51 protein-coding genes and 2 pseudogenes (2 of these 53 cut by a window edge) are annotated in these 55,488 nt (G+C 72.2%); 25 read left to right on the top strand and 28 right to left on the bottom strand.

Annotated features, from left to right (window positions below; genetic code table 11):
- Positions 1–276: the start of an RNase adapter RapZ gene (gene rapZ, locus GHR20_RS27160; RefSeq protein ID WP_111582513.1), read on the bottom strand. It extends 750 nt beyond the left edge of the window; the window shows 276 of its 1,026 coding nt (coding positions 1–276); its start codon is at positions 274–276; the stop codon falls past the left edge of the window.
- Positions 273–2,801: an excinuclease ABC subunit UvrC gene (gene uvrC, locus GHR20_RS27155; protein ID WP_153814659.1), complete on the bottom strand. Its 2,529-nt coding sequence runs from the start codon at positions 2,799–2,801 to the stop codon at positions 273–275. Before uvrC ends, rapZ begins: the two co-directional genes overlap by 4 nt.
- Positions 2,802–3,167: 366 nt before the next feature.
- On the opposite strand from uvrC, the gene GHR20_RS27150 reads away from it, so the two are divergent.
- Positions 3,168–4,118, top strand: coding sequence for a hypothetical protein (locus tag GHR20_RS27150; RefSeq protein ID WP_153814658.1), 951 nt, complete (start codon positions 3,168–3,170; stop codon positions 4,116–4,118).
- Positions 4,119–4,214: 96 nt separating this feature from the next.
- On the opposite strand, the gene GHR20_RS27145 is transcribed toward GHR20_RS27150, so the two are convergent.
- Positions 4,215–4,640, bottom strand: coding sequence for a Rieske (2Fe-2S) protein (locus tag GHR20_RS27145; RefSeq protein ID WP_153814657.1), 426 nt, complete (start codon positions 4,638–4,640; stop codon positions 4,215–4,217).
- A gap of 230 nt (positions 4,641–4,870) precedes the next feature.
- On the opposite strand from GHR20_RS27145, the gene GHR20_RS27140 reads away from it, so the two are divergent.
- Together GHR20_RS27140 and GHR20_RS27135 are read left to right on the top strand one after the other, a co-directional pair.
- Positions 4,871–6,004 (top strand): LacI family DNA-binding transcriptional regulator, encoded by a 1,134-nt coding sequence (locus GHR20_RS27140; protein WP_153814656.1) that lies wholly within the window; start codon positions 4,871–4,873, stop codon positions 6,002–6,004.
- Positions 6,001–6,912, top strand: coding sequence for a carbohydrate kinase (locus GHR20_RS27135; protein WP_153814655.1), 912 nt, complete (start codon positions 6,001–6,003; stop codon positions 6,910–6,912). The genes GHR20_RS27140 and GHR20_RS27135 overlap by 4 nt, the downstream gene beginning before the upstream one ends.
- Positions 6,913–7,029: 117 nt before the next feature.
- Here GHR20_RS27135 and uvrA read toward each other — a convergent pair whose 3' ends face one another.
- A complete protein-coding gene (gene uvrA / locus GHR20_RS27130) occupies positions 7,030–10,113 on the bottom strand; it encodes an excinuclease ABC subunit UvrA (protein WP_153814654.1) in 3,084 nt (1,027 codons plus the stop codon).
- A 224-nt stretch (positions 10,114–10,337) separates the two neighbouring features.
- Here uvrA and GHR20_RS27125 point away from each other — a divergent pair, with 224 nt between their 5' ends.
- The 5 genes from GHR20_RS27125 to GHR20_RS27105 all read left to right on the top strand — a co-directional run bounded on the left by GHR20_RS27125 (position 10,338) and on the right by GHR20_RS27105 (position 15,004).
- A complete protein-coding gene (locus GHR20_RS27125; protein ID WP_153814653.1) occupies positions 10,338–11,024 on the top strand; it encodes a maleylpyruvate isomerase family mycothiol-dependent enzyme in 687 nt (228 codons plus the stop codon).
- Between the two features lie 418 nt (positions 11,025–11,442).
- A complete protein-coding gene (locus GHR20_RS27120) occupies positions 11,443–12,099 on the top strand; it encodes an MBL fold metallo-hydrolase (RefSeq protein WP_153814652.1) in 657 nt (218 codons plus the stop codon).
- Between the two features lie 363 nt (positions 12,100–12,462).
- Positions 12,463–13,347: an ABC transporter substrate-binding protein gene (locus GHR20_RS27115; RefSeq protein ID WP_153814651.1), complete on the top strand. Its 885-nt coding sequence runs from the start codon at positions 12,463–12,465 to the stop codon at positions 13,345–13,347.
- Positions 13,344–14,255 (top strand): amino acid ABC transporter permease, encoded by a 912-nt coding sequence (locus tag GHR20_RS27110; protein WP_153814650.1) that lies wholly within the window; start codon positions 13,344–13,346, stop codon positions 14,253–14,255. Before GHR20_RS27115 ends, GHR20_RS27110 begins: the two co-directional genes overlap by 4 nt.
- On the top strand, positions 14,252–15,004 hold the full coding sequence (locus tag GHR20_RS27105; RefSeq protein WP_153814649.1) for an amino acid ABC transporter ATP-binding protein: 753 nt from the start codon (positions 14,252–14,254) through the stop codon (positions 15,002–15,004). Before GHR20_RS27110 ends, GHR20_RS27105 begins: the two co-directional genes overlap by 4 nt.
- Before the next feature lie 31 nt (positions 15,005–15,035).
- Here the strand turns inward: GHR20_RS27105 and aroQ are convergent, their stop codons facing one another.
- Positions 15,036–15,509, bottom strand: coding sequence for a type II 3-dehydroquinate dehydratase (gene aroQ / locus GHR20_RS27100; RefSeq protein ID WP_153814648.1), 474 nt, complete (start codon positions 15,507–15,509; stop codon positions 15,036–15,038).
- A gap of 174 nt (positions 15,510–15,683) precedes the next feature.
- On the opposite strand from aroQ, the gene GHR20_RS27095 reads away from it, so the two are divergent.
- Positions 15,684–17,000, top strand: a complete 1,317-nt coding sequence (locus GHR20_RS27095; protein ID WP_181516117.1) for an MFS transporter — start codon at positions 15,684–15,686, stop codon at positions 16,998–17,000.
- On the opposite strand, the gene GHR20_RS27090 is transcribed toward GHR20_RS27095, so the two are convergent.
- The 6 genes and pseudogenes from GHR20_RS27090 to GHR20_RS27065 all read right to left on the bottom strand — a co-directional run bounded on the left by GHR20_RS27090 (position 16,990) and on the right by GHR20_RS27065 (position 25,197).
- Positions 16,990–18,090 carry an ionic transporter y4hA gene (locus GHR20_RS27090; protein WP_153814647.1) on the bottom strand — a complete coding sequence of 367 codons (1,101 nt, stop codon included), beginning with the start codon at positions 18,088–18,090 and terminating at the stop codon, positions 16,990–16,992. The two genes, GHR20_RS27095 and GHR20_RS27090, sit on opposite strands and share 11 nt — an antisense overlap.
- A gap of 189 nt (positions 18,091–18,279) precedes the next feature.
- Positions 18,280–19,284 (bottom strand): TerC family protein, encoded by a 1,005-nt coding sequence (locus tag GHR20_RS27085; RefSeq protein ID WP_153814646.1) that lies wholly within the window; start codon positions 19,282–19,284, stop codon positions 18,280–18,282.
- Positions 19,285–19,509: 225 nt separating this feature from the next.
- Positions 19,510–21,365 (bottom strand): annotated as a pseudogene (locus GHR20_RS27080) (TerD family protein).
- 51 nt (positions 21,366–21,416) lie between these two features.
- A complete protein-coding gene (locus GHR20_RS27075) occupies positions 21,417–21,995 on the bottom strand; it encodes a TerD family protein (RefSeq protein ID WP_153814645.1) in 579 nt (192 codons plus the stop codon).
- Between the two features lie 156 nt (positions 21,996–22,151).
- Positions 22,152–24,299 (bottom strand): excinuclease ABC subunit UvrB, encoded by a 2,148-nt coding sequence (uvrB, locus tag GHR20_RS27070; RefSeq protein WP_153814644.1) that lies wholly within the window; start codon positions 24,297–24,299, stop codon positions 22,152–22,154.
- Positions 24,300–24,339: 40 nt separating this feature from the next.
- Entirely contained in the window at positions 24,340–25,197 is an 858-nt protein-coding gene (locus tag GHR20_RS27065) for an MHYT domain-containing protein (protein ID WP_153814643.1), read from the bottom strand.
- Positions 25,198–25,497: 300 nt separating this feature from the next.
- Between GHR20_RS27065 and GHR20_RS27060 the strand changes: the two genes are divergently transcribed.
- From GHR20_RS27060 to GHR20_RS27045, 4 genes are all read left to right on the top strand, one after another.
- Entirely contained in the window at positions 25,498–26,373 is an 876-nt protein-coding gene (locus GHR20_RS27060) for a glycerophosphodiester phosphodiesterase family protein (RefSeq protein ID WP_153814642.1), read from the top strand.
- Positions 26,374–26,452: 79 nt separating this feature from the next.
- Positions 26,453–27,007, top strand: a complete 555-nt coding sequence (locus GHR20_RS27055; RefSeq protein WP_148027297.1) for a methylated-DNA--[protein]-cysteine S-methyltransferase — start codon at positions 26,453–26,455, stop codon at positions 27,005–27,007.
- Between the two features lie 146 nt (positions 27,008–27,153).
- Positions 27,154–28,062, top strand: a complete 909-nt coding sequence (locus tag GHR20_RS27050) for a pseudouridine-5'-phosphate glycosidase (RefSeq protein ID WP_153814641.1) — start codon at positions 27,154–27,156, stop codon at positions 28,060–28,062.
- Entirely contained in the window at positions 28,047–29,006 is a 960-nt protein-coding gene (locus GHR20_RS27045) for a PfkB family carbohydrate kinase (protein WP_153814640.1), read from the top strand. The genes GHR20_RS27050 and GHR20_RS27045 overlap by 16 nt, the downstream gene beginning before the upstream one ends.
- A gap of 214 nt (positions 29,007–29,220) precedes the next feature.
- Here the strand turns inward: GHR20_RS27045 and GHR20_RS27040 are convergent, their stop codons facing one another.
- Positions 29,221–30,015, bottom strand: coding sequence for a methyltransferase domain-containing protein (locus GHR20_RS27040; protein ID WP_153814639.1), 795 nt, complete (start codon positions 30,013–30,015; stop codon positions 29,221–29,223).
- Positions 30,016–30,273: 258 nt separating this feature from the next.
- Here GHR20_RS27040 and corA point away from each other — a divergent pair, with 258 nt between their 5' ends.
- Positions 30,274–31,401: a magnesium/cobalt transporter CorA gene (corA, locus tag GHR20_RS27035; RefSeq protein ID WP_153814638.1), complete on the top strand. Its 1,128-nt coding sequence runs from the start codon at positions 30,274–30,276 to the stop codon at positions 31,399–31,401.
- A 103-nt stretch (positions 31,402–31,504) separates the two neighbouring features.
- Here corA and GHR20_RS27030 read toward each other — a convergent pair whose 3' ends face one another.
- Complete coding sequence (locus GHR20_RS27030) at positions 31,505–32,137, bottom strand: uridine kinase (RefSeq protein WP_153814637.1); 633 nt, start codon at positions 32,135–32,137, stop codon at positions 31,505–31,507.
- A 167-nt stretch (positions 32,138–32,304) separates the two neighbouring features.
- On the opposite strand from GHR20_RS27030, the gene GHR20_RS27025 reads away from it, so the two are divergent.
- Together GHR20_RS27025 and GHR20_RS27020 are read left to right on the top strand one after the other, a co-directional pair.
- Complete coding sequence (locus tag GHR20_RS27025; RefSeq protein ID WP_153814636.1) at positions 32,305–33,042, top strand: DUF2293 domain-containing protein; 738 nt, start codon at positions 32,305–32,307, stop codon at positions 33,040–33,042.
- A gap of 239 nt (positions 33,043–33,281) precedes the next feature.
- On the top strand, positions 33,282–34,769 hold the full coding sequence (locus GHR20_RS27020; RefSeq protein WP_111582590.1) for a glutamate synthase subunit beta: 1,488 nt from the start codon (positions 33,282–33,284) through the stop codon (positions 34,767–34,769).
- Positions 34,770–34,929: 160 nt separating this feature from the next.
- Here the strand turns inward: GHR20_RS27020 and GHR20_RS27015 are convergent, their stop codons facing one another.
- The 3 genes from GHR20_RS27015 to GHR20_RS27005 all read right to left on the bottom strand — a co-directional run bounded on the left by GHR20_RS27015 (position 34,930) and on the right by GHR20_RS27005 (position 36,944).
- Positions 34,930–35,739 (bottom strand): SAM-dependent methyltransferase, encoded by an 810-nt coding sequence (locus tag GHR20_RS27015; RefSeq protein ID WP_153814635.1) that lies wholly within the window; start codon positions 35,737–35,739, stop codon positions 34,930–34,932.
- A gap of 89 nt (positions 35,740–35,828) precedes the next feature.
- On the bottom strand, positions 35,829–36,083 hold the full coding sequence (locus GHR20_RS27010; RefSeq protein ID WP_037653243.1) for a DUF397 domain-containing protein: 255 nt from the start codon (positions 36,081–36,083) through the stop codon (positions 35,829–35,831).
- Entirely contained in the window at positions 36,084–36,944 is an 861-nt protein-coding gene (locus GHR20_RS27005; protein WP_111582486.1) for a helix-turn-helix transcriptional regulator, read from the bottom strand.
- 217 nt (positions 36,945–37,161) lie between these two features.
- Here GHR20_RS27005 and GHR20_RS27000 point away from each other — a divergent pair.
- Together GHR20_RS27000 and GHR20_RS26995 are read left to right on the top strand one after the other, a co-directional pair.
- Positions 37,162–37,713 (top strand): annotated as a pseudogene (locus GHR20_RS27000) (ATP-binding protein); the annotation flags it as partial.
- A 467-nt stretch (positions 37,714–38,180) separates the two neighbouring features.
- Positions 38,181–38,579 (top strand): hypothetical protein, encoded by a 399-nt coding sequence (locus GHR20_RS26995; RefSeq protein WP_153816151.1) that lies wholly within the window; start codon positions 38,181–38,183, stop codon positions 38,577–38,579.
- A 119-nt stretch (positions 38,580–38,698) separates the two neighbouring features.
- Here GHR20_RS26995 and GHR20_RS36910 read toward each other — a convergent pair whose 3' ends face one another.
- The 3 genes from GHR20_RS36910 to GHR20_RS26985 form a co-directional block, all read right to left on the bottom strand.
- Positions 38,699–38,875 carry a hypothetical protein gene (locus tag GHR20_RS36910; protein WP_187279370.1) on the bottom strand — a complete coding sequence of 59 codons (177 nt, stop codon included), beginning with the start codon at positions 38,873–38,875 and terminating at the stop codon, positions 38,699–38,701.
- A gap of 153 nt (positions 38,876–39,028) precedes the next feature.
- A complete protein-coding gene (locus tag GHR20_RS26990) occupies positions 39,029–39,673 on the bottom strand; it encodes a DUF899 family protein (RefSeq protein ID WP_153814634.1) in 645 nt (214 codons plus the stop codon).
- Between the two features lie 103 nt (positions 39,674–39,776).
- The gene (locus tag GHR20_RS26985; protein ID WP_153814633.1) at positions 39,777–40,583 is read right to left on the bottom strand and encodes a nucleotidyltransferase domain-containing protein; all 807 of its coding nucleotides are present in this window, start codon (positions 40,581–40,583) and stop codon (positions 39,777–39,779) included.
- Positions 40,584–40,727: 144 nt separating this feature from the next.
- Between GHR20_RS26985 and GHR20_RS26980 the strand changes: the two genes are divergently transcribed.
- Positions 40,728–41,186 (top strand): RidA family protein, encoded by a 459-nt coding sequence (locus tag GHR20_RS26980; protein WP_153814632.1) that lies wholly within the window; start codon positions 40,728–40,730, stop codon positions 41,184–41,186.
- The gene (locus tag GHR20_RS26975) at positions 41,183–41,635 is read left to right on the top strand and encodes a GNAT family N-acetyltransferase (protein WP_153814631.1); all 453 of its coding nucleotides are present in this window, start codon (positions 41,183–41,185) and stop codon (positions 41,633–41,635) included. Before GHR20_RS26980 ends, GHR20_RS26975 begins: the two co-directional genes overlap by 4 nt.
- Positions 41,636–41,692: 57 nt before the next feature.
- On the opposite strand, the gene GHR20_RS26970 is transcribed toward GHR20_RS26975, so the two are convergent.
- Positions 41,693–42,394 (bottom strand): uracil-DNA glycosylase, encoded by a 702-nt coding sequence (locus GHR20_RS26970; RefSeq protein ID WP_111582482.1) that lies wholly within the window; start codon positions 42,392–42,394, stop codon positions 41,693–41,695.
- A gap of 205 nt (positions 42,395–42,599) precedes the next feature.
- Here GHR20_RS26970 and GHR20_RS26965 point away from each other — a divergent pair, with 205 nt between their 5' ends.
- Positions 42,600–43,187 (top strand): RNA-binding S4 domain-containing protein, encoded by a 588-nt coding sequence (locus tag GHR20_RS26965; protein ID WP_153814630.1) that lies wholly within the window; start codon positions 42,600–42,602, stop codon positions 43,185–43,187.
- A gap of 68 nt (positions 43,188–43,255) precedes the next feature.
- Here the strand turns inward: GHR20_RS26965 and GHR20_RS26960 are convergent, their stop codons facing one another.
- Entirely contained in the window at positions 43,256–43,963 is a 708-nt protein-coding gene (locus tag GHR20_RS26960; RefSeq protein WP_194859002.1) for a class I SAM-dependent methyltransferase, read from the bottom strand.
- A gap of 124 nt (positions 43,964–44,087) precedes the next feature.
- Here GHR20_RS26960 and GHR20_RS26955 point away from each other — a divergent pair, with 124 nt between their 5' ends.
- Positions 44,088–44,417, top strand: coding sequence for a DUF6343 family protein (locus GHR20_RS26955; protein ID WP_153814629.1), 330 nt, complete (start codon positions 44,088–44,090; stop codon positions 44,415–44,417).
- Positions 44,418–44,498: 81 nt separating this feature from the next.
- Here GHR20_RS26955 and GHR20_RS26950 read toward each other — a convergent pair whose 3' ends face one another.
- The 3 genes from GHR20_RS26950 to GHR20_RS26940 form a co-directional block, all read right to left on the bottom strand.
- Positions 44,499–44,879 (bottom strand): tetratricopeptide repeat protein, encoded by a 381-nt coding sequence (locus GHR20_RS26950; protein ID WP_153814628.1) that lies wholly within the window; start codon positions 44,877–44,879, stop codon positions 44,499–44,501.
- Between the two features lie 49 nt (positions 44,880–44,928).
- Positions 44,929–45,555: a dephospho-CoA kinase gene (gene coaE / locus GHR20_RS26945; protein WP_111582479.1), complete on the bottom strand. Its 627-nt coding sequence runs from the start codon at positions 45,553–45,555 to the stop codon at positions 44,929–44,931.
- 69 nt (positions 45,556–45,624) lie between these two features.
- A complete protein-coding gene (locus tag GHR20_RS26940) occupies positions 45,625–46,563 on the bottom strand; it encodes a PAC2 family protein (RefSeq protein ID WP_111582478.1) in 939 nt (312 codons plus the stop codon).
- A 223-nt stretch (positions 46,564–46,786) separates the two neighbouring features.
- Here GHR20_RS26940 and GHR20_RS26935 point away from each other — a divergent pair, with 223 nt between their 5' ends.
- The gene (locus GHR20_RS26935) at positions 46,787–47,749 is read left to right on the top strand and encodes a right-handed parallel beta-helix repeat-containing protein (RefSeq protein ID WP_153814627.1); all 963 of its coding nucleotides are present in this window, start codon (positions 46,787–46,789) and stop codon (positions 47,747–47,749) included.
- Between the two features lie 171 nt (positions 47,750–47,920).
- On the opposite strand, the gene rpsA is transcribed toward GHR20_RS26935, so the two are convergent.
- Positions 47,921–49,414, bottom strand: coding sequence for a 30S ribosomal protein S1 (rpsA, locus tag GHR20_RS26930; RefSeq protein ID WP_111582477.1), 1,494 nt, complete (start codon positions 49,412–49,414; stop codon positions 47,921–47,923).
- Between the two features lie 237 nt (positions 49,415–49,651).
- Here rpsA and GHR20_RS26925 point away from each other — a divergent pair, with 237 nt between their 5' ends.
- Complete coding sequence (locus GHR20_RS26925; RefSeq protein ID WP_243878140.1) at positions 49,652–50,623, top strand: class I SAM-dependent methyltransferase; 972 nt, start codon at positions 49,652–49,654, stop codon at positions 50,621–50,623.
- 58 nt (positions 50,624–50,681) lie between these two features.
- Entirely contained in the window at positions 50,682–53,399 is a 2,718-nt protein-coding gene (locus GHR20_RS26920; protein WP_153814626.1) for an ATP-dependent helicase C-terminal domain-containing protein, read from the top strand.
- On the opposite strand, the gene GHR20_RS26915 is transcribed toward GHR20_RS26920, so the two are convergent.
- From GHR20_RS26915 to GHR20_RS26905, 3 genes are all read right to left on the bottom strand, one after another.
- Positions 53,389–54,381 carry a DUF3068 domain-containing protein gene (locus GHR20_RS26915; RefSeq protein WP_111582476.1) on the bottom strand — a complete coding sequence of 331 codons (993 nt, stop codon included), beginning with the start codon at positions 54,379–54,381 and terminating at the stop codon, positions 53,389–53,391. The genes GHR20_RS26920 and GHR20_RS26915 overlap by 11 nt on opposite strands.
- A gap of 22 nt (positions 54,382–54,403) precedes the next feature.
- Positions 54,404–54,538: an SPW_0924 family protein gene (locus tag GHR20_RS26910; RefSeq protein ID WP_111582475.1), complete on the bottom strand. Its 135-nt coding sequence runs from the start codon at positions 54,536–54,538 to the stop codon at positions 54,404–54,406.
- Positions 54,539–54,700: 162 nt separating this feature from the next.
- Positions 54,701–55,488, bottom strand: partial view of a lytic transglycosylase domain-containing protein gene (locus GHR20_RS26905; protein ID WP_153814625.1) — the 3' end only. The gene runs 991 nt beyond the window's last position; only the last 788 of its 1,779 coding nucleotides appear in the window; its start codon lies off the right edge, out of view; the stop codon is at positions 54,701–54,703.

Genomic DNA, 55,488 nt, shown 5'->3' with positions numbered 1-55,488 from the left:
CGCGGGCGGCAGGTTGTCCACGACGAACCAGCCGAGGTCCTCCAGGCACTTCGCGGCCGTCGAGCGGCCCGCTCCGGACATGCCGGAGATGATCACCAGCTCGGGGATCGCCGCTTCGGGGACCCCGGGTGCCTCGCCGCCCGTACTCACCTGTGCTCCGTTGTCGTCGCCCGTGTCCTGGCCGCTTTCGAGGCCGGGCGGTGGGGCGGTCTCCCCGCCCGGGTCCGCGTGCGCCTGATCTCGGCGCTGTGTGGGCTGTGCGTCGTTCTCGCTCATGTCTCCTGCCCCCGTCGTTCGTCCGAGGGGCCCGCGGTCACGGGCTCCCCCGAGGAACCCGCCGTCGTCTCGGGTTCCTCGTCTTCCATGATCTCTCCGGTCGCCGTGTTCACGGCGGGTGCGGCCGGGGCCGCCTGGGCGAGGGCCGCGGCGATGGTCTCGGCCGTCTTGCGGCCTATCCCGGGCACTTCCTGGATCTGTTCGATTGTGGCGGACCGCAGCCGCTTCACCGAGCCGAAATGCTTGATGAGCGCCTGTTTCCTCGTCTCGCCGAGGCCGGGGACGTCGTCCAGGGGGCCGGCGCGGAAGCGCTTGGCGCGCTTGGTGCGCTGGTAGGTGATCGCGAACCGGTGCGCCTCGTCCCGGACGCGCTGGAGCAGATACAGGCCCTCGCTGGTGCGGGGCAGCACCACGGGGTCGTCCTCGCCGGGCAGCCAGACCTCCTCCAGCCGCTTGGCCAGGCCGCACACCGCGATGTCGTCGATCCCCAGTTCGTCCAGCGCCCGCCGGGCCGCCGCGACCTGCGGCTGACCGCCGTCGACCACGACCAGCTGGGGCGGGTAGGCGAACTTACGGGGGCGGCCGTCGTCGTCCTTGAGGGAGCCGTTCAGAGGGGCGGCGAGGGGGTCGTCGAGCGGGTCGGGCCTGGTGGGATCCGGCCTGGTGGTGGTGAGGGGGCCGGGCCGTGGGGCGGTCTCCGGGGCGGCGGCCACGTGGGGCGCCGTGCCAGCGGGGACGTCGGGGCCCGTGTCGGCGGAAGCGCCGGACTCCGGGGCGGCGGGCACGCCGGGGTCCGTGGTGACGGGGGCCGACGGGGGCACGGTGCCGGTGGGCGTGGCTCCGGCGTCCGTGGACGTGTGCGGGGCGTCTTCCGGCGCGGTGCCGGCGTCGGCGGACGCGGCCCCGGTGGCGGTGGCGGTGGGCACGGGCCTCTCGTCCGTGGGCGGGGCCCCGGCGGGCGTGGGCGCGGCACCCTCGACCGGGAGGGTGATCCCGGCCCCGGCGGGCGCGGCCTCTTCGTCCGGAAGGGTCATCCGGGCGTCGGCGGGCGTGGCTCCCTCGTCGGGGAGCGCGGCCTCGCCGTCGGTGCCCGGCTCCTCGCCGTCGGCCCACTCCCCCGTCCGCTCCTTCTCCGCGAGGTACCGCTTGAAGCGGCGGGTGATCACCTCGTGCATGGAGCGGACGTCGTCCTGCCCGGCGAAGCCCTTGATCTGGAAGCGGCGGTACTCGCCCTTGCGCTGGAGGCCGTCCTCGAAGACGACCATGGAGGCGACCACGTCGTCCCCCTGGAGGTGCGAGATGTCGTAGCACTCGATGCGCAGCGGGGCGCTGTCCAGGTCGAGGGCGTCGGCGATCTCCTCCAGGGCGCGCGAACGGGTGGTGAGGTCGGAGGCGCGCTTGGTCTTGTGCAGGGCGAGCGCCTGCAGCGCGTTGCGCTGCACGGTCTCCATCAGCGCCTTCTTGTCGCCGCGCTGCGGGATGCGCAGCGACACGTTCGCCCCGCGGCGGACGGTCAGCCACTCCTGGACCGGCTCGACCGGCTCGGGCAGCGCCGGGACCAGCACCTCCTTGGGCACGGCGTCGCCGGTCTCCTCGCCGTACAGCTGCTGGAGGGCGTGCTCGACCAGGGCGCCGGTCGTGATCTCCTCGACCTTGTCGGTCACCCAGCCGCGCTGGCCGCGCACCCGGCCGCCGCGTACATGGAAGATCTGCACGGCCGCCTCCAGCTCGTCCTCGGCGACCGCGATGAGGTCGGCGTCGGTCGCGTCGGCGAGCACGACCGCGCTCTTCTCCATGGCCTTCTTCAGGGCCCCGATGTCGTCGCGCAGCCGGGCGGCCCGCTCGTACTCCATGTCCTCGGCCGCCTCCGTCATCTGCTTCTCCAGGCGGCGGAGGTAGGCGCCGGTGCGGCCGGCCATGAAGTCGCAGAACTCCTCGGCCAGGTCCTGGTGGTCCTCGGGGCTGATCCGGCCGACGCAGGGGGCGGAGCACTTGCCGATGTAGCCCAGCAGGCAGGGGCGGCCGGTGCGGGCGGCGTTCTTGAACACACCCGCCGAACAGGTGCGCACCGGGAAGACCCGCAGCAGCAGGTCGACGGTGTCCCGGATGGCCCACGCGTGTCCGTAAGGACCGAAGTACCGCACGCCCTTCTTCTTGTGACCGCGCATCACCTGGACGCGCGGGAACTCCTCGTTCATCGTCACCGCGAGGTACGGGTAGCTCTTGTCGTCGCGGTACTTGACGTTGAACCGGGGGTCGTACTCCTTGATCCAGGAGTACTCCAGCTGCAGCGCCTCGACCTCGGTGGACACCACGGTCCACTCCACGGACGCGGCGGTGGTCACCATGGTCCGGGTGCGCGGGTGCAGGTTCGCCAGATCCTGGAAGTAGTTCGCCAGGCGCTGGCGCAGGCTTTTCGCCTTTCCGACGTAGATCACCCGGCGGTGCTCGTCGCGGAACCTGTACACCCCGGGGGTGTCCGGGATCTCACCCGGCCTGGGGCGGTAGCTGGAGGGATCGGCCATGTCTCACACCCTACTGGCGAGCGCCGACACCGCGTCGGGCCTGTGGATAACCCCGGCCACGCGGCTCGCCGGGCGGCCCCCGCGCGGACCGCCGGAGGGCTTGCCCGCCGCTGCCGGAGGTGGTGCCCGCCGGTGCCCGAGGACCGCCGAGGGGCACGGTCCGGCCAGTAGTACGGGGCGTACGACCCCAAGGTGTTGTCGGGTTCTGGTCAACACGCTTCAATGCGGGGGAACTCGGGGCCGGCCCGCGCAGGAAGGGGCGCGGCGCGCGCGGCCAGGGGCGTCCACGACGCCACGGGGTGGCCCCGCACACCCGCGCAGACGGTCTGACCAGCCGTTGTGACACCGACAGAAAGGCCCCACGGCATGCGGCATGCCCTAGAGCACGCGGACCTCCCCACCGGGGAACTGGACACGGCCCTGCGGGGCGGCCCGTTCCACGTGGCGTTGCGCGCCGCGATCGCCGCGCGCGGGCTGCCGCTCCAGCGCGTCCAGCACCATCTCTCGCGCCATGGTGTCAAAGTCGGTGTGACCAGCCTGAGTTACTGGCAGCAGGGTGCCCGCCGCCCGCAGCGCCCGGAGTCGCTGCGCGCCGTCCGGGCCCTGGAGGAGATCCTCCGGCTGCCGGACGAGTCCCTGATCCGGCTGCTCACCGAGTCCGACCGGCACGGGGAGGCCGACGCCCCGGCGGGCCGCTCGTACCGCTCCCTGGTCGAGGCCGCGGGCGTGCTGGACCGGCTGCGGGCCGAGCTGGACCGGCCGGCCGACAGCGGGCTGCACACCCTGGGCCACCACGAGTGCGTCCGGATCGGCGCCGGGCGGGAGCTGGCGGCCCGCGAGGCCCATCACATCGTGCGCGCCCACCGCGACGGCGTCGACCGCTTCCTGGTCGTCCACCGGGGCGACCCTGGCTGCGCCCCGCACGAGATGAGGGTGCGGGCCCTGGAGAACTGCCGCACGGGCCGGGTCCGCCGGGACCAGGACGCCGGAGTGCTGGTGGCCGAGCTGCTCTTCGACACCCGGCTGCGGGCCGGCGACACCTTCCTCTTCCGGTACGCCGTCGAGGACGGCACGGCCGAAGCCGCGCACGAGTACCTGCACCACTTCGACGCGCCCGGCGGTCAGTACGCGCTCCAGGTGCGCTTCGACGCGGCGGCGCTGCCCGTGCGCTGCCGGCGCTTCACCCAGCACTCGCCGGAGGCCCCGCGCAGCGCCCGGCAGGAACTCCCCGTCACCGGGCCGCACCATTGCGCTCACGTCGTCGAGCCGCGCATCCGGCCGGGCATCGTGGGCATCGCCTGGGACTGGCCCCGGTGAACCCCGGGGCGTGAGGGCGCGCCGCCCATCGGCCGATCCGACCGCTGATGCCGGACGACGCGGGCAGGGCGGTGGGGACGGAACAGCGCGCCGGGATCAGGCGGCCGGGCCGGCGACGATCCTGCCGTTCTCCGTCTTCACCGACAGCTCGGCCAGCGGCTCGGTGGCCGGCGACTGGACCACCTTGCCGGTCACGGCGTCGAACTCGCTGCCGTGGCAGGGACAGATCAGGGTCGTGCCCTGGAGCTTGTTGATCGGGCACCCGGCGTGCGTGCAGACCGTGCTGTACGCCTTCAGCGCGCCGCTCTTGTCCCGGCTGACCACCACGTTGTGGTCCTTGTAGAGCTTGGCGCCGCCCTTGGCGACATCGCCCTCGGCGCCGAGGTCCACCGGCGCGGTCGGGGTGGCGGCCGATCCGCCGCCGCCCGGCCCGGAGCACGCGGCCACACCGAGCCCGGCGACCGGGACCACGGCGGCTCCTCGAAGGACGGTACGACGGCTCGCGGAAGGACGCGCAGGCATCTCGGACTCCACTAGTCAAGGGGTGTACACGGCGACGATACCGGGGCGGGAATCCGCTCCCGGGGCGGGGTGCGGTGCGCGGGGACGGGGTGCCGGCAGAGCGCGGCACGGCGCGTACCGTACGGCGGGATCGGGCACGTAAACGTTTGCGCAAGCGTTTACGCGGGGTCTGCCGATGGGGTACGTTCCCCGCCGAGCGCCCGACGGCGGGCGGCGAGGAGGGGAGCACGATGGCCACCATGGCGGACGTCGCGCGGAGCGCCGGAGTCTCCGTGGCGACCGTCTCCCATGTCCTCAACGGCACCCGCCCGGTCTCGCCCGGCACCCGTCGGGCCGTCCTGGACGCCGTGGACGTCCTCGGCTACACCCCCAACACCCTGGCCCGTTCCTTGGTGACCGCGCGCACCCGCTCCATCGGACTCGCGGTGTCGGCGATCAGCAATCCGTACTTCACCGAGATCCTCCAGGGCGTCGAGACCGCCGCCCTCGATGCCGGTTACGGGCTGCTCCTCGCCGATCCGCACGACGACCCCCTTCATGAGCGCGAGGTCGCGCAACTCCTCCATGAGCGCCGGGTGGACGGCATGATCGTCGCCCCGTCGGCGCGGCCGGGCGAGCTGGTCGGCTACCTCGGCCGTCATGCCGTACCGACCGTGTTCCTGGACCGGCTGATCGACCCGCCCGGATGCGGCGAGGGGACGGACCCGGCCGCGGGCGCTCCGTTCTTCGATCAGGTCTGCGCGGAGAGCGCCGAGCCGACCGCCCGTCTCGTCACCCATCTCGCCGGGCTGGGGCACCGCCGGATCGGCCTGATCGCCGGGCTGCCGGGGCTCAGTACGACCCGTGAGCGCGTCACCGGCTATCTGGACGGTCTCGCCGCCGCGGGCCTCGCGCCCGACGACCGTCTCCTGGTGCCCGGCAACTCCGAGTCCGCCGGTGCCGAGCGGGCCACCGCCGCCCTGCTCGCCCTCCCCGATCCGCCCACCGCGCTCGTCACCGCCAACAACGCGATGACCCTCGGCGCCCTGCGCACCCTGCGCCGACACGGCCTGTCCGTGCCCGGCGACATCGCCCTGTGCTGCTTCGACGACTTCCCCTGGGCCGACCTCTTCTCGCCCCGGCTCACCGCCGTCGCCCAGCCCGGCCGGGAACTGGGCGCCCTGGCCGTACGACTGCTCCTGGAACGCCTGACCGAGCCCACCCGGCCGTCCCGGACCGTGCGGCTGCCCTGCGCGTTCGTCCACCGCACGTCCTGCGGCTGCCCGGAGGAACCCGCGCGGCCCGGGGCGACCTCGGGCACTGTGCCGTCCTCCGTGCCCGAACCCCTGCCCGAGCCCCCGTCCGAGAAGGGAACCACCTCGTGATCGTCGTCGCCGGTGAGGCACTGATCGACCTGGTACCGCAGGGCCCCGGCGCCCTCGCGGCCCTGAAACCGGCGCCCGGCGGCGGCCCGTACAACACCGCCCTGGCCCTCGGCCGCCTCGGCTCCCCCACCGCCTTCTGCTCCCGGACGTCGTACGACGCCTTCGGCGAGGCCCTGCTCGACGGGCTCCGGCGGGCCGGGGTGGAGGTCGCGGGCGTGCAGCGCGGGCCGGAGCCGACGACCCTCGCGGTGGCCACGCTCGACGGCGGCGGCTCGGCGTCGTACTCCTTCCATGTCGACGGCACCGCCGACCGTCTCTTCTCCGCGCCCGGCCCGCTCCCCGCGGGCACCCGCGCGGTGTCCTTCGGCACCCTGTCGCTCGTCCTGGAACCGGGGGCGAGCGCCTATGCGGAGCTGATGCGCGAGGCGGCCGGGCAGGGGCTGTTCACCGCGCTCGACCCGAACATCCGGGCGGGACTGATCCCGGACGCGGACGCCTACCGGGCGCGTTTCGCGAGCTGGCTGCCCTCGGTGACGCTGCTGAAGGTGTCCGCGGAGGACGCGGCGTGGCTGGGCGGGACGCCGCGCGAGTGGCTGGCCGAGGGACCGTCGGCCGTGGTGGTGACCCGGGGCGGCGAGGGGCTGACCGCGTACACCCGGGACGGCGGGGAGTGGTCCGTGCCCGGCGAGAAGGTCGACGTCGTGGACACCATCGGCGCCGGTGACACGGTCAACGCGGCGCTGCTGCACGGACTTTCCGCTCTGGACGCGCTGTCGCGGGAGGCGCTGGCCGCCCTCGGAGCGGAGGGCTGGGCGCGGCTGCTGCGCTTCGCGGCGCGTGCGGCGGCGGTCACCTGTTCACGGGCGGGCGCGGAGCCGCCGTTCGCGGACGAGGTGGGCGCTGTGTGAGTCGTCCGCTTTCCGTCTGCTCTTGTCAAGGAACGGCCGACGGTTCGTGCGGCTGAGGGTGGAACGGACGGCGCCCCGCGGGGAGTTCCCGCGGGGCGCCGTATTTTTGACCCGATGTCAGGCTTTGCTCGCCCGCGTCGTCTTCTTCGCGGGTGCCGCCTTCTTCGCGGCGGTCTTCTTCGCGGGCGTCGCCTTCTTCGCGGCCGTCTTGGTCGCGGCCGTCTTCTTCGTGGCCGCGGCAGCCTTCTTGGTCGCCGTGTTGTTGGCCTCGGCCGTCACCGTCTTCTTCGCCGGTGTCCCGGCCGCGGCCGTCTTCCTGGTGGCGCGCGGCGCCTTCACGGGCTCCGCGTCGCTGACCCGGTCGGCGCCCAGGACCTCGCGCAGGAACTTGCCGGTGTGGCTGGCCGGGACCCCGGCGACCTCCTCGGGCGTGCCCTCGGCGACCACCAGGCCACCGCCGGCGCCGCCCTCCGGGCCCATGTCCACGAGCCAGTCGGCGGTCTTGATCACGTCGAGGTTGTGCTCGATGACGATGACCGTGTTGCCCTTGTCGACCAGGCCGCCGAGCACCGTCAGCAGCTTGCTGATGTCCTCGAAGTGCAGACCGGTGGTGGGCTCGTCCAGCACGTAGACCGTGCGTCCGGTGGAGCGCTTCTGGAGTTCGCTGGCGAGCTTGACGCGCTGGGCCTCGCCGCCGGAGAGCGTGGTGGCGGACTGGCCGAGGCGGACGTAGCCGAGGCCGACGTCGTGCAGCGTCCTCAGGTGGCGCGAGATCGCCGGGACCGCCTCGAAGAAGTGCATGGCCTCCTCGATCGGCATGTTCAGCACCTCGGCGATGGACTTGCCCTTGTAGTGGACCTCCAGGGTCTCCCGGTTGTACCGGGCGCCGTGGCAGACCTCGCACGGGACGTAGACGTCCGGGAGGAAGTTCATCTCGATCTTGATGGTGCCGTCGCCCGCGCAGTTCTCGCAGCGGCCGCCCTTGACGTTGAAGGAGAAGCGTCCGGGCTGGTAGCCGCGGACCTTGGCCTCGGTGGTCTCGGCGAACAGGCGGCGGACGTGGTCGAAGACGCCGGTGTAGGTCGCCGGGTTGGACCGCGGGGTGCGGCCGATCGGCGACTGGTCGACATGGACGACCTTGTCCACCAGGTCGTCGCCGGCCACGCGCGTGTGGCGGCCCGGGACGGTGCGCGCGCCGTTCAGCTCGCGTGCCAGGTGGGTGTACAGGATGTCGTTGACCAGGGTGGACTTGCCGGATCCCGACACGCCTGTGACGGCCGTGAACACGCCCAGCGGGAAGGACACGTCGATGTCCTGGAGGTTGTTCTCGCGGGCGCCGTGCACGGTGAGTTGGCGCGAGGGATCGCGGGGGCGCCGGATGTCCGGCAGCGGGATGGCCTTGCGTCCGGAGAGGTAGGCGCCCGTCTGCGACTCGGTGTTGGCGAGCAGTTCCTTCAGGGAACCGCTGTGCACCACCTTGCCGCCGTGCTCACCGGCGCCGGGGCCGATGTCCACCACCCAGTCGGCGACCTTGATGGTGTCCTCGTCGTGCTCCACGACGATGAGCGTGTTGCCCATGTCGCGCAGCCGGACCAGGGTCTCGATCAGCCGGTGGTTGTCGCGCTGGTGCAGGCCGATGGAGGGCTCGTCCAGCACGTACAGGACGCCGACCAGGCCGGAGCCGATCTGGGTGGCCAGGCGGATGCGCTGGGCCTCGCCGCCGGAGAGGGTGCCGGCCGCACGGTTGAGCGAGAGGTAGTCCAGGCCGACGTCGACCAGGAAGCGCAGTCGCTCGTTGACCTCCTTCAGCACGCGTTCGGCGATCTTCTTGTCGCGGGCGCTCAGCTTCAGCTCGCCCAGGAACTCGGCGCAGTCGCTGATGGACATCGCCGAGACCTCGGCGATCGACTTCCCCATGACGCTGACGGCGAGGACGATCGGCTTCAGGCGGGTGCCTTCGCAGGAGGGGCAGGGCACCTCGCGCATGTAGCCCTCGAAGCGCTCGCGGCTGGCGTCGCTCTCGGCCTCGCTGTGCCGGCGCTTGACGAAGGGGACCGCGCCCTCGAAGGGCGTGGTGTAGACCCGCTCGCGGCCGTACCGGTTGCGGTAGCGCACCTCGATCTGGGTCTTGTGGCCGTGCAGCAGGGCCTTCCTGGCGCGCTGCGGCAGGCCCGCGAAGGGGATGTCGGTACGGAATCCGAGCGCGTCGGCGAGGGCACCGATCAGGCGGCCGAAGTAGTCCTTGGTGTGTCCGTGCGACCAGGGGTGGATGGCGCCTTCGTCCAGGGACTTGTCGGGGTCCGGGACGATCAGCTCGGGGTCGACCTCCATGCGGGTGCCGATGCCGGTGCACTCGGGGCACGCGCCGAAGGGCGAGTTGAAGGAGAAGGAGCGGGGCTCCAGCTCCTCGAAGGACAGGTCGTCGTACGCGCAGTACAGGTGCTCCGAGTACATGCGCTCGCGCTCGGGGTCGTCCTCGGGGAGGTCCACGAAGTCGAGCACGACCATGCCGCCGGACAGACCGAGGGCGGTCTCCACGGAGTCGGTGAGGCGGCGCTTGGCGGAGTCCTTCACCGTGAGGCGGTCCACGACCACCTCGATGGTGTGCTTCTCCTGCTTCTTCAGGGTCGGCGGTTCGGACAGCTGGATGGTCTGGCCGTCCACCCGCGCGCGGGAGTAGCCCTTGGTCTGGAGGTCGGAGAAGAGATCGACGAACTCGCCCTTGCGCTCGCGCACCAGCGGCGAGAGCACCTGGAAGCGGCTCCCCTCCGGCAGCTCCAGGACCTTGTCCACGATGGCCTGCGGCGACTGGCGCGAGATCGGGCGGCCGCACTCGGGGCAGTGCGGCTTGCCGATGCGCGCGAAGAGCAGACGCAGGTAGTCGTAGACCTCGGTGATGGTGCCGACGGTCGATCGGGGGTTGCGCGAGGTCGACTTCTGGTCGATGGAGACCGCCGGGGACAGGCCCTCGATGAAGTCGACGTCCGGCTTGTCCATCTGTCCGAGGAACTGCCGTGCGTACGAGGAGAGCGACTCCACGTAGCGCCGCTGGCCCTCGGCGAAGATCGTGTCGAATGCCAGGGAGGACTTGCCCGACCCGGACAGGCCCGTGAAGACGATGAGCGAGTCACGAGGCAGGTCGAGCGAGACATTCTTCAGGTTGTGCTCGCGCGCGCCACGGACGATGAGACGGTCGGCCACGCCGGTCCGCACCTTTCTTGGGAGAAGTGACAGGGGCGAAGCCCCCGTGCTTCTTCACACTAGGGGGAGCCACTGACAACGCCGGTCGGATTGCTCGGTTGCATAACAACCCCCGGCCTTCCAGCATGCCCGACGCCGCCTTCGACCATATAGCACGCGCATTCGAATAACGGACGAGCTTCACCAGCTTCACCCGAACGTGTGGCGGGGCTAGGGTCGGGCCCATGATTGATCACGCTCATGACCTGGCATGTGTACGTGACGCGACCGAGCGGCTGCTCAACGCGGTCGCACAACTGGACAACGCCTCACTCGCCGAGTCGTCACGGCTTCCCGGCTGGAGCCGCGGCCATGTCCTCGCCCACCTCGCCCGGAACGCGGACGCGCTCGTGAACGTCCTCGAGGGCCGGCCCATGTACGCGAGCGCCGAGGCACGGGACGCCGACATCGACAACGGCGCCGCGCGTCCCCTGGAGGTCCAGCTCGCCGACCTGCGCGAGACCGCGGAGCGGTTCCGGGCGGCGGGGGACGCGCCCGCGGACTGGACGCGCACGGTGGAGCTGCGCAACGGGGTCACCGACGACGCGGCCCGGGTGCCGTTCCGCCGGTGGATCGAGGTGGAGCTGCACCATGTGGACCTCGGTATCGGGTACGACCTGGAGGATCTGCCGGCCGAGTTCCTGGAGCGCGAGGCCGGCTTCCTGACCCGGCGCTTCTCCGGCAGCCCCGACGTCCCCGCGACCCGCGTCGCGGACGGCGCCCACGAGTGGACCACGGGAAGGGCCGCGGACAAGCCCGAGGTCACCGTCACGGGCACCCTCGCCGACCTGGTCGGCTGGCTCGCCGGCCGCCGCGACGGCTCCGCCCTGGCGACGGAGGGCGGCACCCTGCCGAAGCTCCCGCCGCTCTAGGTTTTGAACCCGGGGTACGGCAGAGCGGTCGCCGGCGCCGGACGAAGATGCCGGACGAGGGCCGAGGGCGAAGAGGTGGGCGCTCCGGTTCGGGGGCGTGTGACGATCAAGGCGTGAGGACTTCTGATGCCGCGTTTCGCCGCCGCCTCCCGACAGAGGCGCTCACCGTCGTCGCCGCGCCCGCTCCGGCGCAGACGGCGTGGCTGGAGCGGCACGGTGTCCTGACCGATGAGATCGCGCTCGATCTCGATGGACGCCGGGCGGGGCGCGGGAGATCGCCCGGCGGGTGCTCGCGCGGGAAGGTGGGGACGCCTCCGTGCTGCCGGATATCCGCGTCATCAGGTGAGGAGTTCCGCGCTTCGGACCGCTTGTGCCGGTGGGGCGTCGCCGTCACCGCGAACGGCATAGGCTGATCACCATGACGTACACGGGCGAGGTCAGGGTCGGCGGGCCGGCGGATGTGCATGAGCTCAAGGACCTGATGATCACGAAGATCGCGGTCGGGCCGATGGACAACAACGCCTATCTGCTGCGCTGCCGGGCCACCGACGAGCAGCTTCTGATCGACGCCGCGAGCGAGCCGCGGACACTCCTGGGGATGATCGGGGACGACGGCATCGCGTCCGTCGTCACCACCCACCAGCACGGCGACCACTGGCAGGCGCTCGCCGAGGTCGTGGCCGCCACGGGCGCGCGCACGCACGCCGGACGCGAGGACGCGCCGGGCATCCCGGTGGCCACCGACGTGCTCGTGGACGACGGCGACGTCATCCGGGTGGGACAGGTGGAACTCACCGCGCGCCACCTCGTCGGGCACACGCCGGGCTCCATCGCGCTGGTCTACGACGACCCGCACGGCCATCCGCACGTCTTCACCGGCGACTGCCTCTTCCCGGGCGGCGTCGGCAACACGCACAAGGACCCGGAGGCGTTCGCCAGCCTGATCCACGACGTGGAGACGAAGATCTTCGACACGCTGCCGGACGAGACCTGGGTCTATCCGGGGCACGGCGACGACACCACGCTCGGCGCCGAACGCCCGCATCTGCCGGAGTGGCGCACGCGCGGGTGGTGAACCCCGGCCGCCCATAAGGGAGATGCCGTACGCCCGGCACGTACGACCAGCGTGTACGACCGCCCCGTGCGCCCGGCGTGGACGCCGTTCCGCGCGCCCCGTGTGAACGTTTCGCACGCGCCCGGTGCCCCCGCACGCTCCCCCGAACCGGCGACCCGCGGTCAACTGGTCGCAGCCCCGCCCGGGATGACGGCTCCCGAGCGGCAGGGCCGCCGGTCTGCCCACCCTGCCCTGGGCCGGCGGCCCGGGCCGGGGCACCACCGCCCCGGTTCGCGTTCACACAGCCGCAACACCCGCTCCCACTATGCGGACAAAAATGGTCGTGACCTCGACAAACGCCGAGTTCGCTGCCACTCTCCCGCCATGCACCTCGCCCCTCGCCCAGTGCGCCGCGCGGCAGCGGCCGCCGCCCTCGCCCTGCTCGCCACCGCCGTCGGCTGCGCCCCGCAGCCCGAGGCGAAGTCGTCGGCCACCGCGCCCGGTTCGGCCGCCGCGAGCTGCGCCAAGGGCAAGCTGGCCACCAAGACGTCCGGGAAACTGACCATCGCGACGGACGAACCCGCCTACGAGCCGTGGTTCAAGGACGACAAGCCCACCGACGGCAAGGGCTTCGAATCCGCGGTCGCCTACGCCGTGGCCGGGCAGCTCGGGTACGGCAAGGACAAGGTGGTCTGGCAGAGCGTGCCCTTCAACAAGGCGTTCGCGCCCGGCGTGAAGACCTTCGACTTCGACATCAACCAGGTTTCGATCAGCACCGAACGCAAAAAGGCCGTCGACTTCTCCTCCGGCTACTACGACGTGCGCCAGGCCGTCATCGCGCTCAAGGGGAGCAAGGCCGCGAAGGCGAGGAGCATCGCGGACCTGCGCGGCCTCAAACTGGGCGCCCAGGTGGGCACCACGAGTCTCGACTACATCACCGGCGTGGTGAAGCCCAAGCAGGACCCCGCCGTCTACGCCAAGAACGACCAGGCCAAGTCCGCCCTGAAGAACGGCCAGGTCGACGCCGTCGTCACCGATCTGCCGACCGCGTTCTACATCACCTCCGCCGAGGTGACGAGCGCCGAGATCGTCGGCCAGTTCGAGAACCAGGGCGGCACGCCCGAGCAGTTCGGCCTGGTGCTCGACAAGGGCAGCGCGCTGACCCCGTGCGTGAGCGGCGCCGTCGACGCCCTGCGCAAGGACGGCACCCTGGCGCGGCTCGACCAGCGATGGCTGTCCGACGCCGTCGGCGCCCCGGTGCTCAAGTGACCGTCACCAAGGGCGAGTCCGCGCGGGAGGGAGCCGACGACGAGGACGGCATGCCCGGCGACGGCTACGTCCCCTCCGCACGGCGGCTGGAGCGCGAACGCCACAAGCGGACCCGGGCCCGCCGCGCGACGGCCGTCGCGGCGCTGTCCACCCTGGTCACCGCCGCCGTGCTCTACCTGGTCGTGGTCGACGCGCCCGGCTGGCCGCGCACCAAGGAGACGTTCTTCAGCGCCCAGTACGCGCGCGAGGCGCTCCCGAAGGTCCTCGAAGGGCTGTGGCTGAACGTCCGCCTGCTGCTGATCTGCGGTGTCACCGTCCTGGTCCTCGGCATGCTGATCGCGATCGCGCGCACCCTGCGCGGCCCGGTGTTCTTCCCGCTGCGGGTACTGGCGGCGGCGTACACCGACTTCTTCCGCGGGCTGCCACTGATCATCAATCTGATGATCGTGGTCCTCGGCGTACCCGCGCTGCGGCTCCAGGGGGTGACGGTCGATCCGGTGCTGCTCGGCGGCACGGCGCTGACCCTGACGTACTCGGCGTACGTCGCCGAGGTGTTCCGGGCCGGCATCGAGTCGATCCACCCCTCCCAGCGCGCGGCGGCCCGCTCGCTGGGCCTGACCAACCGCCAGGCCCTGCGCTACGTGGTGCTGCCCCAGGCGGTGCGCCGGCAGGTGCCGCCGCTGCTCAACGACCTGGTGTCGCTCCAGAAGGACACCGGCCTGGTGTCGATCGGCGGCGCGGTGGACGCCGTACGGGCGGCCGACATCATCGTGGGCCGCAGCCTGAACTACACGCCGTATATCGTGGCGGGCCTCGTGTTCGTGGCGCTGACCATTCCGATGACCCGCTTCACGGACTGGGTGACGGCCCGCCTTGACCGGCGGCGGGAACAGGGAGGATCCCTATGAGCGACGCGCCGGTGCTGCGCATGGAGTCGGTCCGCAAGACCTTCGGCGGCTCGGCTGTCCTGCGGGACGTCGGTCTGGAGGTCGCCCCGCACACGGTGACCGCGCTGATCGGCGCCTCCGGGTCCGGGAAGTCGACGCTGCTGCGGTGCGCCAACCTCCTGGAGGAGATCGACGACGGCGCGATCTGGCTGGACGGCGAGGAGATCACCGATCCCCGGGCCGACCAGGACGCGGTGCGGCGTCGGATCGGCGTGGTCTTCCAGGCGTACAACCTCTTCCCGCACATGAGCGTGCTGGACAACATCACGCTCGCCCCGCGGCGGGTGCACGGCGTCTCCCGCGCCGAGGCCGAGGAGCGGGCCAGAGGACTGCTGGAGCGCCTCGGGCTGGCCGGTAAGGCGGACGCCTATCCGGACCGGCTCAGTGGCGGCCAGCAGCAGCGGGTGGCGATCGTACGGGCCCTCGCCGTGCGGCCCCGGCTGTTGCTACTGGACGAGATCACGGCCGCGCTCGACCCCGAACTGGTGGGCGAGGTGCTGGAGGTGGTCCGGGGGCTGAAGGACGAAGGCATGACCATGGTGCTGGCCACCCATGAGATGGGCTTCGCGCGGGACGTCGCCGACCAGGTGTGCTTCCTGGACGGCGGGGTCGTCCTCGAACACGGCACAGCCGAGCAGGTGTTCGGGGATCCGCAGCAGGAACGCACCCGGCGCTTCCTGCGGCGGATCGTCGAGGCCGGCCGCCTGTAGGACCGCCGCGGGGCCCCGCGCGGCGCGGGGACTACGCGTCGGCTCGCGTTGCGCCCAGGAGTGCCACGACGCGCTCGACGCCGAACGCGTAGCCCTGCACGCCACAGCCCGCGATCACGCCGTCGGCGCGCAGGGAGACGTACGAGTGGTGCCGGAACGTCTCGCGCCGGTGGATGTTGGAGATGTGCACCTCCAGGACGGGCATGCCGTCGCAGGTGTTGAGCGCGTCCAGGATCGCCACCGACGTGTGGGAGTAGGCGCCGGGGTTGATGACGATGCCGCAGTGACCCAGGCGCGCCTCGTGGATCCAGTCGACCAGTTCGCCCTCGTGGTTGGACTGCCGGAAGTCGGTCGTGCCGCCGTGCCTCGCCGCCGCCTCGGCGCACAGTGCCTCGACGTCGGCGAGGGTCTCCCTGCCGTAGATCTCCGGCTGGCGCCGGCCCAGCAGGTTCAGGTTGGGCCCGTTGAGGATCATGATCGGGGCGTTGGCCAGGGTGCGGGGCACGGTTCCTCCGGTCGTTCGGGGCGGTGCGTCCGCGACCGCCGCTCGATCCCGGTCTATCACGGCTCCGGCGTGCGCTCCGGCCTCGTCCCCACTCGCCCCGGGCGCGCGCTTCGGCCACTCGGTCACCCCTGTACGCCCCCGTAATCCGTGATCACAGTGGGTAGTTGACGCACCATGCACGACGTACGCGCTGTCACCACCGCCTCTCTGCCGCGCCTGGCCGCCGCCTCGCTCGCCGGCACCGCGGTCGAGTTCTACGACTTCTACGCCTACGGGACCGCGGCCGCGCTGGTCCTGGGGCCGCTGTTCTTCCCCTCGTTCTCGCCGGCCACCGGGACGCTGGCGGCGTTCGCGACGTTCGGCGTGGGTTTCGTGGCCAGGCCGCTGGGATCGGTGCTGTTCGGGCACCTCGGGGACCGGCGCGGTCGGCGGCCGGTGCTCATCGCCTCGCTGCTGCTCACCAGCGCCTCCACGATCGCGGTGGGCTGTGTGCCCTCGTACGCCTCGATCGGTGTGGCCGCGCCCGTGCTGCTCCTGCTGCTGCGGTTTCTGCAAGGGCTCGGGCTGGGCGGCGAGTGGGGCGGGGCCGTCCTGCTCACCGTCGAGCACGCGCCCGCCGGACGGCGCGCCCTGTGGTCGAGCATTCCGCAGCTGGGGCCCGCGATCGGTTTCGTGCTCGCCAACGGGGCGATGCTGGCGCTGTCCACCGGGCTCTCCGACGCGCAGTTCGCGCGGTGGGGCTGGCGGGTGCCGTTCTGGGCGGCGGCGGTGCCCGCGCTGGCGGGGCTGTGGCTGCGCTCGTCGCTCGCCGAGAGCCCCCGGTTCCTGGAGCTCGACGACCACGCGCGCGTGCCCTTCATGGAGGTCGTACGGCACCACAGACGGCTGGTGCTGCTGGCCGCGGGGGCGCTGTCCGCCGGGTACGCGGTGTTCTACGCGGTGACGACCTGGTCGCTGTCGTACGCGACGGAGCGGCTCGACGTGAGCCGGAACGTCATGCTGACCTGCGTCATGGCGGCGGTGCTCGTGCAGGCCCCGCTCATCCCCGCCGCGGCGCTGCTCGGTGACCGGTACGGACGCCGGCCGATGTGCGTGACCGGATGTACGGCCTGCGCGCTGTGGATGCTGCCCATGGTCTCGCTGCTGGCGACCGGCGATCCGGTGCTCATGTTCCTCGGGATGCTGGGCGCGCTGCTCGCCTTCGTCACGGTGTTCTCGGTGGTCTCCGCCTATCTGCCGGAGCTGTTCGACGCCCGGGTGCGCTGCACGGGCGCCGCGGTGGGCTACAACCTCGGCGGGGTGCTCGGCGGCGCGCTCACCCCGATCGTGGCCACGGCGCTCGCGCAGGGCGGCGGGCGCGTCCCGTGGGGCGTGGGCGGCTATCTGACCGGTATGGCGCTGCTCAGCGTGGGCTGCTTCGCGCTGCTGCCGGAGACGCACCCGGCGCCGGTGCCGGCGGTGGAGACGGTGGCCGGCCCGGTCAGGGGTTGATCGCGAGTTCCAGGTAGGCCGCGAACAGCACCAGGTGGACACCGCCCTGCAAGGGGGTGGCCCGGCCCGGCACCACGGTCAGGGAGGCGACCACCACCGTGAGCGCGAGCAGCAGCATATGGACGGGGTCGAGGCCGAGGACGAGCGGCCCCGGCAGCCAGAGGGAGGCCAGCGCCACCGCCGGGATGGTCAGTCCGATGCTGGCCATCGCCGAGCCGAGCGCGAGGTTGAGACTGGTCTGCACCCGGTCCCGGCGGGCGGCACGCAACGCGGCGATGGTCTCGGGAAGCAGCACGAGCAGAGCGATGATCACACCGACGACGGCCTGGCGCAGGCCCGCGGCCGCCACCCCCGACTCGATGGCGGGTGACACGCCCTTGGCCAGGCCGACGACGCCGATCAGCGCCAGGCCGAGCATGCCGAGGCTGATCAGGGCGGTGCGCTTGGACGGGGGGCTGGCGTGGTCCTCGGCGTTGATGACTTCCCCCTGCCGGGTGATGGGCAGGAAGTAGTCCCGGTGCCGCACCGTCTGGGTGGTCACGAACAGGCCGTAGAGGATCAGCGAGGACAGCGCGGCGAAGGTCAGCTGGAGTGAGGAGAACTCCGGTCCCGGCTTGCTGGTGGTGAAGGTCGGCAGCACCAGGCTCAGCGTGGCCAGGGTGGCGACCGTCGCGAGCGCGGCGCCGGAGCCCTCGGGGTTGAAGACGGCGGTGCCGTGCCGCAGCGAGGCGACGAGCAGGCAGATGCCGACGATGCCGTTGCAGGTGATCATCACGGCGGCGAATACGGTGTCCCTGGCCAGGGTGGAGCTTTTGTCGCCGCCGTCGGCCATCAGCGTGACGATCAGCGCCACCTCGATGACCGTGACGGCGACGGCCAGTACCAGGGAGCCGAGGGGTTCGCCGATGCGGTGGGCGATCACTTCGGCGTGGTGCACCGCCGCGAGGACGGCCCCTGCGAGCACCACCGTCACCAGGGCGATGACGGGACCCGGCATGGCCCGGTGCCAGGTGAGGATCAGCAGGACGACCGCGAGCACCGGCACGGGGATCGTCCATCGCCGGGCGAGCGATCGCAGCCAAGTGATCATGCCGCGATCGTCGCAGAGAGCCACATGGTTCGCATTCTGTTCGTTCCGGATGCTTCCGTCCCTTCCCCTCGGGGTCCGGCGCCGGCTCGGGCCGGGCCCCGCGTGCTGGATCGTGTCCCACGGAGGGGCCTCCGCTCGCGGAGGCCCCTCCGTGGATGGCGGCCCTGCCGAGCCGTGCGGGCCGTGGGGTCAGACGTCCACGGACTCCCGCTTCCCGGCGTCCTCGCTGTCGGCGGCCGCCGCGAGGGCCGCCTGCTTCCTGGAGGCCATGAGGCTGGTGACCGTGGTGACGACCAGGACCGTGCAGATCACGCCGAGCGAGACCGGGATGCTGATCTCGGGGACCGGCACGCCCGACTCGTGCAGGGCGTGCAGCACGAGCTTCACGCCGATGAAGCCGAGGATGACCGACAGGCCGTACGAGAGGTGGACCAGCTTCTTCAGCAGACCGCCGAGGAGGAAGTACAGCTGGCGCAGACCCATCAGCGCGAAGGCGTTGGCGGTGAAGACGATGTACGGGTCCTGGGTCAGACCGAAGATGGCGGGGATCGAGTCCAGGGCGAACAGGAGGTCGGTGGTGCCGATGGCGAGCATCACGACCAGCATCGGGGTCATGACCCGCTTGCCGTTCTGCCGGATCCACAGCTTGGTGCCGTGGTACCGGTCGGCCACGCCGAACCTGCGCTCCGCGGCCTTCAGCAGCCGGTTCTCCTCGAACTCCTCCTCGCCCTCGTCGTCGGCTCGGGCCTCCTGGACCAGCTTCCACGCGGTCCATATCAGGAAGGCGCCGAAGAGGTAGAACACCCAGGAGAAGCTGGTGACGATCGCGGCTCCGGCGGCGATGAACACCGCGCGCAGCACCAGGGCTATGAGAACGCCGATGAGCAGGACGCGCCGTTGGTAGAGGGCGGGAACCGCGAACTTCGCCATGATCAGGACGAAGATGAAGAGGTTGTCGACGCTCAGCGACTTCTCGGTGATGTAGCCCGCGAAGAACTCGCCGGCCGGCTGTCCGCCGCCGAAGAGGAACAGGCCGAGGCCGAAGAGGCCGGCCAGGACGATCCAGACGACGGTCCAGATGCCCGCTTCTTTGATCGACACCTCATGGGGCTTGCGCCCGATGAGGAAGTCGAATCCGATCAGGGCGGCCAGGCCCACGATGGTGAGGACCCACAGGGTCATGGAAACTTCCACGGCAACCTCCGGCATGTCGAGACGGCAAGCACATATGTGTTGTCACTGCCGGAGGTCTCTTCCACCCGCACGGGGGCCGACGCCCCGGGACCGGAACCGGTCCGTATTGACGGGTGCGCCGCAGTCAGGGAGTACTCCCCTCCGCTTGGAAAACAGTACCCCAATCACCAAGCATTGGTAAAGTGAACGGCAAAGGAAAGCACAAAATCCCAGCTCAGAGCGCCTTTACTTGTGCTTGATCAAGACGGTGGCGATCTCGCCGAGCACCTGTTCCACGATCCGGCTGCCGACCGGCGCGAGCGTGGGCTCGTAGGTCCAGGCATGACCCACCCAGGGGTCGGCGACGTGTTCGTCGGGGACCGGGGTGAGGCGCGTCAGCGAGCGCCACAGCGGGTCCAGCAGGGGGCCGTAGGCGGCGGCGTCCGCACGGTCCGCCACCAGCAGCAGGTGCACGCCGACGGCCGGGCCCTCGTCCGCCAGGTAACGCAGCCGTGTGATGGCCCGGTCGTCGAAGCCGTGCGGGAAGTCGTTGACGATCAGCAACTGCCGCGCGGTGTCCACGTCGTCCGGCAGCGCCCCGGTCGCCCCGCCCGCACCGCCATCTGCACCAGGTCGACCCGCCGGGTGAGCCGCTCCAGCGCCTCCGCGACGCCCGCCGCGCCGGTCGCGGGCGGTGCCGCGAGGACTCCGGCGCCGGTCAGCGGCCGCAGCGCGCGGGTCCCCGTGCCGGCCGGGTCGACGACCCGCACGGCGAACTCCCCCGCCGGATGCGCGGCGAGCAGCCGGGCCGCGAGCACCACCGCCACCTCCATGGCCGCCTGCCGCAGCGCGGCCGAGTCCGCGAAGGATCCCTCGGGCATGGCCGTGGCACCGCTGTCGATCCACAGGCCGTGCTCCAGCGGCAGTCTGACCAGCAGCGGGATGCGCAGGGGCAGGCTTTCGGGCAGATGCAGCTCACCGAGCCGAAGCGCCATCGGCGGCTCGGTGGGCACGCGGTAGCCGTGCCAGGCGGGGCTGTCCCAGCGGGCGTAGGCGGGCGGGAGCGCCGGTTCGACGACCTCGGACTCCGCGGTGAGCTGGGCGAGGTCGCGGTCGAGGGCGGCGCGCGCCTGCTCGGCCAGCTGGTCCCGGCGGGCCCGCGCCGCCTCGCGCGCGGCCGTGTTCCCGCCGCCGAGGCGGGCGCGCGGGTCGGCGAGGGCCTCGTCGAGTTCCCGTTCGAGGCGGGTGTCGGCGAAGTCGACGGCACCGCGGTACGCGGCCGTGGTGCGCGTCAGGTCCTCGAACATGCCCCATACCTGGTTGTACAGCCGCTCCTCCATCGACCAGCCCGTGGCGTCGCCCGCGACCGGCGGGGCGGGCTGTCCGTCGGCGGCCGGGGCGGCCGTGGGCGCGGGCGGTGCGGTGTCGCGGGGCCGGCGGGGGTGGGAGTAGTCGATCGGGCCGCCGGGCGCGGGTACGTCCGCCGGTGCCGGGCTCTCGTGGGGGTTGCGGCCCGCGTGGTCCGCGCGGTGCGTGTCGTGGGCGGCCGCGGGGCCGGTGTTCGTGGTCGCCTGTATGACGCCCGCGAGCGCGTCGGCCTCGGGCAGGCCCTGGTCGGCGAGGAGGGCCGGGAGGCCGTCGGCGTAGCCCTGGCCCATCGCGCGGATCTTCCAGGCGCCGTGCCTGCGGTACAGCTCCAGAGCGACCACGGCCGTCTCGGTGTCCAGGCCGGTGACGGCGTAGCGGGCCAGCTCGGTGCCGTCGGGGCCGTGCACCGTGGTGTGCGGGGCGGGGACGGCGCCGAAGCGGAGCGGGCCCGTGGTCCCGGTGGGCAGGGCGAGGAAGACGCCGACCCGGTGGACGGCCTCGGGCACGGCCGACAGGTCCACGGCCAGCCGGTGTTCGGCGGCGGTCTGCCGGGGGACCTCGACACCGGAGAGCGCGGGGGCGCCGGGGTGGGCGACCCGCTGGGGGCCCCGCACCGTGCCGTTCTCGTCGGCGAGCGTGGCCCCGGCCAGGACCGGGATCCCGGCCGAGATCCGGATCTCCAGCCGGAGCTGGGACAGCGGGTGGTTCTGTCCCCGCACCAGGTCGGCCGTCATCCCCGTCGCCCCCGTCGTGTTGTCGTGGAGCCCCGCCCGCCGGATCCGCGGCTACAGGTGCGGCAGGATCGCCGGCATCAGGTCCTGGAAGGTGCGCCCGTTGGCGGCGGTACCGAGGGCGGTCATCGTCCAGCCCGGGCCCGCGCGGTGCACCTTGGCCATGATCTGGGCGGTGTACTCGCCGCCGCCGGCCAGCGTGTAGCGGGCGAGTTCCTGGCCGTTGGACTCGTCCACCAGGCGGCAGAACGCGTTCTCCACCTCTTGGAAGGTCTGGCCCGTGAAGGAGTTCACGGTGAAGACGATCTGGTCGATGTGGACCGGGACGCGCTGGAGGTCGACGAGGATCGCCTCGTCGTCGCCGCCCTGGCCGACGCCGCCCACCAGGTTGTCGCCGGTGTGGCGCACCGAGCCGTCGTCGCTCACCAGGTGCCGGAAGAAGACGACGTCGACCGGCTGCTTCTCGGCGAAGAGCACCGCGGAGGCGTCCAGGTCGATCTCCCTGGTGCGTGAGCCGAACAGCCCGCGGCGCTTGGCCGCCTGCCAGCCCAGCCCCATACGGACCGCGGTGAGGGTGCCCCCGTCGTTCTTCTCCAGGCTGATGGCCTGACCCTTGCTCAAGTTGACGGACACGGCTGAATCCCCTCTCGAAGGTCCCCTGTTGCCGCAGACCGCGCGGCTGATCAGAACCCTACGCAGGGGCAGCGACACCGCCGCACCCCGGTCCGCGCTTTGTGTCGGTGTTGCAACACTCGGCGCGTATGCCGAGGTCCGGCGGTGTCTCGCGGATCAGGCGATGCCCGCCTCCCGCATCTGGCGCAGCTCCTTCTTCATCTCCGAGACCTCGTCGCGCAGCCGGGCCGCGATCTCGAACTGGAGCTCCGCGGCGGCGGCGCGCATGCGCTCGGTCATCTCCTCGATCTGTTCGGCGAGTTCGGCCGCCGGACGGTCCGTGGGCACCGTCGCCGCGGCCTTGCCCTTCGCGCCCTTGGCCGCCTTGCCGCCCTTGACCGCCTTGTCGCTCAGCGCGGGCACGGGGGTCTTGGCGCCCTTGCCGTCCTTCGACTTGCGGTAGCCGCTGCCGAGGAGCTGCTCGGTGTCGACCTCCTCGCGGGCGATCTGCGCGACGATGTCGTTGATCTTCTTGCGCAGCGGCTGCGGGTCGATGCCGTTGGCCTTGTTGTAGGCGATCTGCTTCTCGCGGCGGCGGTTGGTCTCGTCGATGGCCCGCTCCATCGCCGGGGTGATCTTGTCGGCGTACATATGGACCTCGCCGGAGACATTGCGCGCCGCGCGGCCGATGGTCTGGATCAGCGAGGTGCCGGAGCGCAGGAAGCCCTCCTTGTCGGCGTCGAGGATCGCCACCAGGGAGACCTCGGGCAGGTCGAGGCCCTCACGCAGCAGGTTGATACCGACCAGGACGTCGTACTCACCGGCGCGCAGTTCGCGCAGCAGTTCCACGCGGCGCAGGGTGTCGACGTCGCTGTGCAGATAGCGCACCTGGATGCCCAGTTCCAGGAAGTAGTCGGTGAGGTCCTCGGCCATCTTCTTGGTGAGCGTGGTGACCAGGATGCGCTCGTCCTTGTCGGTGCGCTTGCGGATCTCGTGCACCAGGTCGTCGATCTGGCCCTCGGTGGGCTTGACCACGACCTCGGGGTCGACCAGGCCGGTCGGGCGGATGATCTGCTCGACGACGCCGTCGGAGCGCGACAGCTCGTAGTTTCCCGGGGTGGCCGACAGGTAGACGGTCTGGCCGATGCGCTCCTGGAACTCCTCCCACTTCAGGGGCCGGTTGTCCAGGGCGGAGGGCAGGCGGAAGCCGTGGTCCACGAGGGTGCGCTTGCGGGAGGCGTCGCCCTCGTACATCGCGCCGATCTGCGGGACGGTGACGTGCGACTCGTCGATGACGAGCAGGAAGTCGTCCGGGAAGTAGTCGAGCAGGGTGTTGGGCGGGGAGCCGGGCAGGCGGCCGTCGAAGTGCATCGAGTAGTTCTCCACGCCGGAGCAGCTGCCGATCTGGCGGAGCATCTCGATGTCGTAGGTGGTGCGCATCCGCAGCCGCTGGGCCTCCAGGAGCTTGCCCTGCTTCTCCAGCTCGGCCAGGCGCTCGCCCAGTTCCTTCTCGATGTCGTTGACGGCCCGCTCCATGCGTTCGGGGCCGGCGACGTAGTGGGAGGCCGGGAAGACGTACAGCTGCTGGTCGTCGCTGATGATCTCGCCGGTGAGCGGGTGGAGCGTGGACAGCGCCTCGATCTCGTCGCCGAACATCTCGATGCGGACGGCGAGCTCCTCGTAGACCGGGAAGATCTCGATGGTGTCGCCGCGGACGCGGAAGGTGCCGCGGGTGAAGGCGAGGTCGTTGCGCGTGTACTGGATGTCGACGAAGCGGCGCAGCAGCTCGTCCCGGTCGAGCTCGTCGCCGACCCTGAGGGGGACCATGCGGTCCACGTACTCCTGGGGGGTGCCCAGGCCGTAGATGCAGGACACCGAGGCGACCACGACGACGTCACGGCGGGTGAGCAGCGAGTTGGTCGCCGAGTGGCGCAGCCGCTCGACCTCCTCGTTGATCGAGGAGTCCTTCTCGATGTACGTGTCCGACTGCGGGACGTACGCCTCGGGCTGGTAGTAGTCGTAGTACGAGACGAAGTATTCGACCGCGTTGTTCGGGAGGAGCTCGCGGAACTCGTTGGCCAGCTGGGCGGCCAGTGTCTTGTTCGGCGCCATCACCAGGGTGGGGCGCTGGAGCTTCTCGATCATCCACGCGGTGGTGGCGGACTTGCCGGTGCCGGTCGCGCCCAGCAGGACGACGTCCTTCTCCCCGGCCTTGACGCGCTTGGCCAGGTCGGCGATGGCCGTCGGCTGGTCGCCGCTGGGCTGGTAGGGACTGACGACCTCGATGGGCGCCACCGTGCGTTCGATGTGGGAAACGGGCCGCATGCCATCAACCGTACGACCCCCCACTGACAACGGGTCCCGGTCAGCGGTTCTGCGGGGTGCGGGCGCCCTGCCCTGCGGGCCTGCGGTCGGAGTGTCGGTGCTGGTGGGGGGCGGGGCGGGGGGCAAGGGCGGCAGCCGGGACGCCCGGGGTGGCCGCCCGCTCGGGGTGGCGCAGGACCAGCATCGGATCGAGGATCACGACGACCCCGGCGAGGACCAGGAGGACGAGAGGGCCGAGCAGCATGGGTACGAGCGCGGACGCGTCCGGCGTGTCGGCGGCGGTCTCGGCGGTGCCGTCGAGGTGCACGCTGAGGGCGGACATGGCCATGTAGTGCATGCCGCTGACGGCGGCACCCATCAGGAGGCTCGCCCCCACGGTGGGCAGCAGGCTCCGGGCGCGGCCGGCGGCCCACAGGGCGGCGGTGGCGGCGGCGACCGCAATGGCGACGGAGGCGACGACTTTGGGCGTGCTGTAGGCGAAGCTTCCGTGGAAGCGCATCCCGGCCATGCCGAGGTAGTGCATCGAGGCGAGGCCCAGTCCGGTGACGGTGCCGCCGGTGAAGAGCGGTGCCCCGGTGGCGCCCCTGTAGCCGACGATGAAGACCCCTACGCCGACCATGACGACGGCCAGTCCGAGGCTCGCGTAGGTGACCGGCTCGTCGTAGTGGACGGGTGTCTGCGCGATGCTGAAGCCCATCATGGCGACGAAGTGCATGGTCCAGGTACCGCAGCCGAGCGCCGCGGCGCCGAGGGCCAGCCAGGCGGGCCGCCGCGCGTGGGTGACCAGCAGGGAGCGGGTGATGCAGCGCAGCCCGAGAGCGCCGCCGAGGCACGCCATCAGATAGGCCACCAACGGGGTGACGGCCCCGTAGCCGAAACCGTCGACCGTGCCCTGCATCTGCGGCTGCCCTTCGCCCTTGTCTGTCCCGGAAACCCTGAAAATCCGCGCCGTACCAGGACCGCGCGGGCGGCCGGGGGTGTCGCAGAGAGTATGACTGCCACCGCAATGGTCGAACGACTTTCCGACAAAGAAACACGGCCTTGCCCCAGTTGTGGGGCACCGGTGAGCACCCGGAGGCGACACACCGCGATATGTGGCCTTCGTGCGGTCGCGTACCGTTGGCGCTCTGCTGTCACTCTGGTGCTGTCGGTCGCCGGTCCGGCGTCGGTGGGTTTTCGTTCGACGCGAGGAGTAAGCATGCGCGCGCGCCTGGTCGCCGCTCTGGCCGCCGTGGTCCTGACCGTGCTGTCCGCGGTGGCCCTGGTGAGTCTCACCTCCGACGCCAGGGCGGGCGTCCGGCCGCCCCTGGTGATCGCCCACCGGGGTGCCCCCGCCCACGCTCCCGAGAACACGCTGCCCTCGATCGACCAGGCGGCGCGGCTGGGCTCCAACTGGGTCGAGAACGACGTCCAGCGCACCAAGGACGGCGAGCTGGTGGTCATCCACGACGACAGCCTGAAGCGGACCACGAACGCCGAGAAGGTCTTCCCCGGCCGGGCGCCGTGGAAGGTGAAGGACTTCACCGCCGCCGAGATCGCCCGGCTGGACGCGGGCAGCTGGTTCTCCCCCGCCTTCGCGGGCACGCGCGTGCCGACCCTGGAGCAGTACATGCGCCGGGTCGAGCACAACCACGAGAGCCTGCTCCTGGAGGTCAAGAACCCGGAGCTGTACCCGGGCATCGAACAGCAGATCCTGAAGGTCCTCGGCAACGAGGGCTGGCTGGACCGCGGGCATCTGCGGCGGCTCGTCGTGCAGAGCTTCAGCGCGGACAGCGTGCGGACCGTCCATGAGCTGAAGCCGGCGCTGACCACGGCCTACCTGGGGGCACCCCCGGTCTCGCAGCTGAAGCGGTACGCGTGTTTCGTCGACCTGGTCAATCCGTCGTACGGGCCGCTCACCAAGTCGTACGTGTCGGCGGTGCACGGTGTCCGCGGGCCGCACGGCCGGCCGCTCGGGGTGTACGCCTGGACGGTGGACGACAAGGCGGCCGCCCGCAAGGTCGCCGGGTACGGCGTCGACGGGATCATCAGCAGCAAGGCGGACGTGGTGCGGGCGGCACTGAACGCGAAGTGAGCCGGTCCCCGAGGGGGGCGGGCGAGCGGGCGGCGCCGGACCTGCGGGCGTTGTCAGTGGCGGGTCGTACCGTGGGCGCATGGACAGCCATGGGCAGGACGAGCAGCGGGTGGTGTGGGCCGTCGTCGAGACCGACATCGGCCCGCTGATGCTGGCGGCGACCAGGCACGGACTGGTCAACGTGGTCTTCCACGCCACCGACGCGGTGCGCGAGCGGACGCTGGAGCGGCTGGCGGCCCGGTTCGGCAGCACGCCCGAGGCGGACCCGCGGGCGCCGGTCCTGGTCGAGGCGATACGGCAGCTGCGGGCGTACTTCGCGGGCGAGCGGCAGGACTTCGAGCTGCCGCTGGACTGGTCGCTGATCTCCGGGTTCAACCGGCAGGTGCTGCGGGAGCTGGCGTCCGGAGTGCCGTACGGCAGCGTGGTGGGGTACGGCGATCTGGCCGGCCGGGTCGGGCAGCCCGGCGCGGCGCAGGCGGTCGGCGTGGCGATGGGCGCCAATCCGCTGCCGCTGGTCGTGCCGTGCCACCGGGTGGTCGAGAGCGACGGCGGGATCGGGGGTTTCGGGGGCGGCCTGGAGACCAAGCGGCAGCTGCTCGCCCTGGAAGGGGTGCTTCCCCAGCCGTTGTTCTGAGCGGCCGCCCGCCGTATCCGGCCAGGGCCGGTCGCCGTTCGGCCAGGTACGGACGGTTCGCGTGCGGCGCCGGGTCCCTGGGCGTTTAGCCGTGTCCAGTGCCCGCCAGAGATACCGGCAGGGACCGGCGGACAGGAGGCGGGCACATGGTGCTGGTGGTGTCGGAAGAGGTCCGGGAGGCGATCGAGGCACGGCGGCCGGTGGTGGCCCTGGAGTCCACGATCATCGCCCACGGTCTGCCCCGCCCGCGCAATCTGCGGGTGGCCCTGGAGCTGGAGGAGGCGGTACGCGGCGAGGGCGCGGTACCGGCGACCGTCGCCGTGCTCGACGGCCGCCCGTTGATCGGCCTGGACAAGGCGCAGCTGGAGCGGGTCGCCAAGGACGACGGCATCCGCAAGCTGGGCTCCCGCGATCTGCCGTTCGCCGTGGCGGCGCGGGCGAGCGGGGCGACCACGGTGTCGGCGACCGCGCGGCTGGCCGCGCTGGCGGGCATTCGGGTCTTCGCCACCGGCGGGCTGGGCGGGGTGCACCGGGAGTGGACGGTGACCCAGGACGAGTCGGCCGACCTGGGTCTCCTGGCGCGGACCGGGATCACGGTGGTGTGCGCGGGCGTGAAGTCGATCCTGGACGTACCCGCGACCCTGCAACGGCTGGAGACGCTGGGCGTGGCCGTCGCCGGATACGGCACGGACCGGTTCCCCGGCTTCTACCTCTCCGACTCGGGACACCCGGTCGACTGGACGCTGAACGACGCCGAGGAGGTGGCGGAGGTGATGCGCGCCCAGGATGCGCTGGGCGCGGCGGAGTCGGCGCTGATCGTCGCCAATCCGGTGCCGGAGGCGGAACAGCTCGATCCCGAGCTGCACGCGCGCGTGCTCGGCGAGGCGCTCGCCGCCTGTGCGGAGCGGGGCGTCACCGGTCAGGCGGTGACCCCGTTCCTCCTCGACCACCTGGTGCGGCACACGGACGGCGCGTCGCTGCGCGCCAACCTGGCGGCGGTGCGCGGCAATGTGCGGCTGGGGGCGCGGATCGCCACGGCGTGGGCGCGGGGGTGACCGGGGACCGCACGGGGGCGCTGCTGGTCGTCGGGGATGTCGTCACCGATGTGGTCGCCCGGCACCGGGGACCGCTCGCGACCGGCACGGACACGGCCGCGGTGATCCGGACGCTGCCGGGCGGCGCGGGCGCCAACGTGGCCTGCTGGGCGGCCCATTCGGGCTGCGCGGACGTACGACTGCTCGGCCGGGTCGGCGCGGACGCGGCGGCATGGCACGAGCAGGAGCTGCTCGCGGCCGGGGTTCGGCCGCGGCTGGTGACCGACCCGGAGGCGGCGACCGGGACGGTGGTGTGCCTGGTCGACGCGGGTGCGGCGGCCGAGCGTACGTTCCTCACGGACAGCGGGGCGTCGTTGCGGCTGGAGCCCGCGGACTGGTCGGACGCCTTGCTCGACGGAGTCGCCTGGCTGCATCTGTCGGGTTATCTGCTCTTCACGGAATCGAGCCGGGCGCTCGCAGGGACCGCGCTCATTGCCGCCCGCGCCCGGGGTGTGCCGGTCAGCATGGATCCGGCGTCGGCCGGCTTCCTGGTGGAGCTGGGGATCGACCGGTTCCTCGCCTTCGCCGAGGGGCTGGACGTGCTGCTGCCCAGCCGCGACGAAGCATGCCTGCTGACAGGGGCGGCGGAACCGGCCGACGCGGCGGCCGAGTTGAGCCGTGTCGTCCCGCTGGTGGCGGTCAAGGCGGGGGCGGACGGTGCGCTGGTGGCCCGTTCCGGGGGCGCGCCGGTGCGCGTTGCCGCCGTACCGGCGAGCGCGCGGGACACGACGGGCGCGGGTGACGCCTTCACCGGGGCCTTCCTCGCCGCCCTCCTCGCGGGCGCGGATCCGCAGGAGGCGGCGGCACGGGGATGCCGGGCGGGCGCGCGGGCGGTGGGCCGGGTCGGTGGCAGACCACCGCACCGGGGAGGGGTGGCCGAGGAGGGCGTGGCGCGGGGCGGGTGAGGAGCGTCGGGCGGGACGGCTGGGAGGACCGCGGGTGGGACGGTCGGGAGGGCCGTGAGCGAGACGGTTGGGACGGCAGCGGGCGGGAGACGGGTTGGGGAGGGCCGTGGGGCGAGGGGTTGAGGCGGTGGCGGTCGAGGCGGGCGCGGGCAGGTCGGCCGGGGCGGGAGTCGGGCGGGTCGCCGCGTCGGAAGGGGGGCCTCGGGGCAGCGGGTTACGCCTTGCGGCCCCACGCCGAGATCATCGGTGCCGTGGTCAGGTCCATGTCGCCGGCCTCGACGTTGGCGAGGTGCCGGTCGATCTCCTCGTCGGTGGCCAGGCCCGCGGCGAGGAGCCGGCCGCGGATCTGGCGGACCGTCGCGGCTTCCAGCGCGGTGCAGGCGGGCGAGGTGATGGGGAAGAAACCGTCCGCCCCGACCTCGTGCAGTCCGGCCTCGCGGAGCAGGCGCGGCAGTCGGCGGCCGTAGGAGAGGTCGGCGCCGCGTTCGGCGAGCAGGCCGCGGAAGCCCTGGCGGAGCCGGTTGGCGAGCCGCTGTTCGGGACCGTGCTCATCGGGGCAGGTCAGCGGCTGGAGGGCGGGGTCGGCGTCCTCGATCAGGAGTCGGCCGCCGGGCTTCAGCGCCTTGATCATGGACGCCAACGCGCGTGCGCGATCCGGGACATGGACGAGGACGAGCCGGGCGTGCACCAGGTCGAAGCCCTCCCCCGGCGGTTCCTCGGCGCCCACGTCGTGGGTGCGGATCTCCACCGGCGGGTGGTCCACGGGGGCCAGCCGCGAGGTGTCGATGTCGGTGGCGACGACCGCGCCGTCCGGCCCCACCTTCCGCGCGAGCCAGGACACCACGGAGGTGCCGCCGGCCCCGACCTCCCAGCAGCGCCAGCCCCGCTCGATACCGAGGGTCTCAATGTGCCGGAAGGTCGTGGGGTCGAACAGGGTGGCGAACGCGTCGAACCGCTCCCCCGCCTCGCGCTGCTGGTTGTCCAGGAGATACCCGTCGGATGCTGTCATGACGCGCATCATCCCAGGTGACGGGCGGGGCGCACGGCTGGCTCCGGGGGTGGGGACGGTCGGCTCGGCGGGGTGCGGGAAGCCGGCGCCCAGGTGCGGACGGCCGGTTCCCTGGGCGCTGGATGAGGTTTTCCACAGGCGGGAACAAAGCGGAACACCACGTTCCCACAGGCTTGCCCGCTCTTTGCCCAGGACTGGCACACTTTCGGGCCAGGGCGCGAAAGCGTCGCACGGGGAGATCCACACGAGGAGACCCAGATGTCCATGGCAGGGAATCTGCGGAAGGTCACGAAGCTGGGCACGGCCGGCGGCCTGCGCAAGGTCGCACAGCTGGCCCGGCGGCGGCCGCGCGTGGACCTGAGCCATCCCGCCCGCTCGCCGCTGGGCTCCTCCGTGGTCAACTGCGTGACCTACCAGGACGGCATACGGGTACCGCAGTGCACCGATCTGCTGGAATCGGTACGGATGGTCCGCAAGACCGGCGAGGGCTTCGTCTGGCTGGGGTTGCACGAGCCGACGGACCGCGAGTTCGCGGGCGTCGCCGAGCTGTTCGACCTGCATCCGCTGGCGGTGGAGGACGCGGTCGAGGCCCATCAGCGGCCGAAGCTGGAGCACTACGGCAACACCCTGTTCGCGGTGTTCAAGACCGTCTGCTACGTCGAGCACGAACGGCTGACCGCGACCAGCGAGGTGGTGAACACCGGCGAGATCATGGCCTTCGTCGGCGAGGACTTCGTCATCACGGTGCGGCACGGCCGGCACGGCTCGCTGGGGCCGCTGCGCGAGGAGTTGGAGGCGCACCCGCACCAGCTCTCCAAGGGCCCGGCGGCGGTGCTGCACGCACTCGCGGACCATGTGGTGGACGGCTATCTCAGCGTGACGGACGCGGTGCAGGCCGACATCGACCAGGTGGAGACGGAGGTGTTCTCGGAAGGGGGTGCGCGGCTCGACCCGGGGCGCATCTACCAGATGAAGCGTGAACTGCTGGAGCTGAAGCGGGCGGTGATGCCGCTGGCCCGCCCCGTGGAGGACCTGGCCACCCGGCCCCTGCGGGTCGTCGCCCCGGACATACAGACGTACTTCCGGGATGTGCTCGACCATCTGACGCGGGCCAAGGAGCAGATAGCCGCCTTCGACGAGCTGCTCAACTCCATCCTCCAGGCGCACCTGGCGCAGGTGACGGTCGCGCAGAACGAGGACATGCGGAAGATCACGGCGTGGGCGGCCGTGATCGCCGTACCGACCATGGTGTGCGGGGTGTACGGCATGAACTTCGACCACATGCCGGAGCTGCACTGGCGATTCGGCTATCCGCTGGCCATGGCGGTGATGGCGGCGGCCTGTCTGGCGCTGTACCGGGGCTTCCGCCGCAACGGCTGGCTCTGAGCCGGGACGGCCGCCCCTGCCGGCGGGCATGCCGGGCGACGGGTGGGTGCCGCTGGTCCGGCGTGGGCGAGTTCAGCGGGTCCGGCGCGGCGGTGGTCCGGGGTCAGCCGCGCCAGGCGGGGTGGCGTGGGTCGTCGGCGCGGACGAGGACGTCCGCCGTGGCGGCCGGATCGGTCTCCGACTCGTAGCGCTCGAAGGCGGGGAGCGTCCAGTGGTCGGCTTCGGGAGTACGGCGGCGCAGGGCGGCCGGGGACAGGAGGACGTGGACGGTCAGGTCGAACGGGAACCAGTGGCGCAGCAGAAGGGGGCCGTGGAGCAACAGGACGCCACCGGGCGGGAGTTGGATGTACGGGCTGCGGGTGGCGCGGTCGGTGGCCGGGTCCCACAGGTCGGGCAGGACGCGCCCGCTGCCGCCGGGGTCGAGCGGGCCGAACACCTCCCGCCACAGGGCGCCGGTGTCGAGCCAGCCGCCGTAGTACGACTCCGCGTCGCGCCGCCCGCGCTCCAGGCGCAGTGAGGCGGGGCGCAGGAAGCCCGCCGACCCGACGACCAGCGAGGGCCGGCCGCGCACCCGGAGCGCCTCGCCGACCCGCTCGGCCAGGTCGCCGGGACGGGCGGCCGGGGCTCCGTCGAGGGCGACGCGCAGCCACGCGCCACCGTCGGCCGGCTCCAGCCCGGTCAGCCGGTCGGCGAGCAGTTCGGCGAGCCGGTCCCAGGTGATCGCTTCGAGTCGCACAGGGCCATGATGCCGGGCGCGTTCGGGGGGCGGGGGTGGGGGGCGAGGGGTGGGGGAGGGAGGGGGCGGGGGGGAGCCCCCCCGAGAGGTGGAGAAAGAAGCCCACCCGAACGGCACGGCACAAAACCCGACGAGAGCCAAAGCCCCGCACAGGGAAGAACCGAACCATGGGAATCCCCTCAACTCCCCACCTCACCCACGGCCTTGTCGTCATCCAGCCCCTCAAGCACCAGCGCTGCTCCGCCTGCCGGCGTGGCCCGCTGTCCCTGCTCGTGCTGGAGAACGGCGTCCCCCGCTGTCTGAGCTGCGCCGATCTCGGTCACCTGGTCCTTCTTCCGCGTGGTGACACGGCGCTGACCCGCAGGTCGCGGGAGGAGAGCGCGTTGTCCGCGGTGGTGGTGCGGTTCAACCGGCGCAAGGGCCGGTACGAGCGCCAGGGTGTGCTCGTGGAGGAGGCGGCGCTGGCCCGTGCGGAGGAGCGGTGTCTGGCGGATGCGGAGGTCCGGCGTCGGCGGCGGGCGCGGGACGCGCGGCGAAGGGGGGTGGAGGACGAGCGGTTCGCTGCGGCGTTCACGGCGGAGATCCTCCGGCTGTTCCCGGGGTGTCCGGCGGAGCGGGCGCGGGCGATCGGGGCGCATGCCTCTGTGCGGGGCAGCGGGCGGGTGGGGCGCAGTGCGGCGGGCCGGGCGTTGTCCGAGGGGGCGGTGATCTCGGCGGTGGTGGCGGGCGTACGGCATGTGGACACGCCGTACGACCAGCTGCTGATGAGCGGGGTGCCCCGGTATGAGGCCCGGCGGCGGATCGCGCCCGCAGTAGAGGGCGTGCTGCGGGCGTGGCAGGGGCCGGGGAGGAGGGAGAGGGGGCGGGCTGAGGGCGGCGCGGGCACTCTCGGCTACGGACCGTGATCCCCGCTCTCCTCTCCTCCGCCCAGCGTTCTCCTCCACTCCGCCACCCACCCTCCTCCGCCACTCCCGTCGCCCTCCTCCTCCACCCCCGCCACCCTCCTCCTCCACCCCCGTCGCCCACCCTGCGCCACCCCCCGTGCGGACGTATCGTGGCCGGAAGAATGCCGATACGTGCCGTCCGGTGGCGTAAGGCCGCTCGGGTGGCCGGTGCCGGGTGCCCGTAGGCGAGGAAGATGATCATGGCCGATCCCAAGGGGTTCATGACCACGCCGCGTCAGGAGTGGGCGCGGCGGCCCGTCGAGGAGCGGGTGCGGGACTGGGACGAGGTGTATGTGCCGGGGGCGCTGCTGCCGATCATCAGCAAGCAGGCGGACCGGTGCATGGACTGCGGGGTGCCGTTCTGCCATGATGCCTGTCCGCTGGGCAATCTCATCCCCGAGTGGAACGACCTGGTGGCGCGGGAGGACTGGCGGGCGGCGAGCGACCGGCTGCATGCGACGAACAACTTCCCGGAGTTCACCGGGCGGTTGTGTCCGGCGCCCTGTGAGGCGGGGTGTGTGCTGGCGATCAACCAGCCGGCCGTCACGATCAAGAACGTCGAGTGTGCGATCGCCGACCGGGCCTGGGCGGAGGGGTTCGTGCCGGCGCGGCCGCCGGAGCGGTTGTCGGGGAAGACGGTCGCGGTGATCGGTTCGGGGCCGACGGGTCTCGCGGCCGCGCAGCAGTTGACGCGGGCCGGGCACACGGTCGCGGTGTACGAGAAGGACGACCGGATCGGTGGGTTGATGCGGTACGGGATTCCCTCGTTCAAGATGGAGAAGCGGCATCTGGAGCGGCGGCTGGGGCAGATGCGGGCCGAGGGAACGCGGTTTCGTACGTCGGCGTCGGTGGGGCGGGATGTGGACGCGGCGGAGTTGCGGACGCGGTTCGACGCGGTGGTGCTCGCGACGGGTGCCACGGCGTGGCGGGAGCTTCCGGTGCCGGGCCGGGAGTTGGAGGGGATCCATCAGGCGATGCGGTATCTGCCGCTGTCGAACCGGGTGGGTGAGGGGGATCTGGCGGTTTCGCCGTTGTCGGCGGCGGGCCGGCATGTGGTGATCGTCGGTGGTGGGGACACCGGGGCGGACTGTCTGGGGACGGCGGTGCGGGAGGGTGCCGCGTCGGTGACCCAGCTGGACATCTACGCGCAGCCGGAGGCGGCGCGGGACGAGTACGCGGAGCCGTGGCCGACGTATCCGAAGATCTACCGGTTGTCGCCCGCGCACCAGGAGGCGGGTGAGCTGCGGACGGCGCCGGCGGCGGACGCGGACGCGCGGTTGTTCGCGGCGTCGACGCTGCGTTTCTCGGGGGACGGGGACGGGCATGTGCGGGCGCTCGAACTGGTGGAGGTGGACGAGCGGCGGCAGCCGGTGCCGGGGAGCGAGCGGACCGTCCCGGCGGACATGGTGCTGCTCGCGCTGGGATTCTCGGGGCCGGACCGGGAGGACGGGCTGGTCGAGCAGCTGGGGCTGGCGCTGGACGCGCGGGGGACGATCGCCCGGGACGTCGGTTTCGCGACCAACGTTCCGGGGGTGTTCGCGGCCGGGGACGCGGCGCGCGGCCAGTCGTTGATCGTCTGGGCGATCGCGGAGGGGCGGGCGGTGGCGGCGGCCGTCGACCAATATCTGACGGGCAGTTCGCAGTTGCCCGCGCCGATCTCGCCCGGGGACAAGCCGATGCGAGTGTGAGCGGGCCGAGGAGGGTGTGAGCGGGCCGGCGCGGATGGGTGCGGGGGTAGTGCGAATGGGTGCGGGGCGGCGACATGCCCGGGGCCGTACGCCACCCCCCACCCCGCCTACCCGGGGCCGTACGCCACCCCCCACCCCGCCTACACTCCAGGCTTACGGCTCACCGCTTGAGGGCCACCGCGCCGTACCCGGGGATCACTCCGTCGTCCTGGCCCGGTACCGGCTCGCCGAGTTCCGGGTGCCACTTGTGGACGATCTCGACGCCGGGGTCGACGAGTTCGAGGCCGTCGAAGAAGCGGGTGAACTCCTCGCGGGAGCGCAGGGCGATGGTGATGCCGGCGCCCTTGAGCTTGTCGGTGGCGGTGACGGATTCCTCGGGGGTGAAGTCCGAGGTGGCGTGGGTCATCATCAGGTAGCTGCCGGAGGGCAGTTCGGACAGGAGGCGGCGGACGAGTTCGTGGGCGCCGTCCGCGTCGGTGATGAAGTGCAGCAGGGCGATCAGGGAGAGGGCGACCGGCTGCTTCAGGTCGAGGACCTCGCGGGCGCCGGCGATGATCGCGTCGGGGTCGCGCACGTCGGCCTGGAGGTACTCGGTGGCGCCCTGGGGTGTGCTGCGCAGCAGGGCGGCCGCGTGGGCGAGGACGATGGGGTCGTTGTCGCAGTAGACGACCCGGGCGTCGGGTGCGACCCCCTGGGCGACCTGGTGCAGGTTCGGTTCGGTCGGTATGCCGGTGCCGATGTCCAGGAACTGCCGTACGCCCTGCTGGGCCAGCCACCTGGTGGCGCGGTGCATGAAGGCGCGGTTGACCCGGGCCATGACCGGGACGCGGGGTTCGAGCGCCAGCATCTGGCGGCCCATTTCCTCGTCGACGGGGTAGTTGTCCTTGCCGCCGAGGTACCAGTCGTACATCCGCGCGGGGTGCGGTTTGCTGGTGTCGATCTCTACGGCCGTCGGGTCCTGCCCGCTCATGCGGCACTCCGTAAGCGTCTGTGGTGATGTGTAGTCAAGTCTGTTGTCAATACGAGAAGTCGAGCAAGTAGCAACACAAGCGACACGTGTCAGGAAAGCAGGAAGTCGGCCTCCCCCGCCTTGGCTCCTTCTATGAAGGCGGTCATCTCGTCCGTGGTGTAGATCAGGGCCGGTCCGTCGGGGTCGGTGGACTGGCGTACGGCGATACGGCCGTCGGCCAGTTTCATCGCTTCCAGGCAGTTGCCGCCGTTGCCGCCGCTCCAGGGTTTGTGCCAGCCCTCGCTGCCCAGTTCCCGTGCGGGCATGCCGTTGTAGACACGGGCGCGCGGCTTGATGTGTTTCATTCACAGCTCCTTGCAGAGATCCCGGAGGATCTCTTTCGTGCGTTGTGCCGTGGCGGCCTGCGCCGCCATGCGGTCCATGACCTCGAGGTGGGTCGCCACCTCTGAGCGCGCGTCGAGGTAGACGGCGCCGGTCAGGTACTCGCTGTAGACCATGTCCGGCAGTTCTGACATGGCGAATCGGAACAGCACGAAGGGCCCGTACGTCCCCGGGTGCGGGCCGTTCTCGAACGGCGCGACCTGGAGGGTCACGTTCGGCAGGCTCGCGGCCTCGATGAGCCGTTCGAGCTGGGCGCGCATGACTTCGGGGCCGCCGACGGGGCGGCGCAGGGCGGTCTCGTCCAGCACGGCCCAGAACCGGGGTGCGTCGGGCCGGTGGAGGAGTTCCTGGCGCCGCATGCGCAGGGCGACATGGCGTTCGATGTCGTCCGGGCTGGTCTCGCCGATCGCCCCGGATCTGAGTACTCCGCGTGCGTAGTCCTCGGTCTGGAGGAGTCCGGGGACGAAGTGCGGCTCATAGGAGCGGATGAGGCTCGCGGCGCCCTCCAGGCTGACGTACATGGAGAACCAGCCCGGCAGGATGTCGTGGAAACGCTGCCACCATCCGGGGCGGTTGGCCTCCTCGGCCAGCTGGACGAAGGCGTCGGTCTCCTCGTCGGGGACGCCGTACGCCTTCAGCAGCAGCTGGAGGTACGGAATCTTGAGGGCGACCTCGGCCATCTCCATGCGGCGGACGGTCGCGGGGGCGACGCGCAGGACCCGAGCGGCGTCCTCGCGCTTCAGTCCGGCGCGTTCCCGCAGGTCCAGCAGGCGTCGTCCGAGGACCACCTGACCCACCGTCGGCGCGGACCGCGGTTCGCTCACGCTCCCACCTCCACCGAAAGCCTTCTCCCAAAGGAACCCTGACAGCCGTGCGGCGCCGTTCGAAGACTCGCTCGGAGATCGGGGCGGACCTCCGGTGGACCCAATTGGCGCCGCTCGACGTGCTGTTGCGAGCAGTGTGCCACGGCCCCTGACCGAGTCACTACGCACTCTGCATTTTTCAGAGTGACTCTTGCCAAGTGTCTGCGGCGGGGCGATAGTGGCAGGCGTGATTCCGTCCGCGCCTTTAGGAACAGACGCCGCCGCAGACCGTTTTGGTCGCGGCGCCGCAGCGGCGGCGAGCCCTCGGGGTGGCGCCGCCGTCGAGCGCCGGTTCCGCTTCGAGCTGGCCGCGCATCCGGGTTCGGTAGCCCGGGCACGGCGCCTGGCGCATGCCCGGCTGACCGGCTGGTCGGTGTGCGCGGACACCTGTGACAGCGCGGCTCTGGTCGTATCGGAGCTGGTCACCAACGCGATCGTGCACACCGCGAGCACGCGGGTCGTGTGCGAGCTGCGCGACCGTGACGATCTGGTGCGCATCGCCGTGCGGGACGAGGGCTGTGCTCCCGGCGAGCCGCACCCGTCCCCGCAGCGCCCCGACGAGGAGCACGGGAGGGGGTTGCTCCTCGTCGAGGCGCTGTGCCATTCCTGGGGCGCGCAGGAGCACGGCTCGGGGCTGCTGGTCTGGGCGGAGCTGGCTCGCCGGGGCGAGGTGCCGGGATGTGCCGAGCCGCGCGACGACCTGGGCTGGGGTGCCGCCCGCCCCAAGCCGGACCAGCCGGACGGCCCGGGCGGCGACGAACCGGCCGAGGACCATGGCATGGGGCACGGCATGGGGCACGGATCGGATCATGCTCCGGGTGCCGGCCCGGGCCTCGGTCCGGATCACGACAAGGGCCGCGGCCCGGATCACGGCAAGGGCCTCGGCCCGGATCACGGCAGGGACGGTGACATGGGTACCGACCGACTCGGGGGCGCTCTCGACATGCCCGCGCACCGGGTGCCCGCACAGCATCCTCCGTACGAGCCGTCCGGCCGGCCCCCGCTGCGGACCCCGGATCACCGGTGGCACGGGGCGCAGGAGCGGTACGGCGTGCCGGACCGCCGTCCGCACCGGGCTCCCGAGCAGCGTCAGTGGGAGCGGCCGTGACCGGCGCCGCGGGCCGGAGGCGGCACGACGCCCGGGGGTCCGGCAGGCGCCTCGACGTCCGTTCCGAGGCCGCCGGGTCCGAGCGGGCGATGGGGATGGACACGCTGGTACGGCTCCAGCGCCGTCGCCCGGCCGTGCAGCCGCTGCACCGGCTCCAGGTGCCGCAGGGGATGACGGTGCCGCTCGGCTGTGACGCCGTAGGGGTGCCGGACCGGCTCGGGCCGCTCGTCGTGTCGCGGCTGCCGCGGCTGGGATGTGTGTACGCCGACGATGCCTACTGGTGGTGGATCGTCCCGTCGGACTCCGACTTCGCCCTGCCGTGGCCGGCGCCCGCCCAGTACGCTCCCGGTGCCCTGGTCAGGGGCACCGCCCGGCTGATCCACCGGCCCGGGGGCACGGCGCCGTACACTCCGCCGATCCCCCTCTACCTGGCGCTGTGCCGGGCGACGGGCACCACCCCGGACTGGTCGCGCACCATCACCGCGTAGGGTCCGCCGTCATCGCCGCGTAGGCCCGCCGCCGTCGCGCAGGGCGCACCGCCGTCGCGGGAGGGCCGCCGTCGCGGGAGGTCCGTCTCCGTGGAAGGCCCGTCGTCATCGGGCGGGCCTCACTCGGCCGTCCCGCTCCCCCGCACGATCACCAGGAACGTGTCCGTCGAAAGGTCCATGACGACCTCCGCGGGCAGGCCCTCCAGCCGTCGCGCGTGCGCGAACTCCTCCGCGGGCCACGATCCGCGCGGCCCGCCGGCGGGAAAGCGTTCGAGCACCGTTCGCCCGTTCACCATCGCGCACCTCCATGAAGCGTCGTCCTTGTGGGAGTTAACGCGCTGGAGGTGCCGAACGGCTCGCCCGGTGATCCGACTGAGACATGGATGACACGATTCCGGCACAGATGGTGATGATTAGGTCACCTGTCGGCATGAAGGGTGTCGTGCGGGTCAGAAGTCGTACTCGTCGTGCAGGCGGAGTTCCTCGCTGCCGGCGGGGCGGCGGCCGAGGGCGGTCAGGTCGAGGAGGGCGGCGGTGGTTCCCAGTTCGTCCAAGGCCGCGTCGAACACCGAGTAGGTGTGGAAGACCCGGTCGTGTTCGCGCAGGAAGCAGCTCAGCCCCGGTCGTTCGACCGGTTTCCCGTCGTCCCACACGGTCGCCTCGAAGTCGTCGTTGAAGTCTCCCGGCGACGAGGAGTACCAGGGCACCGTCCAGCCCATCCGCGCCTTGAACGGCAGGATGCAGGTGAACGGCGCCCTGGAGACCGCGGCGAACGAGGTGTCGCGAGCGCGCAGATGCGCGAGATGGCCGACCTGGTCCAGGAAGGCGGCGCAGCACGGGCAGCCGGTCGCCTGGCCGGGGGCGAACATGAAGTGGTGGACGACGAGCTGGGAACGCCCCTCGAAGAGGTCGAGGAGGGTGGCCTTGCCGTCGCCGCCCTCGAAGAGGTGGCCGGGGTCCACCTCGACCACGGGCAGCCGCCGTCGCTCGGCGCCGAGTGCCTCGCGCTCCCGCCTGGCCGCCTCCTCCCGGCGCCGTAACTCCTCGCGCGCGGTTTGCCATTGCTCGCGCGAGACGATCTCCGGTAGCGGCATGGGCCCTCCTGTCCGACGGTCGGTTCGGGGTGGTGACCGGCGGCGGACGGGGAACTCATCGGCCGGGCGTGGATTTTCTCCGGTGGGTTTACGACGGCGATGTTCACCGAGTCGGGGGCAGTGCCCCGGCGAGGATCTCCTCGGCCCTGGTGACGGCCGCGACCAGGGCGTCGGGGGTGGCCCGCAGCCGGCCCGTCACCTCGTCGAACTCCCGCAGTCCGGCCCGCTCCAGCAGCCGCTTCTCGTTGGTGACCCACTCGCCGCGGGCCGCGAGGACCGCGTGGGCCGCCTGGGCCGCGGCGGTGGCGAGGGCGCCCGCGGTCTCGGTGAGGCGGCCCTGGGGCGCGTGGTTGGCCCTGGCGTAGCCGAGCGTGGCGCGGGCGGTGCCGCCCCACCGCTCGGCGGCGGTGCGGCGCAGCGGCTCCGGATAGCCGGCCGGGCGGGGCAGTTCACCGCGGAGCACCTGGTTGAGGGCGAGCTCGGCGACGATCAGATAGGTGGGGATGCCGGCGAGATGGAACAGCAGCGGCTCCACCCGGAACCGTCCCTGCTCCGCCTCGGCCGACTCGTGTTCCACGACGTCCAGATCGCGGTAGTGCACATCGACGCGGCGCCCGTCGACGGTCAGCCAGGCGCCGCCGTTGAAGACGCCGCCGCCCCAGCCGCCGACCTCGCTCACCTCGCCGGACCAGCCGAGGGCGCGCAGGTCGGCGGGGTCGAAGGGGCCGCGGTAGTAGACCGCCAGGTCCCAGTCACTGTCCGGGCGCTGGGTGCCCTGCGCCCGGGAGCCGCCGAGGGCCACCGCGCGGACGGTGGGGAGCGCGGCCAGCCGGTCGGCGGTGGCGGAGAGGAAGGCGGCGTCAGGGACGAGGCCGGGGCCGGTACGCGCGTCCGGGTCGGGATGAGGCATGGGGCCGGCCTGCGTCATCGGCTGCCGGGTTCGCTCGCGGGATTTCCTCCGTGTCCCTTGCCGCGCCCGGAAATTGAGGTGCGCGCGGGTCCGGCCGGGCCGATGATCGGGAGATCGTCCGCTGACCGCCGTAGGAGCCGCTCGATGATCCAGCGCGTCATCGTTCCCACTCTGTTCCCGCCGCCCGCCTACTCCCATGTCTCCGTCGTGGAGGCGGGCACCAGGCTGGCGTTTCTCGCCGGGTCCGTGCCGCTCGACGAGCACGGTGAGATCGTCGGACCGGGTGATCCGGTCCGCCAGGCCCGGCAGGTGATCGCCAATCTGCGGGAGCAACTGCGCGCCGTGGGCAGCGACCTGACGCAGGTGCTCAGCACGGAGGTGTACGTCGTGAGCGCCGAGCCCGCGACGCTGTCCGCGGTCTGGGAGGTCGTGGAGGGCTCGGGCCTGGGCAAGGGGCCGCACTCCTCCACCCTGCTCGGGGTCGCCTGCCTCGGCTACACCGGGCAGCTGGTGGAGATCACGGCGACGGCGGTGGTACCGGACGGCGGGACGGCCGAGGGCGAGGACCGCGAGGACCGCGGGGACGACGGGGTACGGCGATGACCGGTGTCCTCATCCGGCGGGCGCGGGCCGCCGACGCGCGGGCCGCCGCCGAGGTCTGGCTGCGTTCCTTCGCCGCCGCGCTGCCCACGGTCGTCCGGCCGCGCACCGACGACGAGCTCCGCGACTACTTCCGGGACGTCGTCGTGCCGCTGCGGGAGACCTGGGTGGCGGAGGAGGACGGCGGGCGGATCACCGGGGTGATGGTGCTCGACGGTCAGCTGCTGTCCCAGCTCTACCTGGAGCCGGACCGGCGGGGGCGAGGGCTCGGGGACCGGTTCGTCGCGCTGGCCAAGGAACGCAGCCCCGACGGGCTGACCTTGTGGACCTTCCAGGTCAACGGGCCCGCGCGGCGCTTCTACGAGCGGAACGGCTTCCTCGCCGCCGAGTCCACGGACGGCGGCGGCAACGAGGAACGGGAGCCGGATGTACGGTACGTCTGGCGGCCCTGAACCCCGGGTCACGGCTCACGGGTCACGGCCCACCGCGGCGTCCGGCGCGGGGGCGGTTCAGGACACCGGCAGCCCGGCGGTGCGCGCCGCCGTGCCCAGTACCTCGCGCAGCATCTCCGGCGTGAGCTTGCCGGTGAAGGTGTTGCGCTGGCTGACATGGAAGCAGCCGAAGAGGTCCAGGCCGTCGAGCGCGACGCGGGCGCCGTGGCCGAAGGGCGGACGGGGGCGGGGCACCGTCCAGCCGGCCTCGGTGAACGCGGGCAGCGCCGCCTGCCAGCCGAAGGCACCGAGGACCACCGCGGCCCGCAGCGTCGGACGCAGCAGCCTCAGCTCCTGGACCAGCCAGGGCCGGCAGGTGTCGCGCTCCCCGGGGGTCGGTTTGTTGGCGGGCGGCGCGCAGTGCACGGGGGAGGTGACCCGGACCCCGTGCAGCTCCAGGCCGTCATCGATGTGCAGGGAGGTGGGCCGGTTGGCGAGCCCGAGATCGTACAGCGCCTGGTACAGCACATCGCCGGAGCGGTCGCCGGTGAACATGCGGCCGGTGCGGTTGCCGCCGTGCGCGGCCGGGGCCAGGCCGATGATCAGCAGCCGGGCGTCGGCGGGGCCGAAGCCGGGTACCGGGCGGCCCCAGTACGTCCAGTCCGCGAAGGCGGCGCGCTTGGTCCGCGCCACCTCCTCGCGCCACTCCACCAGCCGGGGGCAGGCCCGGCAGCCCGTGACCCGCCGGTCCAGCCGGGCAAGGGGACTGCTGTCGTCCATAGGCTCACCGTATGCCCGGGCCGCCACCGCTCATGTCCACGGACCTGAGCTCTCGCACCGGTCTTCGCGTGCCGGTCTTCGCACACCGGTCCTCCGCGAGCCGCCCCTCTCCGCGTCCTCGCTCCGAGCGCCCCCCTTCTGTGGGCCTTCCCCCGCCCCGGAAATCCTGTCCAGGTCGTCCGGCCCGTGGCGCTAGGGTCGGGACATGGCTTCCGAGGATGCGGACGAGAACGTGGACCGGGACACCGGCGGGCCGGTGGACCATGGGGCAAAACCCCCGGCGAACACCACGGCGGACACCGCTGCCAACCCCGCGACGGACCCCGAGGTCGCCGCCGCGGTCGCCGCCGCCGAGGCCGCCGGGCCCGGCAGCGGTGAGACGGTCCGGATCGACAGCTGGATCTGGGCCGTGCGGCTGATCAAGACGCGTTCCCAGGGCGCCACCGCCTGCCGCGGTGGGCATGTGCGGGTGAACGGTGAGCGGGTGAAGCCGGCCTACGCGGTGCGGGTCGGCGACGAGGTCCGCCTGCGGAACGAGGGGCGGGAGCGGATCGTGATCGTCAAGCGCCTCCTCCGTAAGCGGGTCGGCGCGCCCGTGGCCGTGCAGTGCTACATCGACAACTCCCCTCCCCCGCCGCCCCGCGAGGCCGTCGCCCCCGTCGGGATCCGCGACCGGGGCGCAGGCCGGCCCACCAAGCGCGACCGCCGGGACATGGAACGCCTGCGGGGCGTCACACCTCCGGGATTCAGCAGCGGCATGAGCGGACCGGAAGGACGGCCGCGGGGGCGGTGACGGGCAACGCCGGGCGCGCCGTTCCCCACCCGCGGTGTCCGCGTCGCGCCCACCACGTCCCCCGGGGCCTACCGCGTAGTCCGCGCGGCCCGTACGGCCCGTACCCACATACCGTCCGGTGTCAGGTACGTGTCCACCTCCAGTCCCGCTTCCGCCAGCGCCGCCTCGAACTGTTCCTTCGTCAGGGGCCGGGCGAGGAAGGTCTGGGTCCAGGTGCCGTCCGGGAATGCGTACTCGACACGGACGGAATTCACTCCGTCGCCGACGGGGGTCACCGAGGCGACGCGCACCGTGAAGCCGGCCGGGTCGACCCGCTCTCTCGGCACATCGGTGTGATGGTCCGCGCCCTCCCGCTGGATGAGCACACGGCCGCCGTCGGCCACATGGCGGGCGCAGGTGCGCAGCAGGCCCCGGCGCACCTCCTCGTCGCCCGCGTGGACCAGGAACGAGGCGAGCATCACCACGTCGAACTTCTCGCCGCCCAGGTCCAGTTCCTCGATCGGGGCGCATATGGTGCGGGCTCCGTGGATCCGGGCCAGCATGTCGGCGGACTCGTCCACCGCGGTGACCGTGAAACCGCGTTCCAGCAGGGGATGGGTCATCCGGCCCACCCCGCTGCCCAGTTCCAGGATGTGCGCCCCGGCCGGTACCGCCGCGGCGATGATGTCCGGCTCCGGCCCGATCGGCAGCCGCGTGTAGACCTCCACCGCGCAGCCGTCCGGGGTGATCGCACCCGCGCCCGTGCCCTCGTATCCCTCGCGCATCTCGACCGTCATGCCCGGAGAACGGCCCGTTCCCGCCCTCCCGTTCCCGTTCGATCACAGTTCACCCGTTCGAGCGATCCACTGCCGAGCGGGAGCTCGCGGCGGAGAGTACGTTGCAAGAAGGAGTGGTGATCCGATGCGTACGGGCAGTGAACCGGCGACCGCGCGCAGTGCTCTGCGGGCGCGGTTGTGGCTGAGCGTGTGGGGGCTGGTCTGGGCGGTCTTCGGTACGGCGGTCTTCGCGCTCGTCGGACGCCCCGGCTGGGCGGTCGCCTGCGGGGTGCTGCTGCTGATCGTCACCGTCGACCTGGCCCTCATCGTCCGGCACATCCGGCAGGGCCCGCACTACCAGCCGGGCCGGGACGTGCCGCCGTACCAGCCGCCGGACGACAACGGGCCCGGTCGTCCCCGCATGTCACAGCGCGGCCCCTCCTACTCCTGGCCTCCGCGCCACCGGCACCCCTGACGGACGCCGGCCGTCCCGGCCTCAGCCGTCGCACTCCCAGCCGTCGGACTCTCAGCCGTCGCACTCCCGGTCGGCGAACTCTCAGCCGTCGAACCGGGCCGCCTTCAGGTACTCCGGGTTCGGATCCAGCGCCGCGGCCAGCCTGAAGTGGCGCTTGGCCTGGCCGGCGCGGCCCTGGCGCTCGTAGGTGCGGGCCAGGGCGAAGTGCGCGAACGCGTTGTCCGGCTCCCGCTCCAGGACGATGGTGAACTCCAGCTCGGCGGGCCGCAGTTGCGCGGCGGCGAAGAAGGCACGCGCGCGCAGCAGCCGGGCCGCGGTGTTCTCGGGATGCGCGGCGATGACTCCGTCGAGCAGCTTCACCGCGCCCCGCGGATCCCGCGCGTGGAGCAGCTGCTCGGCGGCACGGAAATCGATGACATGCGTCTCCGGAGTGGGTCCGGGGGAACCGCTGGTCTCGGGCACGGCAGAGTCCTTCCCTTGTTCCCGAGATTCAACGCCCCTGCCCGGTCCGCTATTCCGCGGGGCGGTCCGCGGCGGAGCCCGCGTGAGCCCGGCGTACGAGGTCCTCCCAGACCGCGTCGACCCGCTTGCGCAGCGCGTCCAGGGGCACGTCGTTGTCGATCACGAGGTCCGCGATCGCGTGCCGCTGCTCACGGGTGGCCTGGGCGGCCATGCGGGCGCGGGCGTCCTCCTCGGTCATCCCGCGCAGCCGTATCAGCCGGTCGAGCTGGGTCCCGGGGCTCGCGTCCACGACGATCACGAGGTCGTAGAACGGCGCCAGGCCGTTCTCGGTGAGCAGGGGTACGTCGTGGATCACCACGGCGTCGGGGGCCGCGGCCTCCTCCAGCTCGCGGGAGCGGGCGCCGACCAGCGGATGCACGATCGAGTTGAGGACCGCGAGTCTGTCCGGGTCGGCGAAGACGATCGAGCCGAGGCGGGGCCGGTCCAGGCCGCCGTCCCCGGCGAGGATGTCCGGGCCGAACGCCTCGACCACGGCGGCGAGGCCGGGCGTGCCGGGCGCCACGACCTCCCGGGCGATACGGTCCGCGTCGATCAGCACGGCTCCGTGCTCCACGAGCAGCCGGGAGACCTCGCTCTTGCCGGCGCCGATCCCGCCGGTCAGGCCAACTTTCAGCATGAGCGGAAGCTTAGGCCCTGCCACCGACAGCGGCAGGACCGGAGCCCGGCGGACAGCGGACGGCGAGGCTCAGGTCTCCCCCTCGCGTTCCGCGAGGAAGCGCTCGAACTCGCGCCCGATCTCGTCGGCGGACGGGATCTCCACCGGTTCGGCGAGCATGTTGCCCCGGGTCTCGGCGCCGGCCGCCGCGTCGTACTGGTGCTCCAGGCCCTGGACGAGAGCGGTCAGCTCCTCGTCGCCCTCCTGGATCTGCCGGTCGATCTCGGTCTGGGTGCGCCGCGCGTCCGTGCGCAGGGAGTGCGCGATGCCGGGCAGGACCAGTCCGGTGGCGGCGGTGATGGCCTCCAGGACGGTCAGCGCGGCGTCCGGGTACGGGGAGCGGGCGACGTAGTGCGGGACGTGTGCGGCGACACCCAGGACGTCGTGGCCGGCCTGCATCAGCCGGTATTCCACCAGCTGCTCCAGGCTGCCGGGCACCTGGGCCTCCTCGAAGGGGCTGGTGTGGCCGGGGACCAGGTCGACGCGGTTGCCGTGCGGGGTGAGGCCCACGGGGCGGGTGTGCGGCACGCCCATGGGCAGGCCGCTGAAGTTCACGGCCAGGCGGACGCCGAGCCGGTCGGCGATCTGCCGTACCGCCGTCGAGAAGCGCTCCCACTCCACGTCCGGCTCGGGCCCGGACAGCAGCAGGAAGGGGGCGCCGGTGGTGTCCTGGACGAGGTGGACCTCGATGGCCGGCGTCTCGTAGTCGGTCCAGCGGTCGCGCTTGAAGGTGAGCAGCGGCCGGCGGGCCCGGTAGTCCACGAGCCGGTCGTGGTCGAACCGGGCGACGACCTGGTGGGGCAGCGAGTCGAGCAGCCGGTCGACGATGAGGTCACCGGTCTCGCCCGCGTCGATGTATCCGTCGAAGTGGTAGAGCATGACAAGACCGGCCGATTCCTGGGCGAGCGCCATGTCGACCACGGCGAGGCCCTTCGGCTCCCATGCGTACAAACCCTGCGGATCAAGCACTGTGACCGCTCCTCCTCCTGTTCCTCCGCTACAACGCGCCCCGCAACGGGCGCATTCCCGCGACCCGCCGCTGATCAGCGATCTTCCGCAGACCGTCTTGACGCTCCGTCACCTGGTCCGTACCTTCACGGTGCACTGTTCACGATGGCGGCCGCGATCCACCTATGAGATCGCGCGTGATCTCCCGTAAGAGATCGCCCCTGGGACAGGAAGGCACCCCCCTATGCGCATATCCATGCCGCTCACCTCCCTGCTCGCCGCGGCCACCGTCACCGGTGGGCTGCTTCTCGCCGGCCCGGCTCCCGCCATGGCCGCCTCGACGGTCGAGGTGACGACCGCGGCCCAGCTGAAGACTGCGCTCGGAAACGCGCGGCCCGGCGACACGATCCATCTCGCGGACGGCACCTACCAGGGCAACTTCCACGCTGTCTCACCCGCCACGGCGTCGGCCCGGATCACCCTCACCGGCTCCGCCAAGGCCATCCTCACCGCGAGCGGCGGCTACGGGCTGCATCTGAACGGCGCCTCCTACTGGACGGTCAGCGGGCCGACCGTGACCGGGGGCCAGAAGGGCATCATGATCGACGCGGCCCAGGGCGTCATCGTGGACGGCGTCACGGTGCACGGCCTGGCCATGGAGGGGGTGCACTTCCGCGATTCCAGCACGTACGGCGTGATCAGGAACTCGACGATCTACGACACCGGGAACGACGGCGACGGTATGGGCGAGGGCGTCTACGTCGGCACGGCCGGCACCCTGTCCGACCACAGCGACCGCGTCCAGATCCTCGGCAACACCATCGGCCCGGACGTGGGCGGCGAGAACGTCGACGTCAAGGAGGGCACGACCGGCACGCGGATCATCGGCAACGCCTTCGACGGCAGCGGCCTGACCGGCGCGAACTACGACGACTCCTGGGTCGACGTGAAGGGCGACGACGCCTTGGTCCAGGACAACACCGGCACCCGCACCAGCAATGACGGCTACCAGACCCACGGCCAGCAGCCCGGCTGGGGCTGCGGCACGGTCTTCAAGGGCAACACGTCCACCCTGACCGGCGCCACGAGCCCCACCCAGCTGGCCGTCGACGTCACCGACTACGCCGCCGACTGCCCGACGACGGTCTCCACCTCGAACACGGTGACGGGCGGCAAGGGCCTGACAAACATCGGGGTGACTCCCTGACGCGGGCTGCGGTGATCCCCCAGGGGCGCGGGCAACTGCGCGACAAGCCACGACGGACCCGCAGCGGCGCAAGCGGCGCACTACCGGACCACGCCGGGAAAACCCTGAGGGGCCCCACCTCGAAAGGTGGAGCCCCTCAGCAGCTACCTGCTAAGCCTCAGCGGCCTGCGTTCAGCTCTGGCCGCCGGCCAGCTTCTCGCGCAGTGCAGCCAGGGCCTCGTCCGACGCCAGGGCGCCAGAGGTGTCCGCACCCTCGGAGGAGTACGAGCCACCGCCGGTCGCGGCCGGAGCCGCAGCCTCGCCGCCCTCGGCCGCGGCAGCGGCGTCGGCCTCGCGGGACTTGATGACCTGCTGCTGGTGCTGCTCGAAGCGGGTCTGCGCCTCGGCGTACTGGCGCTCCCACTCCTCGCGCTGCTTCTCGTAGCCCTCGAGCCAGTCGTTGGTCTCGGGGTCGAAGCCCTCGGGGTAGATGTAGTTGCCCTGGTCGTCGTAGGACGCGGCCATGCCGTACAGGGTCGGGTCGAACTCGACGGCCGACGGGTCGGCGCCGAAGGACTCGTTGGCCTGCTTCAGCGAGAGGCTGATGCGACGACGCTCGAGGTCGATGTCGATGACCTTGACGAAGATCTCGTCGTTGACCTGGACGACCTGCTCCGGGATCTCCACGTGGCGCTCGGCCAGCTCGGAGATGTGGACCAGACCCTCGATGCCCTCGTCCACGCGGACGAACGCACCGAACGGAACCAGCTTCGTGACCTTGCCGGGCACGACCTGGCCGATCTGGTGGGTGCGGGCGAACTGCTGCCACGGGTCTTCCTGGGTCGCCTTCAGCGACAGGGAGACGCGCTCGCGGTCCATGTCCACGTCGAGGACCTCGACGGTGACTTCCTGGCCGACCTCGACAACCTCGGACGGGTGGTCGATGTGCTTCCAGGACAGCTCGGAGACGTGGACCAGACCGTCGACGCCACCCAGGTCCACGAAGGCACCGAAGTTGACGATCGAGGAGACCACGCCGGAGCGGACCTGACCCTTCTGGAGGGTCGTGAGGAACGTCTGGCGGACCTCGGACTGGGTCTGCTCCAGCCAGGCACGGCGGGACAGGACCACGTTGTTGCGGTTCTTGTCCAGCTCGATGATCTTGGCCTCGAGCTCCTTGCCGACGTACGGCTGGAGGTCGCGCACGCGGCGCATCTCGACCAGGGAGGCCGGCAGGAAGCCACGGAGGCCGATGTCGAGGATGAGACCACCCTTGACGACCTCGATGACGGTACCGGTGACGATGCCGTCCTCTTCCTTGATCTTCTCGATGGTGCCCCAGGCACGCTCGTACTGGGCGCGCTTCTTCGAGAGGATCAGGCGGCCTTCCTTGTCCTCCTTCTGGAGGACCAGGGCCTCGATCTCGTCGCCGACGGCCACGACCTCGTTCGGGTCGACGTCGTGCTTGATCGAGAGCTCGCGGCTCGGGATGACACCTTCGGTCTTGTAACCGATGTCGAGCAGGACCTCGTCCCGGTCGACCTTCACGATGACGCCGTCGACGATGTCGCCGTCGTTGAAGTACTTGATCGTCTCGTCGATCGCGGCGAGGAAGGCTTCCTCGTTACCGATGTCGTTGACCGCTACCTGCGGGGTGGTGGCGGTGGTCTCGGTGCTGCTCGTCATGTGGGAAAGGGCTCCGGTACGGACATTGAAGTCGTAGGTACTGCTTACGCCGGGAGCCTGTTTCGCTCTGCAGAAGCCGAACAGCCAAGGAAGCGCCACCTTTACGGACACCGGGTGCCCGGTGGCGCCTCGAAAACCGAGGGGACATACATACAGATGCGAGCGCAGCCTGCTACGTCTGAGGCGCGCAGGCCCGCAGCGCAACTTGTAGCATACGGGGGCAGCCGGAAAGGGTCAATGCGCGAAGGCGGACACCCGGGGCGGATCACCGTATACCCGGCACAAAATGTCCCGCAGAGCCGCGCGGCAGGGCTGTTCACCCCCGTCCGCGGCGTACCGCCGTCCGGTGGGTCGGGACGGAAGATTACGACGAGGGAGCCGATCATCCAAGAGTCCGAACGGCCCGAGCCCGAGGGGTTCGAGCCCGAAGCCACCCGCCGTGACGCCGACGTTTCGGAGAGCAGCCGGGCCAACCGGGGCTGGTGGGACCGCAACGCGGACGAGTACCAGGTCGAGCACGGCACGTTCCTCGGCGACGACCGCTTCGTGTGGGGCCCGGAGGGGCTGGACGAGGTGGAGGCCGAGCTGCTCGGGCCGCCGGAGGAACTGAAGGGCAAGGACGTCCTGGAGATCGGCGCGGGGGCCGCGCAGTGCGCGCGCTGGCTGGCCGCCCAGGGCGCTCACCCGGTGGCCCTGGATCTCTCGCACCGCCAGCTCCAGCACGCGCTGCGCATCGGCGGATCGTTTCCGCTGGTGTGCGCGGACGCGGGCGCGCTGCCCTTCGCGGACGGCTCCTTCGACCTGGCGTGCTCGGCGTACGGCGCGCTGCCGTTCGTGGCGGATCCGCGCCTGGTGCTGAGCGAGGTGCGGCGGGTGCTGCGGCCCGGCGGCCGGTTCGTGTTCTCGGTGACCCATCCGATCCGCTGGGCCTTCCCGGACGAGCCGGGTCCCGAGGGCCTGTCGGTGTCCGCCTCCTACTTCGACCGCACGCCGTACGTGGAGCAGGACGAACAGGGCCGGGCCGTCTATGTGGAGCACCACCGGACGCTGGGCGACCGGGTCCGCGACATCGTGGCCGCCGGGCTCCGCCTGGTGGATCTGGTGGAGCCGGAGTGGCCGGCCTGGAACAGCTCGGAGTGGGGCGGCTGGTCCCCGCTGCGAGGCGGCCTGATCCCGGGTACCGCCGTCTTCGTGTGCGAGCGGGACTGAAACCTCCCCGATCGGGGACGCGCGGGGCGGGTTCGGCCGTCGTACGACACTTATGGGCGTGATCCGTTATGACGCCCTGGACGCGCTGCCCGTGCGCTCCGCTCTGCCCGCCCTGACCGACGCGCTCGCGGCCGACGGGACCGCCGTGCTGGTGGCGCCGCCCGGCACCGGCAAGACGACGCTGGTTCCGCTGGTGCTGGCGGGGCTGGTCGGCGGCGGTCCGGCGCGGCGGGTCGTGGTGGCCGAGCCGCGGCGGATCGCGGCGCGAGCGGCGGCGCGGCGGATGGCGTGGCTGCTGGGTGAGCGGCCCGGCGAGAGCGTGGGCTTCACGGTGCGCGGCGAGCGGTCCGTGGGGCGGCGCACTCGGGTGGAGGTCGTGACCACGGGTGTGCTGCTCCAGCGGCTCCAGCGTGATCAGGAGCTGGCCGGGGTGGACGTCGTGGTGCTGGACGAGTGCCATGAGCGGCATCTGGACGCCGACACGGTGGCGGCCTTCCTGTGGGACGTACGGCAGGCGCTGCGGCCGGAGCTGCGGCTGGTGGCCGCGTCGGCGACCACGGACGCGCAGGGGTGGGCGCGGCTGCTGGGCGGGGCGCCGGTGGTGGAGGCGGCGGGGACCGCGTATCCCGTGGAGGTGGTGTGGGCGCCGCCGGCGCGGCCGGTGCGGCCGCCGCACGGGATGCGGGTGGATCCCGCGCAGCTGGCGCATGTGGCGTCGGTGGTGCGGCGTGCGCTGGCCGAGCGGGACGGTGACGTGCTGTGCTTCCTGCCCGGGGTGGGCGAGATCGCGCGGGTGGCCGGGCAGCTGGGCGCGCCGGCCGGGGTCGAGGTGCTCCAGGTGCACGGGCGGGCGCCGGCGGCCGTGCAGGAGGCGGTGCTGTCCCCCGGAGAGCGGCGGCGGGTGGTGCTGGCGACGTCGGTCGCGGAGTCCTCGCTGACGGTGCCCGGGGTGCGGGTGGTGGTGGACTCGGGGCTGGCCCGGGAGCCCCGGGTGGACCACGCGCGCGGGCTCAGCGGGCTGACGACGGTGCGGGCGTCGCGTGCGGCCGGTCGGCAGCGGGCGGGGCGGGCCGGGCGTGAGGCGCCGGGTGCGGTGTACCGGTGCTGGGCGGAGGCGGAGGACGGCCGGCTGCCGGCGTTTCCGGCGCCGGAGATCAAGGTGGCCGATCTGACGTCGTTCGCGCTCCAAACCGCCTGCTGGGGTGATCCGGACGCCTCGGGTCTCGCGCTGCTGGATCCGCCGCCGGGCGGTGCGATGGCGGCGGCGCGCGCCGCGCTGGCGGCCGTGGGCGCGGTGGACGCCGCGGGGCGGGCGACGGATCGCGGCGTACGGCTCTCCCGGCTCGGGCTGCATCCGCGGCTGGGGCGGGCGCTGCTGGACACGTCCGGGGCGGGGGCGGAGGTGGTCGCTCTGCTGTCGGAGGAGGTGCCGCGGGAGTACGGCGACGATCTCGCCGGCGCGTTGCGCTCCGCTCGGCGCGGGGGTGACGGCTACGCGGGGCGGTGGGCGGCGGAGGTACGGCGGCTGCGGTCCGTCTCGGCGGAGTTCTCCGGCCGGGACGACCGGGGCGTTCGTGGCGGCCGGGACGGCCATGGCGACGGGGACGGCCGTGGCGGCGGGCCGCGGGGGGACGCCGGGCCGGGAGCGGGTGGCCGGGCCGGGGGGCGTGGCGGGCGGCCGTCGGCGGGCGCTCCGGGTTCTCCGGCCGCCGCGTCCGCATCGGTGCCCGGCGCCCCGGGCCGTCCGGACGCCTCCGCGCCCGCCGTGGCTCGGGCCGATGCGGCCGGGCGATCCGGTGCCGGGGAGGACGGCCTCGTCGGGCTGGTGGCCGCGCTCGCTTTCCCCGAGCGGGTCGGGAAGCTGGACGGTGGGTCGTACCTGATGGTGTCCGGGACGCGGGCCGAGCTGGTGGAGGGGTCGGCGCTGCGGGGGGCGCCGTGGATCGTGGTGGCGGTGGCCGACCGGCCGGGCGGGAAGGGGCATGCCCGGGTGCGGCTCGGGGCCGCCGTGTCGGAGGAGGTGGCGCGGGCGGCGGCGGGCGCGGTGCTGGACGAGCGGGACGAGGTGCGCTGGGCGGACGGCGATGTCGTGGCCCGGCGGGTGGAGCGGCTCGGGGCCGTCGAGCTGGCGGTGCGGCCGTTGCGGGACGCCGCGCCGGAGCTGGTGCGTGCGGCGCTGCTCGACGGGCTGCGGCAGGAGGGGCCCGCGCTGCTGCGGTGGACGCCGGACGCGGAGGTGCTGCGGCAGCGGCTGGCGTTCCTGCGCGCCCGGCTCGGGGAGCCGTGGCCGGAGATGTCGGACGAGGCGTTGTACGCGCGGGCGGAACAGTGGCTGGAGCCGGAGCTGGGGCGGGCCCGGCGGCGGGCGGATCTCGCGCGGATCGACGCCGGGCAGGCGCTGGCGCGGCTGCTGCCCTGGGCGAGCGGGGAGGCCGGGCGCCTGGACGAGCTGGCGCCCGAGCGGATGACCGTGCCGAGCGGGTCCAGGATCCGGATCGACTACCGGGATCCGGAGCGGCCGGTGCTCGCGGTGAAGCTCCAGGAGATGTTCGGGCTGCGCGAGACGCCGTCCGTGGCGGGCGTGCCGCTGCTCGTGCATCTGCTCTCCCCCGCCGGTCGGCCCGCGGCCGTCACGGCCGATCTGGCGTCGTTCTGGCGGGACGGCTACCGGGCCGTGCGGGCCGAGCTGCGCGGCCGCTATCCCAAGCACCCCTGGCCGGAGGACCCGGCGGCGGCCGAGCCCACCCGGCACACCAACGCGCGGCTCAGGCGCTGACCGGCTCCGGTTCCGCCGTGTCGGCGGAGGCCGGGTCCCCGGGGCGGCGGGCGCGGGCCTCCAGGACGAGGGAGAGGGCGAGCAGGAGCAGGCCGAGGGTCAGGGAGCCCCAGGGGACGTAGGAGGTGAGCGCGAGGACGAGGGTGCGGTTGTGCTTGACGAGGGCGACCGTGTGCGCGACGTAGTCCGCGCGCATCTTCACGTCCCCGGCGAACGCGGTGACCTTGGCGCGTCCGCCGAGCAGGGTGCCGCCGCGCAGTTCCTCCTGGTGGCTCTCCTCGCCGTAAACGGGTGCGCCGGTGACCGGTTCGACCCAGAAGCGGCGCACGGTGGTGTACCAGCGGGTGGTGCCGGTCCTGGCGACGGTCTGCGGGGTGATGCCCTTGACCGGCATGGACTTGGGCATGGGGACCTTGGTCCAGGGGACGGTCTGCTCGAAGTAGTAGACCTTGAGGCCGTGGAACTCTCGGGTGCCCCGGTAGTGGATGGGGCTGGTGGTGCGGGTCTGCGCGTCGAAGTACTCGTAATCCCGTTTCCGGGTGAGGAAGGGCCACTTGAACTCGATGCCGTTCCGTCGGACCGGGTCGCCGTCGACCATCTCGCCGGTGGCGTGGACGGGGGCCTGGCTGTGCGCGTCGAAGATGTAGCGCTCGGGGACCTCGGAGACCATCGTGCCGTCGGGGCCCTGGACGTAGGACAGGGCGTTCCAGACGACGACCGGCCGGTGCGCGCTCTTCTCGATCTTCTCGGCGGCCGTCACATCGCCCTTGAGGGTCTGCACGATGGTGACCTGGGGGACCTTTTTCGCGCGCATGGTGCCGTAGTCGAGGAGGGTGGCGTTCCTGGCCTCCAGGACGACGTCCTGATACTGGTTCGCGGGGATCCGGGCCAGCCGCGGGAAGGCGTACCAGCGCGTCAGTGGCGACAGTGCCGCGCAGAAGACGGCACAGGCGAGCAGGATCAGGCTTGCCGTGCGGCGCATCGCGGCCTCCCTCCCGGGCGGGTTACGGATGTGCGGGGACCGTGGTCAGCAGCGGCTTCGGTGAGGTGCGGCCGGACGGCGCGCCGAGTGCGCCGATCGTGAGGACCAGGGCGAAGGCGAGGGCGAGGCCGGTCGCGGCGGCGATCAGGGCGCGCATGCGGGGCCTCCCGGTGGCGGTCGGTGTCCTGACGGTTTCTGATGCCGCGTCAGTTCCGGGCACCGTAGCAACGGGCGGGCGAGATGAGAACAGCGGTGCGCCCACGAACGACGGCGCCCTCCCCGCCGGAAGCGGGGAGGGCGCCGTGGGGGTCCGGTCGGCTCAGGTGCCGGCCGACGCGCTCGGGGACGGGGACGGGCTCGCCGTGGCGGTGCCGTCGGGGGCCACCGTCAGGAGGACGGTGAGGGTGCCGCCGCCGGGCGTGGTGACGCGCAGCAGGAACGTGCCGGTGGTGTCGTCCGCGTACAGCTTCGGCAGTGTCAGCAGGCCCTTGGCGTCCGTCTTCAGACCGGTGAGGGTGCGTACGGCCTTGCCGGTGGCGGCGTCCTTGAAGTAGGGGCCCTTGTCGTTCTCGGTGGCGTCGAGGGCGGACCTGACCAGGGTGGCGGTGGCGGCGACCTTGTCCGCGACGGCGCCCTTGTACGTCGCCTTCACCTGGATCCGGTCGGCGAACTCGCCGCCCGGGACGCAGGTCGGCACGGTGCCGCTGCCGGTGGTGGCGGTGAGGGTGTCGGCGGTGCGTTCGGTGACGGTCGCCTGGTAGTCCACGCCCTTGAGGGAGCGGCCCACGAGGGTGGCGGTGACCTTGAAGTCGCCGGTCTTCTCGCCCGCCTGGAGGGCGGGGGCCGTCGCGACGCCCTTGTTGTCGGTGGCGACCGTGGCCACGTCCTCGCCGCCGGTGAAGGTGGCGTCGGTGTCCCCGGAGATGGTGAACCGGATCCTGACCTTGGCCACGGCGGCGCCCGCCTTGGTCTCGGCGCGGGCGCTGATCGTCTGGGTGAAGGCGTCCCCGGCGGTCGCGGTGAGCTTGGCCGTGCCCGTGCCCGCCTTGTCCAGGTGGTCCACCGTGTCGGTGGGGGTGGGCGTGGTCGGGTCGGGCTTCCCGGGCG

Source organism: Streptomyces sp. SUK 48 (assembly GCF_009650765.1).
GTDB lineage: Bacteria > Actinomycetota > Actinomycetes > Streptomycetales > Streptomycetaceae > Streptomyces.
This window is presented reverse-complemented; position numbering and strand designations above follow the sequence as displayed.

Bases quoted from the DNA above. Each gene is read 5' to 3' on its own strand.
- GHR20_RS27090 (WP_153814647.1), bottom strand. From the start codon at position 18,090: ATGATCACTTGGCTGCGATCGCTCGCCCGGCGATGGACGATCCCCGTG.
- GHR20_RS26975 (WP_153814631.1), top strand. From the start codon at position 41,183: ATGACCGGTGTCCTCATCCGGCGGGCGCGGGCCGCCGACGCGCGGGCC.
- GHR20_RS26995 (WP_153816151.1), top strand. From the start codon at position 38,181: ATGGGGATGGACACGCTGGTACGGCTCCAGCGCCGTCGCCCGGCCGTG.
- GHR20_RS26960 (WP_194859002.1), bottom strand. From the start codon at position 43,963: ATGACGGTCGAGATGCGCGAGGGATACGAGGGCACGGGCGCGGGTGCG.
- GHR20_RS26970 (WP_111582482.1), bottom strand. From the start codon at position 42,394: ATGGACGACAGCAGTCCCCTTGCCCGGCTGGACCGGCGGGTCACGGGC.
- rpsA (WP_111582477.1), bottom strand. From the start codon at position 49,414: ATGACGAGCAGCACCGAGACCACCGCCACCACCCCGCAGGTAGCGGTC.
- GHR20_RS27020 (WP_111582590.1), top strand. From the start codon at position 33,282: ATGGCCGATCCCAAGGGGTTCATGACCACGCCGCGTCAGGAGTGGGCG.
- GHR20_RS26990 (WP_153814634.1), bottom strand. From the start codon at position 39,673: ATGCCGCTACCGGAGATCGTCTCGCGCGAGCAATGGCAAACCGCGCGC.
- GHR20_RS26980 (WP_153814632.1), top strand. From the start codon at position 40,728: ATGATCCAGCGCGTCATCGTTCCCACTCTGTTCCCGCCGCCCGCCTAC.
- GHR20_RS27140 (WP_153814656.1), top strand. From the start codon at position 4,871: ATGGCCACCATGGCGGACGTCGCGCGGAGCGCCGGAGTCTCCGTGGCG.
- GHR20_RS27010 (WP_037653243.1), bottom strand. From the start codon at position 36,083: ATGAAACACATCAAGCCGCGCGCCCGTGTCTACAACGGCATGCCCGCA.
- GHR20_RS26910 (WP_111582475.1), bottom strand. From the start codon at position 54,538: ATGCGCGCCCTGATCGCCGCCGCGACCGGCCTCGCCCTCGCCTTCGCC.
- GHR20_RS27060 (WP_153814642.1), top strand. From the start codon at position 25,498: ATGCGCGCGCGCCTGGTCGCCGCTCTGGCCGCCGTGGTCCTGACCGTG.
- GHR20_RS26915 (WP_111582476.1), bottom strand. From the start codon at position 54,381: ATGCGCCGCACGGCAAGCCTGATCCTGCTCGCCTGTGCCGTCTTCTGC.
- GHR20_RS27115 (WP_153814651.1), top strand. From the start codon at position 12,463: ATGCACCTCGCCCCTCGCCCAGTGCGCCGCGCGGCAGCGGCCGCCGCC.
- GHR20_RS27050 (WP_153814641.1), top strand. From the start codon at position 27,154: ATGGTGCTGGTGGTGTCGGAAGAGGTCCGGGAGGCGATCGAGGCACGG.
- GHR20_RS27120 (WP_153814652.1), top strand. From the start codon at position 11,443: ATGACGTACACGGGCGAGGTCAGGGTCGGCGGGCCGGCGGATGTGCAT.
- GHR20_RS26925 (WP_243878140.1), top strand. From the start codon at position 49,652: ATGCGCGAAGGCGGACACCCGGGGCGGATCACCGTATACCCGGCACAA.
- GHR20_RS27125 (WP_153814653.1), top strand. From the start codon at position 10,338: ATGATTGATCACGCTCATGACCTGGCATGTGTACGTGACGCGACCGAG.
- corA (WP_153814638.1), top strand. From the start codon at position 30,274: ATGTCCATGGCAGGGAATCTGCGGAAGGTCACGAAGCTGGGCACGGCC.
- GHR20_RS27040 (WP_153814639.1), bottom strand. From the start codon at position 30,015: ATGACAGCATCCGACGGGTATCTCCTGGACAACCAGCAGCGCGAGGCG.
- coaE (WP_111582479.1), bottom strand. From the start codon at position 45,555: ATGCTGAAAGTTGGCCTGACCGGCGGGATCGGCGCCGGCAAGAGCGAG.
- GHR20_RS27095 (WP_181516117.1), top strand. From the start codon at position 15,684: ATGCACGACGTACGCGCTGTCACCACCGCCTCTCTGCCGCGCCTGGCC.
- uvrC (WP_153814659.1), bottom strand. From the start codon at position 2,801: ATGGCCGATCCCTCCAGCTACCGCCCCAGGCCGGGTGAGATCCCGGAC.
- GHR20_RS26985 (WP_153814633.1), bottom strand. From the start codon at position 40,583: ATGCCTCATCCCGACCCGGACGCGCGTACCGGCCCCGGCCTCGTCCCT.
- GHR20_RS27015 (WP_153814635.1), bottom strand. From the start codon at position 35,739: ATGAGCGGGCAGGACCCGACGGCCGTAGAGATCGACACCAGCAAACCG.
- GHR20_RS36910 (WP_187279370.1), bottom strand. From the start codon at position 38,875: ATGGTGAACGGGCGAACGGTGCTCGAACGCTTTCCCGCCGGCGGGCCG.
- GHR20_RS27055 (WP_148027297.1), top strand. From the start codon at position 26,453: ATGGACAGCCATGGGCAGGACGAGCAGCGGGTGGTGTGGGCCGTCGTC.
- GHR20_RS26955 (WP_153814629.1), top strand. From the start codon at position 44,088: ATGCGTACGGGCAGTGAACCGGCGACCGCGCGCAGTGCTCTGCGGGCG.
- GHR20_RS27065 (WP_153814643.1), bottom strand. From the start codon at position 25,197: ATGCAGGGCACGGTCGACGGTTTCGGCTACGGGGCCGTCACCCCGTTG.
- GHR20_RS27145 (WP_153814657.1), bottom strand. From the start codon at position 4,640: ATGCCTGCGCGTCCTTCCGCGAGCCGTCGTACCGTCCTTCGAGGAGCC.
- uvrB (WP_153814644.1), bottom strand. From the start codon at position 24,299: ATGCGGCCCGTTTCCCACATCGAACGCACGGTGGCGCCCATCGAGGTC.
- GHR20_RS27025 (WP_153814636.1), top strand. From the start codon at position 32,305: ATGGGAATCCCCTCAACTCCCCACCTCACCCACGGCCTTGTCGTCATC.
- GHR20_RS26935 (WP_153814627.1), top strand. From the start codon at position 46,787: ATGCGCATATCCATGCCGCTCACCTCCCTGCTCGCCGCGGCCACCGTC.
- GHR20_RS26965 (WP_153814630.1), top strand. From the start codon at position 42,600: ATGGCTTCCGAGGATGCGGACGAGAACGTGGACCGGGACACCGGCGGG.
- GHR20_RS27150 (WP_153814658.1), top strand. From the start codon at position 3,168: ATGCGGCATGCCCTAGAGCACGCGGACCTCCCCACCGGGGAACTGGAC.
- GHR20_RS27105 (WP_153814649.1), top strand. From the start codon at position 14,252: ATGAGCGACGCGCCGGTGCTGCGCATGGAGTCGGTCCGCAAGACCTTC.